Annotated in this window: 51 protein-coding genes and 5 pseudogenes (1 of these 56 running past the window's edge); 28 read left to right on the forward strand and 28 right to left on the reverse strand. The window is 58.5% G+C overall.

Going from position 1 to position 57,023, the window contains the following annotated elements; translation table 11 throughout:
* Nucleotides 1-169: 169 nt before the first annotated feature.
* The 5 genes from KL786_RS17485 to KL786_RS17505 form a co-directional block, all read right to left on the reverse strand.
* On the reverse strand, nt 170-1,417 hold the full coding sequence (locus KL786_RS17485; RefSeq protein ID WP_033902317.1) for a TolC family protein: 1,248 nt from the start codon (nt 1,415-1,417) through the stop codon (nt 170-172).
* Nucleotides 1,417-1,719, reverse strand: coding sequence for a DUF3240 family protein (locus KL786_RS17490; RefSeq protein WP_033902318.1), 303 nt, complete (start codon nt 1,717-1,719; stop codon nt 1,417-1,419). Before KL786_RS17490 ends, KL786_RS17485 begins: the two co-directional genes overlap by 1 nt.
* Complete coding sequence (locus KL786_RS17495) at nt 1,712-4,798, reverse strand: efflux RND transporter permease subunit (protein WP_186352427.1); 3,087 nt, start codon at nt 4,796-4,798, stop codon at nt 1,712-1,714. The genes KL786_RS17490 and KL786_RS17495 overlap by 8 nt, the downstream gene beginning before the upstream one ends.
* The gene (locus tag KL786_RS17500) at nt 4,795-5,910 is read right to left on the reverse strand and encodes an efflux RND transporter periplasmic adaptor subunit (protein ID WP_051422214.1); all 1,116 of its coding nucleotides are present in this window, start codon (nt 5,908-5,910) and stop codon (nt 4,795-4,797) included. The genes KL786_RS17495 and KL786_RS17500 overlap by 4 nt, the downstream gene beginning before the upstream one ends.
* A 128-nt stretch (nt 5,911-6,038) precedes the next feature.
* Complete coding sequence (locus KL786_RS17505; protein WP_033902319.1) at nt 6,039-6,338, reverse strand: metal-sensing transcriptional repressor; 300 nt, start codon at nt 6,336-6,338, stop codon at nt 6,039-6,041.
* Between the two features lie 513 nt (nt 6,339-6,851).
* On the opposite strand from KL786_RS17505, the gene KL786_RS17510 reads away from it, so the two are divergent.
* From KL786_RS17510 to KL786_RS29885, 3 genes are all read left to right on the forward strand, one after another.
* Nucleotides 6,852-7,589, forward strand: a complete 738-nt coding sequence (locus KL786_RS17510) for a HupE/UreJ family protein (protein ID WP_033902320.1) — start codon at nt 6,852-6,854, stop codon at nt 7,587-7,589.
* 12 nt (nt 7,590-7,601) lie between these two features.
* A complete protein-coding gene (locus KL786_RS17515) occupies nt 7,602-8,243 on the forward strand; it encodes a hypothetical protein (RefSeq protein WP_034139980.1) in 642 nt (213 codons plus the stop codon).
* A 92-nt stretch (nt 8,244-8,335) separates the two neighbouring features.
* Nucleotides 8,336-8,464 (forward strand): hypothetical protein, encoded by a 129-nt coding sequence (locus tag KL786_RS29885; RefSeq protein ID WP_256675350.1) that lies wholly within the window; start codon nt 8,336-8,338, stop codon nt 8,462-8,464.
* 43 nt (nt 8,465-8,507) lie between these two features.
* Here the strand turns inward: KL786_RS29885 and KL786_RS17520 are convergent.
* Nucleotides 8,508-8,819: pseudogene (locus KL786_RS17520) on the reverse strand (KUP/HAK/KT family potassium transporter); the annotation flags it as partial.
* Between KL786_RS17520 and KL786_RS17525 the strand changes: the two are divergent.
* Nucleotides 8,814-9,181, forward strand: a pseudogene (locus tag KL786_RS17525) (hypothetical protein); the annotation flags it as partial. The pseudogenes KL786_RS17520 and KL786_RS17525 overlap by 6 nt on opposite strands.
* Nucleotides 9,182-9,240: 59 nt before the next feature.
* Here KL786_RS17525 and KL786_RS17530 read toward each other — a convergent pair.
* Nucleotides 9,241-9,657 (reverse strand): annotated as a pseudogene (locus KL786_RS17530) (helix-turn-helix domain-containing protein); the annotation flags it as partial.
* Here KL786_RS17530 and KL786_RS17535 point away from each other — a divergent pair.
* The gene (locus KL786_RS17535) at nt 9,658-10,059 is read left to right on the forward strand and encodes a hypothetical protein (protein WP_033897991.1); all 402 of its coding nucleotides are present in this window, start codon (nt 9,658-9,660) and stop codon (nt 10,057-10,059) included. It begins immediately after the preceding pseudogene.
* Between the two features lie 698 nt (nt 10,060-10,757).
* On the opposite strand, the gene KL786_RS17540 is transcribed toward KL786_RS17535, so the two are convergent.
* A complete protein-coding gene (locus tag KL786_RS17540) occupies nt 10,758-12,005 on the reverse strand; it encodes a PDDEXK-like family protein (protein ID WP_051421994.1) in 1,248 nt (415 codons plus the stop codon).
* 156 nt (nt 12,006-12,161) lie between these two features.
* On the opposite strand from KL786_RS17540, the pseudogene KL786_RS29610 reads away from it, so the two are divergent.
* Nucleotides 12,162-12,362, forward strand: a pseudogene (locus KL786_RS29610) (site-specific integrase); the annotation flags it as partial.
* Nucleotides 12,363-13,080: 718 nt separating this feature from the next.
* On the opposite strand, the gene KL786_RS17545 reads toward KL786_RS29610, so the two are convergent.
* Entirely contained in the window at nt 13,081-13,941 is an 861-nt protein-coding gene (locus KL786_RS17545; protein ID WP_215518426.1) for a LysR family transcriptional regulator, read from the reverse strand.
* Between the two features lie 113 nt (nt 13,942-14,054).
* On the opposite strand from KL786_RS17545, the gene KL786_RS17550 reads away from it, so the two are divergent.
* The 6 genes from KL786_RS17550 to KL786_RS17575 all read left to right on the forward strand — a co-directional run bounded on the left by KL786_RS17550 (nt 14,055) and on the right by KL786_RS17575 (nt 20,189).
* Nucleotides 14,055-14,468 (forward strand): VOC family protein, encoded by a 414-nt coding sequence (locus KL786_RS17550; protein WP_215518427.1) that lies wholly within the window; start codon nt 14,055-14,057, stop codon nt 14,466-14,468.
* A gap of 148 nt (nt 14,469-14,616) precedes the next feature.
* Entirely contained in the window at nt 14,617-15,645 is a 1,029-nt protein-coding gene (locus KL786_RS17555; protein WP_215518428.1) for an amino acid ABC transporter substrate-binding protein, read from the forward strand.
* A gap of 64 nt (nt 15,646-15,709) precedes the next feature.
* Nucleotides 15,710-16,888 (forward strand): amino acid ABC transporter permease, encoded by a 1,179-nt coding sequence (locus KL786_RS17560; protein ID WP_215518429.1) that lies wholly within the window; start codon nt 15,710-15,712, stop codon nt 16,886-16,888.
* Nucleotides 16,889-16,898: 10 nt separating this feature from the next.
* Nucleotides 16,899-17,996: an amino acid ABC transporter permease gene (locus KL786_RS17565; protein ID WP_215518430.1), complete on the forward strand. Its 1,098-nt coding sequence runs from the start codon at nt 16,899-16,901 to the stop codon at nt 17,994-17,996.
* A 10-nt stretch (nt 17,997-18,006) separates the two neighbouring features.
* Complete coding sequence (locus KL786_RS17570) at nt 18,007-18,771, forward strand: amino acid ABC transporter ATP-binding protein (RefSeq protein ID WP_215518431.1); 765 nt, start codon at nt 18,007-18,009, stop codon at nt 18,769-18,771.
* Between the two features lie 134 nt (nt 18,772-18,905).
* Nucleotides 18,906-20,189 carry an amidase gene (locus KL786_RS17575; RefSeq protein WP_215518432.1) on the forward strand — a complete coding sequence of 428 codons (1,284 nt, stop codon included), beginning with the start codon at nt 18,906-18,908 and terminating at the stop codon, nt 20,187-20,189.
* A 129-nt stretch (nt 20,190-20,318) separates the two neighbouring features.
* On the opposite strand, the gene KL786_RS17580 is transcribed toward KL786_RS17575, so the two are convergent.
* The 6 genes from KL786_RS17580 to KL786_RS17605 form a co-directional block, all read right to left on the reverse strand.
* Nucleotides 20,319-21,692, reverse strand: coding sequence for a DUF1329 domain-containing protein (locus KL786_RS17580; RefSeq protein ID WP_215518433.1), 1,374 nt, complete (start codon nt 21,690-21,692; stop codon nt 20,319-20,321).
* 34 nt (nt 21,693-21,726) lie between these two features.
* Complete coding sequence (locus KL786_RS17585; protein ID WP_215518434.1) at nt 21,727-23,712, reverse strand: DUF1302 domain-containing protein; 1,986 nt, start codon at nt 23,710-23,712, stop codon at nt 21,727-21,729.
* 57 nt (nt 23,713-23,769) lie between these two features.
* Nucleotides 23,770-25,080 carry a phospholipase gene (locus KL786_RS17590; RefSeq protein ID WP_215518435.1) on the reverse strand — a complete coding sequence of 437 codons (1,311 nt, stop codon included), beginning with the start codon at nt 25,078-25,080 and terminating at the stop codon, nt 23,770-23,772.
* Between the two features lie 226 nt (nt 25,081-25,306).
* On the reverse strand, nt 25,307-26,896 hold the full coding sequence (locus KL786_RS17595; RefSeq protein WP_215518436.1) for an FGGY-family carbohydrate kinase: 1,590 nt from the start codon (nt 26,894-26,896) through the stop codon (nt 25,307-25,309).
* A gap of 10 nt (nt 26,897-26,906) precedes the next feature.
* Nucleotides 26,907-28,496 carry a glycerol-3-phosphate dehydrogenase/oxidase gene (locus tag KL786_RS17600; RefSeq protein WP_215518437.1) on the reverse strand — a complete coding sequence of 530 codons (1,590 nt, stop codon included), beginning with the start codon at nt 28,494-28,496 and terminating at the stop codon, nt 26,907-26,909.
* 4 nt (nt 28,497-28,500) lie between these two features.
* Nucleotides 28,501-30,096, reverse strand: coding sequence for an FAD-binding oxidoreductase (locus tag KL786_RS17605; RefSeq protein WP_215518438.1), 1,596 nt, complete (start codon nt 30,094-30,096; stop codon nt 28,501-28,503).
* 229 nt (nt 30,097-30,325) lie between these two features.
* On the opposite strand from KL786_RS17605, the gene gliR reads away from it, so the two are divergent.
* From gliR to KL786_RS17640, 7 genes and pseudogenes are all read left to right on the forward strand, one after another.
* Nucleotides 30,326-31,345: an AraC family transcriptional regulator GliR gene (gliR, locus tag KL786_RS17610; protein ID WP_215518439.1), complete on the forward strand. Its 1,020-nt coding sequence runs from the start codon at nt 30,326-30,328 to the stop codon at nt 31,343-31,345.
* 92 nt (nt 31,346-31,437) lie between these two features.
* Nucleotides 31,438-32,033, forward strand: a pseudogene (locus KL786_RS17615) (NAD(P)H-dependent oxidoreductase).
* Nucleotides 32,020-32,418: a MerR family transcriptional regulator gene (locus KL786_RS17620; protein ID WP_154841726.1), complete on the forward strand. Its 399-nt coding sequence runs from the start codon at nt 32,020-32,022 to the stop codon at nt 32,416-32,418. Before KL786_RS17615 ends, KL786_RS17620 begins: the two are co-directional and overlap by 14 nt.
* A gap of 113 nt (nt 32,419-32,531) precedes the next feature.
* A complete protein-coding gene (locus KL786_RS17625; protein ID WP_029299452.1) occupies nt 32,532-32,774 on the forward strand; it encodes an exodeoxyribonuclease VII small subunit in 243 nt (80 codons plus the stop codon).
* Nucleotides 32,771-33,658, forward strand: a complete 888-nt coding sequence (gene ispA, locus KL786_RS17630; RefSeq protein ID WP_215518441.1) for a (2E,6E)-farnesyl diphosphate synthase — start codon at nt 32,771-32,773, stop codon at nt 33,656-33,658. The genes KL786_RS17625 and ispA overlap by 4 nt, the downstream gene beginning before the upstream one ends.
* A 110-nt stretch (nt 33,659-33,768) precedes the next feature.
* On the forward strand, nt 33,769-35,667 hold the full coding sequence (gene dxs, locus KL786_RS17635; RefSeq protein ID WP_215518442.1) for a 1-deoxy-D-xylulose-5-phosphate synthase: 1,899 nt from the start codon (nt 33,769-33,771) through the stop codon (nt 35,665-35,667).
* Between the two features lie 153 nt (nt 35,668-35,820).
* Nucleotides 35,821-37,692 (forward strand): TonB-dependent receptor domain-containing protein, encoded by a 1,872-nt coding sequence (locus tag KL786_RS17640; RefSeq protein ID WP_215518443.1) that lies wholly within the window; start codon nt 35,821-35,823, stop codon nt 37,690-37,692.
* Nucleotides 37,693-37,838: 146 nt separating this feature from the next.
* Here KL786_RS17640 and KL786_RS17645 read toward each other — a convergent pair whose 3' ends face one another.
* The 12 genes from KL786_RS17645 to ltrA form a co-directional block, all read right to left on the reverse strand.
* A complete protein-coding gene (locus KL786_RS17645; protein WP_215518444.1) occupies nt 37,839-38,636 on the reverse strand; it encodes a cobalamin-binding protein in 798 nt (265 codons plus the stop codon).
* On the reverse strand, nt 38,636-39,055 hold the full coding sequence (locus KL786_RS17650) for a nuclear fragile X mental retardation-interacting protein 1 (RefSeq protein ID WP_215518445.1): 420 nt from the start codon (nt 39,053-39,055) through the stop codon (nt 38,636-38,638). Before KL786_RS17650 ends, KL786_RS17645 begins: the two co-directional genes overlap by 1 nt.
* Nucleotides 39,052-39,669 (reverse strand): GTP cyclohydrolase II, encoded by a 618-nt coding sequence (ribA, locus tag KL786_RS17655; RefSeq protein ID WP_032861645.1) that lies wholly within the window; start codon nt 39,667-39,669, stop codon nt 39,052-39,054. The genes KL786_RS17650 and ribA overlap by 4 nt, the downstream gene beginning before the upstream one ends.
* Nucleotides 39,670-39,925: 256 nt before the next feature.
* Entirely contained in the window at nt 39,926-40,654 is a 729-nt protein-coding gene (locus KL786_RS17660; protein WP_215518446.1) for a substrate-binding periplasmic protein, read from the reverse strand.
* A gap of 66 nt (nt 40,655-40,720) precedes the next feature.
* On the reverse strand, nt 40,721-41,686 hold the full coding sequence (gene thiL, locus KL786_RS17665) for a thiamine-phosphate kinase (protein WP_215518447.1): 966 nt from the start codon (nt 41,684-41,686) through the stop codon (nt 40,721-40,723).
* A gap of 18 nt (nt 41,687-41,704) precedes the next feature.
* Nucleotides 41,705-42,205 (reverse strand): transcription antitermination factor NusB, encoded by a 501-nt coding sequence (gene nusB / locus KL786_RS17670; protein ID WP_029299437.1) that lies wholly within the window; start codon nt 42,203-42,205, stop codon nt 41,705-41,707.
* Nucleotides 42,202-42,678 carry a 6,7-dimethyl-8-ribityllumazine synthase gene (gene ribH, locus KL786_RS17675; RefSeq protein WP_003176356.1) on the reverse strand — a complete coding sequence of 159 codons (477 nt, stop codon included), beginning with the start codon at nt 42,676-42,678 and terminating at the stop codon, nt 42,202-42,204. The genes nusB and ribH overlap by 4 nt, the downstream gene beginning before the upstream one ends.
* 90 nt (nt 42,679-42,768) lie before the next feature.
* Entirely contained in the window at nt 42,769-43,860 is a 1,092-nt protein-coding gene (gene ribBA, locus KL786_RS17680; RefSeq protein WP_032861641.1) for a bifunctional 3,4-dihydroxy-2-butanone-4-phosphate synthase/GTP cyclohydrolase II, read from the reverse strand.
* A 15-nt stretch (nt 43,861-43,875) separates the two neighbouring features.
* Nucleotides 43,876-44,538, reverse strand: coding sequence for a riboflavin synthase (locus KL786_RS17685; protein ID WP_029299435.1), 663 nt, complete (start codon nt 44,536-44,538; stop codon nt 43,876-43,878).
* A 48-nt stretch (nt 44,539-44,586) separates the two neighbouring features.
* Nucleotides 44,587-45,723 (reverse strand): bifunctional diaminohydroxyphosphoribosylaminopyrimidine deaminase/5-amino-6-(5-phosphoribosylamino)uracil reductase RibD, encoded by a 1,137-nt coding sequence (ribD, locus tag KL786_RS17690; protein ID WP_215518448.1) that lies wholly within the window; start codon nt 45,721-45,723, stop codon nt 44,587-44,589.
* Nucleotides 45,720-46,184 (reverse strand): transcriptional regulator NrdR, encoded by a 465-nt coding sequence (gene nrdR / locus KL786_RS17695; RefSeq protein ID WP_029299433.1) that lies wholly within the window; start codon nt 46,182-46,184, stop codon nt 45,720-45,722. The genes ribD and nrdR overlap by 4 nt, the downstream gene beginning before the upstream one ends.
* Before the next feature lie 92 nt (nt 46,185-46,276).
* Nucleotides 46,277-47,983 (reverse strand): group II intron reverse transcriptase/maturase, encoded by a 1,707-nt coding sequence (ltrA, locus tag KL786_RS17700; RefSeq protein ID WP_042853748.1) that lies wholly within the window; start codon nt 47,981-47,983, stop codon nt 46,277-46,279.
* A 1,182-nt stretch (nt 47,984-49,165) separates the two neighbouring features.
* On the opposite strand from ltrA, the gene KL786_RS17705 reads away from it, so the two are divergent.
* The 4 genes from KL786_RS17705 (at nt 49,166) to trxA (ending at nt 52,481) form a co-directional block, all read left to right on the forward strand.
* A complete protein-coding gene (locus KL786_RS17705) occupies nt 49,166-49,621 on the forward strand; it encodes a YbaY family lipoprotein (RefSeq protein WP_032861635.1) in 456 nt (151 codons plus the stop codon).
* Complete coding sequence (locus KL786_RS17710; RefSeq protein ID WP_215518449.1) at nt 49,618-50,271, forward strand: class I SAM-dependent methyltransferase; 654 nt, start codon at nt 49,618-49,620, stop codon at nt 50,269-50,271. The genes KL786_RS17705 and KL786_RS17710 overlap by 4 nt, the downstream gene beginning before the upstream one ends.
* Nucleotides 50,272-50,534: 263 nt before the next feature.
* Complete coding sequence (locus KL786_RS17715) at nt 50,535-51,536, forward strand: Abi family protein (RefSeq protein ID WP_215518450.1); 1,002 nt, start codon at nt 50,535-50,537, stop codon at nt 51,534-51,536.
* A gap of 72 nt (nt 51,537-51,608) precedes the next feature.
* Entirely contained in the window at nt 51,609-52,481 is an 873-nt protein-coding gene (gene trxA, locus KL786_RS17720; protein ID WP_215518451.1) for a thioredoxin, read from the forward strand.
* Here the strand turns inward: trxA and KL786_RS17725 are convergent.
* On the reverse strand, nt 52,478-52,831 hold the full coding sequence (locus KL786_RS17725; RefSeq protein WP_215518452.1) for a hypothetical protein: 354 nt from the start codon (nt 52,829-52,831) through the stop codon (nt 52,478-52,480). The two genes, trxA and KL786_RS17725, sit on opposite strands and share 4 nt — an antisense overlap.
* A 125-nt stretch (nt 52,832-52,956) precedes the next feature.
* Here KL786_RS17725 and KL786_RS17730 point away from each other — a divergent pair, with 125 nt between their 5' ends.
* The 5 genes from KL786_RS17730 to KL786_RS17750 all read left to right on the forward strand — a co-directional run.
* Entirely contained in the window at nt 52,957-53,553 is a 597-nt protein-coding gene (locus tag KL786_RS17730; protein ID WP_215518453.1) for a DUF2796 domain-containing protein, read from the forward strand.
* Between the two features lie 135 nt (nt 53,554-53,688).
* Complete coding sequence (locus tag KL786_RS17735) at nt 53,689-54,399, forward strand: ABC transporter ATP-binding protein (protein ID WP_215518454.1); 711 nt, start codon at nt 53,689-53,691, stop codon at nt 54,397-54,399.
* A 1-nt stretch (nt 54,400) separates the two neighbouring features.
* Nucleotides 54,401-55,666, forward strand: coding sequence for an ABC transporter permease (locus KL786_RS17740; protein ID WP_215518455.1), 1,266 nt, complete (start codon nt 54,401-54,403; stop codon nt 55,664-55,666).
* A gap of 11 nt (nt 55,667-55,677) precedes the next feature.
* Entirely contained in the window at nt 55,678-56,196 is a 519-nt protein-coding gene (locus KL786_RS17745) for a DUF3299 domain-containing protein (protein WP_215518456.1), read from the forward strand.
* A gap of 130 nt (nt 56,197-56,326) precedes the next feature.
* A protein-coding gene (locus tag KL786_RS17750) for an OmpW/AlkL family protein (protein WP_215518457.1) crosses the window boundary here: on the forward strand, nt 56,327-57,023 show its 5' portion. 2 nt of this gene lie beyond the right edge of the window; only the first 697 of its 699 coding nucleotides appear in the window; its start codon is at nt 56,327-56,329; only part of the stop codon is in view: it crosses the right edge, with 1 base visible at nt 57,023.

The following is a 57,023-nucleotide window of genomic DNA, read 5'->3' on the forward strand; positions in this document are numbered from 1 at the left end:
ACATGGCGGCACCTTACCGGAGGGTGAGGTGTTGCACTCAGTTTTTGCGGCCGCCTGGTGATTGCAATGACCGCCACTCATTCTGACCTACAAACATAACCTCAAGATGATTGAAGAATTACAAATTTGAAAGAATTCCGGCAGCTGATTGCGCTGCCGGAATGGTGGCTCAACTGTGATCGAGATCCCAGATCCAGTGGGCATCAATCAGGAGGGATAAGTTTGTCTTTAACGTCTCTACTTGTGCCTCTAGGGCCGTTGTGGCTGCCGAAACGGATTGGCGGCGGGCTAAAAGCAATGATTGAAGATCCGCCTCCCCCAACTCATACGCTCGTTGAGTCTGGCTCTTGTTCGTTTCCATCTCCTGAGCTCCGTCCTTGGCAAGCAGATAGCTTTCAAAGGCGCCTTCAGCCAACGCCAGATTTTGTGTAATCAAGGTCGTAAGTTGTCGCTTAACAAGCGCTGAATCGTGCCTAGTAGCGTCTTCCTGCGCCAACGCTTGAGCATAACGCGCACTACGTGACCGGCTAGGTATTGGCATACTCACGCTGACGCCATAGATACGCTCTCTGTTACCCTGCTCAGAGTTCGTAAATACGCCAAATGTGGGGTCGGGTATTTTATCCGCCCGGGCACGTCCGGACAAACCTTCAGCGCGCCTTGCAGTTGCGATGGTGCGCCTCAGCTCATCGCTTTGCTCAATAATTCTCGCCGTCCAGGACTCATCATTTCCAGTAACTTTTACGGGAGCCGGCAGAGCGACTCGCGCTCGCTCAACGCCAGGAAACTTGGTGGTAAGCGCAATCCAAGTCGTAGTTGCCTTCACCTTTGCATCATTACCCGAGCGTAATTGATCGGAGAGCTCTGCCTTAGCGATATTCACGTCAAGCGTAGATGCGTCCCCCGCTCTGTTGCGTTTCTGCACTGCTGCCAGGCTATCTTTAGCCGACTCTACTCCTCTCGCCGCAATATCTCGGGCCTCCTCAGCAGCTTGCCAATCAAGCCAAGCTAACATCAGTTCACGGGCGGCTTCATGCCTAGCTTCACCATAACTAGCCTCCGCAATTTCAAGGGTTGCGGTACTGATATCCGAGTCAGCACTAGACTTTCCAGGGAGCCGTATGGTGCGCTCTACTCCAGCCGTCCACTCGTTATAGTTAGGCCCCCCCTGGACACGACGCTGCTGAGAGGTACCGTTAACTATCCATTCGTAAGGAGATCTTTTAATAATCCCCGCCTCCTGTATAGCCGCATCCAGACTGGCCCGGGCTGACTCTACTCGTGGATCTGCATCCAATAGCTTTGTCGCAATGCTTGCTGGTAAAATTTGAGCAGGTGGCAATGGCATTTCAAAAGACTGAGGCTGAGCCGCTCCACTGGCACCCAGTAGTAATACTAGAAGTAATAACTTTTCCATCACACCAGAACTCCCGAACGGTAAATAGGGGTCGACCAATAGCGAATACCCGAGCTAGTGAAAAGCCTCTCAAATTCACTAATCCAGAGTTCGAAGCGTTCCTCGTCTACCACGACAACGATTTCCGTTTCTTTAGCGCTTCCCATAACCTGCTCCGCAGAGTTCAACATGGAGTTGGATAGTCCATGTACTGAAACCACCCTGCTCGTAAAGACTCCGATGCTAGGATCACAAAGAAAATAGTCAGAAACCTTCTCTTCAAGACTTAGCGGCAAAAGTAGAGTAATTCGCAAGTTAGGCATTGGAGCTCTCCTTTTTCGAATGAGCAAAACGCAAATACAGTATCGGTAAGAGGAGAAGTGTCAATGCCGTAACAGTGATCAAGCCGCCTATCACTACAATAGCCAAAGGGCGTTGAATTTCTGAGCCAGGGCCCGTTGCAAATAGAAGTGGAACCAGTCCAAAAGCAGTAATAGAAGCAGTCATGAGGACTGGTCTTAACCGGCGCCTTGAACCTTGGATGACTACGTCTTTAATAGCCATCCCTTCATGATAGAGCTGATTGAAATAGCTGACCAAGACGATCCCGTTGAGTACCGCGATACCTAACAGTGCGATGAAGCCGACTGAAGCTGGCACTGACAGATATTCGCCAGTAACCCAAAGGGCAACGATACCGCCTACAAGTGCAAAAGGAATATTGCTAAGAATAAGCAGAGCCTGTCTGACGGATCCAAATGTCGAAAACAGCAGCACGAAAATCAAGCCAAGTGCGACTGGAACCACAATAGATAATCTCGCAGCAGCGCGCTGTTGATTCTCGAACTGCCCACCCCAAGTAATTGTGTAACCTTTGGGTAATTCGATATTTTTGGCAACCGAAGCCTTGGCCTCCTCAACAAAACCTACCAGATCCCTGTTACTCACGTTCGCAATTACTACGCCATATCGGCTACCCATTTCACGGTCAATTTTAACGGGGCCGTCCGCACGAACTAACTTGGCGACATCGCGCAGAGGAACAGACATTCCTGAAGGTGTAGTGATAATCAAAGCATCGAACTCCGCCGGTGAGGTACGAACACTTTTATCAGCACGAATCAAGATCGGCGTACGCTGATTGCCCTCGATCACAATGCCAGCTTGCTTACCTTCAATCTGAACTCTAAGTATGTTTTGAATGGTTTCAACATCAAGTCCTAATCGACCTGCTTGCAATCGGTCAATTTCGACTCGCAAGTATTGGACACCGTCATTTTGAACCGTATAAACGTCCTGGCTACCGTTGATTGTCTTCAGTAATTCTTCAATTTGGGTTCCGAGCTTATTGAGTGTGCCAAGGTCTGGGCCATATACCTTCACGGCCAAGTCGCCCCGAACACCAATAATCATTTCAGATACACGCATTTCGATAGGCTGAGTAAAGCTGTATTCGATACCAGGTAAATTATCTAGAACTTTACGAATCTCATTCAGCAAATCTTCCTTAGAGCTCATGCGCCACTGGTCTTTTGGCTTGAGCAGCAAATAGGTGTCAGTCTGATTGAGACCCATAGGATCCAAACCAATCTCATCAGAGCCAGCGCGAGCTACAACTCCTTTTATCTCTGGTATAGCCGTCATCAACGCCATTTGAATCTTTTTATCCAGCTCGGCAGTTTGCTCGAGACTGATGGATGGCAATTTCTCTATACCCACGATCAAGTCCCCTTCATCCATTGTAGGCATAAAGGTTTTACCGACTTGTGTGTACACAATCCCAGCGGCTAAAAGCATAACTGCAGCACCAACAAACACTACTTTTTGCTTCTGCATGCCCCAACTCAAAATCGGGTTATAGAGCCCTAGAAGCTTTCTCGCCAACCAAGGATCTTCATGCTTTACCTCTTTTAAAAAATAAGATGAAAGCACAGGTATAACAGTTAAGGAAAGCAGCAACGACCCTGCCAGTGCAAAAGCAATCGTCAGCGCTACAGGGACGAAAAACTTGCCCTCAAGGCCTTGTAGGGTCATTAGAGGGAGGAAAACAGTAATGATGATCAAGATACCAGAAGTTACAGGAACAGCGACTTCTCGAACGGCTCGGAATATGAGATGAAGCCTTGGAACTTTTCCACGAGACTCATCGGTAGCCAGTCGCTGCACGATGTTTTCAACAACGACCACTGCCGCGTCGACCAGCATCCCGATTGCAATTGCTAACCCCCCCAAGCTCATAAGGTTGGCAGACATATTAAATAGTCGCATAAGGATGAAAGTAATCAGCGCCGCAAGTGGCAGCACGAGCGCAACGGTCAAAGCCGCACGAATGTTCCCCAAAAATAGTGCAAGTAGAATGATGACGAGTACGGTTGCTTCAAGTAAAGCTTTGAAAACAGCACCGACAGCTTTATCTACCAGAGACGAGCGGTCATAGAAACTCGTAATCGATATCCCTGCAGGTAAGGTAGGTGCTAACTCTGCCAATTTGTCCTGCACGCCTTTAACCACCTCACGCGCATTTGAACCAGCAAGGCCTAGTACCAATCCTTGCACTGCTTCATTGGTGCCATTCTGAGTTACTACGCCATAGCGTGTGAGCGTTCCGATCTGTACTCTCGCAATGTCGCTAACTCGAACCGGAGTTCCGGTCGTCGCACTCACCACTATATTTTTTAGATCGTCAAGCGAGTTAATGCTGCCCTCACTTCGCACCAATAATACTTCATCGCCTTCGGCCAAACGTCCTGCACCATCGTTCCGATTATTTATACTTAGAGCATTCGATAGTTGCTCCAGGGTTATTTTATTGGCTGCCATCTTCATAGGGTCAGGAAGCACCTCAAAAGTGCGCACCAAACCACCCAGGGAGTTGACATCGGCAACTCCAGGCACTGTCCGCAGCGCCGGCCTAATTACCCAGTCCAACAAGCTTCGGCGTTCTACCAGCGATAAAGAGTCTCCGTCGACCGTAAACATGAACATTTCCCCTAACGGGGTAGTGATAGGAGCCATGCCACCGGAAATACCCTCCGGTAAACTGTCCGACAGATTTCCGAGTCGCTCAGCAACCTGTTGGCGAGCCCAGAAAATGTCGATGCCATCCTGAAAATCGATGGTGACGTCTACCAGACCATATTTCGTCACTGATCGAAGTGTTTTGGTGTTCGGAATGCCAAGCATCTCAACTTCGACGGGTACTGCGATACGACTCTCTACCTCTTCCGGCGTCATGCCGGGGGCTTTCATAATAATTTTAACTTGAGTGCTTGCAACGTCTGGAAACGCATCAATCGGCAGGCCGCGATAGGCATACCAACCCGCAGCAGAAATCAAAACCGTAACCAAAATTATAAATAATCGTTGGGCCAGAGAAAATTGAATGAGCTTGTTCAAAATCATTCTGCTTCCCCTTCAGCAAGCCAGGCGCCTTTCAGCGCAATCACACCACTGATAGCTACTTGGTCTCGTGGTTGAAAGTCACCTTCAATTCGCACGTATTGGCCTGTACTGGCCATAACTTCGACAGGGCGGACTGAAAAGCCCTGCTCAGTTTTCACAAATACGACTGAGTCTGCCTTATTGCGAGCGATAGCGGACAATGGTAGATCCCAAGTATTTCCTGAAGATGCTACTGGAATATCGACTGAAATATACTCACCAGGCCTCAGCTTACCTTGAACGTTCTCTATTTCTGCTCGCATTATTACAAACTGATTGCCCGACGCTATAATGGGGCTGATGCTTTTAATTTTCCCTGATACATCTTTACCTACAACATTTACAATAGTACCTAAGCTTATATTTTGCGCAGCCGTTGAAGTGGCCTGTATATCTACCCACAGAACCTTGACTTGGGCGATATTCAATAAAGCTGTAGCAGCATCAACTCTCTGGCCGGGCTTCACCGAGATAGACGTGACAATACCGTCTTGAGCCGCCGCCAAAATAATTCCGTCCGAAGGCGAACCCGACTTTATAATTTTATCGGTGTCAGACTTCGAGAGACCTGCAAGTGAAAGTTCTGAGCGCACCTGTGATAGCGTTGCCTCAGCCTCACGTAAGGCTGCCTCCGCTTCTTGCGCCCTCCGTTGAGGAATAATGCCCTCTTCAAAGAGAGTATTTTCGCGGTTGTAGGCTTTTCTAGCGAGGCTTGCTCGAGATGAAGCCTGTAGCAATTCAAGCTGCAATTGGCTCATGGCGGGGCCTGTCAACCGCACCACCGGGTCACCTTTTGTTACAACCTGAAATTCCGAGACGAGAAGCTGCGAAACCATAGCCTGCATCGGTGACGTAACGATCTGTTCTGCGCCGGGAGGTACGACCACCTGAGCAGGGTAACGATTTTTTAGATCTCCAGAGTTACTAAGAACTGGTGCTGTCTGGATTCCCATCGTCTTCATCTGATCGGTGCTTATATTAAGCTGTTCAACCGCCCAGGCTTGACTTCCTAAAAAACAGGAAACCAAAAGCGTGATGTTCCGGCGAAGTTTGAAGCTAGTGGTTTTCGTCATCTTCTTTCCTAATAACGTAAGTCGCTCGCCAAGCCATTGGGCGCTCTCTATCTGGCCTTACGAGTCAAGTAAAGCCGGATTGCTTAAAGCTGGCCTATAGCAGTTCAGCGAAGTTTGGCATGTTTAACCTAGAGGTATTTGGTGATTTGTTTGAACGCTTCCAACGGTGCGCGCTCGCCATTACCCAGTGCCGAAACGGTGTCCTCTAGACAGTGATCAATGTGATCCTGGATGAGCGTCCGCTTGGCTTGGCACACCGCTTTTTCTACAGCATGCAACTGCTGTGCGATGTCCACGCATTGGCGCCCCTCTTCGATCATGGTGATGATGCCTCGCAAATGACCGTCCGCCCGCTTGAGGCGCTTGATGATTGCCTCATGACTTTGGTGAGTGTGGGGATGGCTGTGTTCTTGTTCGTGTTCACTCATGACTTGAGGCTCAGGCTTCAATGAATTATGCTGGCATCCTATCCCCCCTAGGAGGATATAGTCAAACGTAAGAAAGCCCCATTCAACAGGTAGAAAACCGAACTCCATGTTCAGCAGGACACTGACAATAACGGTGGTAATCGCGCTTGCTCTCGCTATGTTGGTGGCTTGGGCCGGGCATACCTATTCGGTATCAGTGACGTCGACACAGCCAGCCTGGGAGATCACACAAGACGCCAATCATTCCCACGGCGAAGAGGCCTCATCCAGCTATTCAAGTCTTTCAGATCACTACCATTCGCCATTGACCCCTGATCATCAGCACGAGACGCCGCAACTCACTGCCGCGTTGATGCTGGCGACATCCCCTATGCTAGCCATCCGGGTCGATGCGCTTCGACACTCTGTTCCGCTGCCGCCGATATTTTTGATCGAGCGTCCACCCCGTCCTGCGTTCGCATCCTGACCATGGCCGCAATGCGGCCCACGATCACTGCAACGTAGGATTAATTCATGCATTCGTACTCAATGAGCGGTGTTGGCGCATTCTCTGCGCCCTCGCATCGCCCGCTATTACTGTTGTTTTTGTTTTTGGCGGCACTTTTCTTCGGCATGCCCGAAGCGATGGCGCATGCCGTCGCTGAAGGTGACAAGGGTTTCATCCAAGAAAGCACCGGAATCATGTTGTTGCCGTTCATCTATATGGGCGCCAAGCACATGATGACGGGCTACGATCACTTGCTGTTCCTGTTCGGAGTAATCTTCTTCCTCTACCGCCTGAAAGACGTGGGCCTCTACGTCACGCTGTTTGCGGTGGGACACTCGGTCACGCTGCTGCTTGGCGTACTTACAGAGGTCAGCATCAGCTCGTACATCATCGACGCCATCATTGGCTTCTCGGTGGTGTACAAGGCGCTCGACAACCTGGGCGCATTCCAGCGCTGGTTCGGTTTCCAACCCAACACCAAAGTGGCCACGCTGATCTTCGGCTTGCTCCACGGTTTTGGTCTGGCGACGAAGATCCAGGAGTACGAGATCTCGCCTGATGGCCTGATTCCGAACCTGATCGCCTTCAATGTTGGCGTTGAGATCGGTCAATTACTGGCCCTCAGCGCGATTCTCATCCTGATGGGGTACTGGCGTCGCACTGGTGGTTTTTGGCGCCACGCCTATACCGCCAACGTCGCCATGATGAGTGCCGGGTTTCTGCTAATGGGTTACCAAATCACCGGCCTGTTTCTCTCCGCGTAAGGAATTCTGACCATGTTTAATACTCCGCTTCCAACTGTTAATGAATTGCCAAGCACTCGCAAACTGGTGCGCTCGACTGTCATTGCACTGCTGACTGCTGTCGGTCTGCTGGTGACTGTTGTCATGCCTTCGGAATACGCCGTTGATCCAACAGGTGTGGGCCGAGCATTAGGGCTAACCCAGATGGGCGAACTGAAGATCATCCTGGCCCAAGAGGCTTTGGCGGATGCAACTCCGCCGCAAGCATCAGCTCCAGCTCCAGCTATGCAGGTCGCGCAAGTCCAGCCTGTTGCGAAACCTGTTGCTCAGCCGGCACCCACGCCAACTTCAGCTTTGAAGACGAATCAAATGAGCGTCACGCTCAAGCCAGGTGAAGGGACGGAAATAAAGCTCGAAGTCTTGAAGGGCAAGTCTGTTAGCTACGAATGGACTGCGGTTGGTGGGCCTGTGAACTTCGATACCCATGGCGAACCCTACAACGGCGAGAAGGGTTACTTCCACAGCTACAGCAAGGGCAAGCAGGTCAAAAGTGACAAGGGTGAATTTACGGCCATTTTTGACGGCACCCATGGTTGGTTTTGGCGTAATCGCAGCAACAACGACGTGACCATTGCACTTAAAACCAACGGCGATTACTTGAGCGTCAAACAGTAATTCAAAACAGCGATGGCTGTCCTGCTGCCGATAATTCAGCGCTCAGCCAGCACCAGACCATTTATTTCATCCAAATTTTGAAGAGTCCTTCCATGAAAATCCCAACCACCCTGTTTCGTTCGATGCTCCTGATCTGCTTCTTCGGCCTGATGACGGCATGCGGCGGTGGTGAGAAAGGAGAAACCTCCGAGTCCGCTGCACACGGACACTCACACGAGTGACACCCTGAATAGAACAAGGCCGCAGTTGCGGCCTTGTTTGTTTCTACATCTCAACCTGCGTACCCAGTTCGATCACTCGGTTCAGCGGCAAGTTGAAATATTTAAGGTTGCTGTTGGCGTTCTTCAGCAGAAAAGCGAACAAGCCTTCTCGCCAACGAGCCATACCGATCCGCTTGGTCGGGATAACGGTCTCGCGGCTAAGGACGTAGGTCGTACGCATCGGACTGAAGTCCAGCTCACTCAAATGACAAACACTCAAGGCTGCGGGTACGTCAGGCTCCTCGATAAAGCCAAAGTGGAGACTGACTCGGAAGAACCCTTCGCCGTAAGCTTCAACCTCAAACCGTCGACCCTGGGCGACAAAGTCCCCATCGTATTACTACCTCAGGAGTGGCTCGCCGGAGCGCTTCCACAGACTCAAAGCGTCAAAGATGCTGCCCTGTATTACTTCCTTCCCCACTGCACTGAAAAGACAAATGAGCCAAACAGCATTGGCCTTTGGCAGCAAGTCTATGAGCGCATGGGACTGAATTTACAGGTTCAAGCGAGCGGGTGCTGCGGCATGTCTGGTACTTATGGGCATGAGACAAAAAACGCCGGTACTTCAGAGGTGATCTACAAGCAGTCTTGGGCGCCGCTCGTGCCCCTGGCCGGTTATTGGCTGACAGATATTCTTGCCGAAGCCAAGTGAAACGGCAAGATGGTGTGACCGTCTAGCATCCCCTGCAGGCGCTGCGCGCTGTTGTCAGGGATAATGCAGCCTGAGCTCATGCGCATCAGTAAACTTTTGCCTGAGACTCAGTAAATGACTCGGCAGTGGGCCCACTTCCGTCTGCTTTTCGGCCCGGACTCATCTCACGAAAAAACGTACGCCGATATTCAGACGGCGACGTGCCAAGATGAACGCCGAATTGCTGCCTCAAAGATAAGGGCGTTCCGAACCCTGCCTCACCCGCCACACACTCAATAGGCAAGTCAGTCGTCTCCAACAGCTCTTGCGCCCTGACAACGCGCTGGGCGTTTAACCATTTTGAGAATGTGCTTCCGGTGGCTTCCCTGAATCGCCGAGTAAATGTGCGCCGACTCATTCTCGCCCTGTCCGCCAGCACGTCGAGCGACAGATCACTCGAAAGGTTCACACGGGCCCACGTTAGAACATCAGACAGATGAGTCTCGCTGGACAGTTGTGGCACATGAAACTGCAAATCGATATGACGATGTGCCTTGGCATTGCGATCAACGACAAAATGTCAAATGAAGACGCCAAACATATGTCCTTCGTCATCGCGCTTTGCGGATCGCTGGAGCAGATGGCTTCAAGCGGCGCCACCAAGGTCGCTTCGAAAGCGGCAGTGAAGGTTGTCAGTGAGTACCTCAAAGGCGCCACCCTTCAGACCATCAAACAGCTTTTCAAACAGGTGGGGATCAACTTCACCAAAGCTGCAGCGTCCAAGGCTATTCCATTCGGAGTGGGTGTTGTGATCGGTACTGCAGCCAATTATGCGCTGACTCGCTATGTGGGTAGCGTGGCCCGGGATGTGTTTTTGCTTCATATAGAGGGTAGTGAGGGGAGCGCCACCACGGAGCTGTCATAGCAGCTCACTGAACCAACCTGCGTACCGTCGCCACCCATTGTTTGGGGAAAATGAGTGGCGGCTACACCAGATTGGAGCGAGGCACCGCATGGAGGAACCGTCGCCTCAAAAGCAGCGCAGTCGTGAAAGCCACTCAGCCAGCGTTCGATCCATAAATCCTGCACGCCGATGGCTCAAATTCTGGTTTCCACACTTGGGGCAGTGAGCAAACCACTCACCCTGCCCCAGCACGTCACTTTGTGGCGCAACGGTTTTCTTCCATCCGCAGTCATTGCAAACAAATGTGAACGGCCTGGGTTTTACTGGCATGGTAATTCTCCAAATGGCGTTGAACGCACTCAACACTTCAGCAGTCTCGGACTCTTGGCCCTCATGCGATCGGCACCATCGCTTGCACAATCTCCAGCTTTCTCTGCAACTGCTGGACGTGCTCCTTTTCCGCCCGCAAGGCCGAGCGCAACTCAAGATTTCCCATTTCCCAGATCCACGCCCAGCGTGTCGCCGTTGTATTCAGCCGGCTACCAAAACCGATCGTTATAGCCACGCTTCCGCAGATCGTCTCCGCTTAGCGAGGATCAGCTGTGCCACTTCCTCTTACCGACACAACCTTTGACGATCAGTACAATTCGAGCGAGCGGAGGAATTGCGTTTGCATGCTGGGTGGGCACGAGGTGTTCCACCTTGAGCGCTTATCGCAGTTAAACCATCACCTCGTGCACGGACTCCAAAGCGGCTCTTGCTTTTACCGCCAGCCTGACAATTCGCTTAACCATGCCTTCTTCGGTTTTATCGCGCATTAGCAACCAAGGCTCCGGCGAGCTTGACCAATCCATGTAATTCGCTGGGAACACGGCAACCAGCTCGCCATTAGCCGGATACCAAGGCCACCATTCACTGGAGTCCCCCTTACCAAAGTACTCGCTCATGGCTTGGTTGATCTGCTGCCATTTTTCAGATTCATGCAGCACCGTTTCTGCATTACGACAGATTCCCCACGCCAACCACCTCAAGCCACTACCATCGAACTCAAAGCGCAGACAAAATTTATGGGCCGAGTGGAGCTCAATACTAAAGCCCGCATAGCGCTTGGCATCTGCGGTTAAAGATACCTTGCTAAGCGGCATGTCTTGCTCAGCCAAAGCCGTCTTCAATTCTCGCTCAAAATCCTGCAGTAGCTGATTTTTCACTGCAGAGATCGAAGCTGCCACGCGAAGCGCCGCATCGATGTTACCTGCGGAGGTCAGAATCAGTTCTTTGAGCTCTTGCGTTTCCACCACTTCACTTTCTCCATTAATGTGGCAGCGGATAAATTCAATCAGCTCCTCCACAAACAAACGTACCTTTGCTGCCTGACAGTGCACTACGGCACTTTGCAGCCAAGCAATCGCCTGACTGTAATTGATCTGCACAAAGCGTTGCTCGCACTCAAGCGCCTGGCGCTCAACCAAGCTGATGCTGGACTCATTGGGCTCCTCATTGCCCAAATAGACCAACAGGCTGCGCTGCCCAGTGGCCTGCTCGTGGATATAGGCTGCATAGTCTTTCAACTGATTTTTTTGATCGGCAGCCCAAGGCTTGTTTTCAATGGCAATCAGACCATTGTCCAGACGTAAGAAGATATCGATCCGACGCTGTCCATTGGCCTGCTGCTCAGTCACAACTTGACAGTGCTCAGCAGCCAAGGCCCAACTCGCTGCCTCACCTAAACAGCCAATAAACGCCTTTAAAAACAGCGCGCCCTGACCATGTACACCCTGCGGATCAAGCAACAGGGCAAAGTAGCGGGACAAACCGTTTTCATCACGGCGCAAAAAATCCAGCAAATAAAAATCAGGTGCCAATTGCGCGCTGTAACGTTTTTTCGCCTGTGCCAACGAGGCGATACGAATTCGGACTTCTTCCAGCAGCAGACTGGCGGCCTGCTCGACCTCTGGGCTAACTGTCATGGACTGCTCCAAGCATGCAGCGCAGGGGGGCTGCGCACTGGAAAAGGAAAACCCTGGCCGTTACGGACAAGATCTTAAATGGCCAGCATGATACCGGGCCGGTTCGACCGCGTCTGGTTTGGGTAAAGATCCTGGCTGAGCATTCTCAGTGATACTTTTCCAGCTAAACAAAACGAGGAACATCTCGACAACAAGGTGGTGAGTAAAAAGCTGGGCGATCGCCGGGCCAGGTTCAAAAATCGTGAGGCCCTCTCAAGCAGACAACACGACGACACCCGGGCTCTAGCAGACGGTCAGAACCGCGATTGGACACACCATGACCTGCGTCGCGCGGGAGCGACCATGATGCATGGCCTTACTGACGCATTACCCAGAGGGAGATCGTTGCATGTACGCGATTCTAGGAGGTCGATTTTTTGCTTCAGAATAGTGCTGCATCGAAAACCGACTTTTTCAGCGGAGTTAGTCAGTAGCCACCGACTCGGGGCATGTCTTCCAGCCAGTGCTTAAATCAGGAGAGCTACTTGATCACTTTCATGATCGCCCTGCGAGGTATAGACCAAAACCTGTTGCAACATTTTCAGTAAATGCACCGCGCTCGGCAAAGCATGACAACACACATCAAGGCACAAGCTTTCACACAGAGTCAGACTGGGGGGATAAGTGGGGGGACAAAATTTATTCATTAAAGAATTTAATTTAAAATCAATAGCTTAAGCAAATAAATAAGCCGCCCACAAGCCGGCTTTTTAATTGTCCGAAATTATCCTATCCCATCCTAGAGAACGCCTGATAGCGTAGCTATTCCGGGGGTTTCAGGCATACCCCTGTCCGATGGTGTCCAACGCCATTTGACCTCATCCGACGATGAGGTGGGGGGACAAAACGGACGACCGCGAAGCACACAGGGGCACTTGGTCAGAGAAGTAAACCTGGATGACCTGGCCCACACTTGGAATTCAAGAAATCTCTTGGTTCTGGCGCAAAATACTGTGCAACGGATCTTGCTGAGCGCTATCGCTTTTTTGATGATGCGCAAACTGCTATTCAAGAAAAGACATGATAAAAATAAATTTTAGTTTGTTGAAAGTGCTTTGTGCAAAACGATCAACATGTTTGGCCGGTCAGTCTGAACATGGCTGATCAGCACAATCTCTCTGTCATACCGAGCATTGTCTACCCAGTCCACAGCGCACTTATGGCCCCAATGTTCAAAGCCGGACCAATACGGCACAAGGCTGACGCCAAGACCTTCGGTTACCAGCATGGCAATTGTCTCTAGTGCGTCCAGATCCACCAGTGGCGTCGGCATTAAGCCATTGTCAGCCAAGTAATGCTCAGCATGACGTCCGCCCCACGAATCTGGATCGTACCGAATATAGGAATGGGTTTTCAGTTGAGCAAGGATACTGTCTGAAGACTTTTCCTTCGACAGGAAAACCAGGGGTTCCTTTCGTAGTGACGCCATCTGCAAAGCTTTTGGCAATTCAAAGGGCGGAGCTACCAATATGGCAGCGTCCAGTTCGCCAGAGAGAAGGGCTTGATACAACGAACGCGACGTTCCTGGCACGATAACCGGCTTGATGCCTGGCGCTAATTCAGTCAGGGCCCGCAATGCTCCGGGTAGCAGACCGGTCAGAACGGTCGAAATTGCTCCTATTCTCAACTTTCCCGTAAGCCCCCCCACGTCGGCGTCTCCCGCCAGTAACTCAACCTCGCGAACGATGCGTTTAGCTCTGGGCAATAGAGCAAGACAGGCTTCACTCGGCTTGGCTGCGTGTCCGACGCGAGACAGTAGTTCAAAGCCGAGTTGCCGTTCTAACGCGAGAACTCGCTGACTGACCGCTGCTGCTGTCAGTCCTTCCACGCGCGCGGCATGGGCTATGGAACCGCATTCCACAACCGTGATGAGGCTTTTCAGATAGCGCGAATCCATAAAAAATTCTTTTGATGACCGTGAAAATTACATGCTATCTCTTTTCATAAAAACAGCACAAGCTTCGTCCGGTCCAGTCATTTCCACCTTCCGGTGGTTTTTAGGAGCAGCCGATGCAGTCGATTTTTCATTTTGCTTATCACGTCCGCGATTTGGAGCTTTCCCGCCAGTTCTACTGCGATTTGCTGGGTTGCGAGGAAGGTCGTAGCACCGATACGTGGGTAGACGTCAATTTTTTTGGGCATCAACTATCGTTGCACTTGGGCGAACCATTCCCTGTGAGTAACACAGGAAAGGTAGGCGACCATATGGTGCCGATGCCCCATCTTGGCGTGATATTGAAAATATCAGACTGGATTGCTTTAAAAGACCGCCTGATCAAGGCCGACGTAAAGTTTGTTCTTTCACCTAACATCCGTTTTCCAGGAGAGCCCGGTGAGCAAGCAACAATGTTCTTCCTAGACCCCGCCGGAAATCCTATCGAGATAAAAGGATTCGCTGAATTGGAATCAGTTTACGCAACTTGAAGTCATTCCTGTTGATGCAATTCCATAAAGTTCCAACACTAAGGTTAAGACAAGTTCACACGATTAATTCGTCGAACGCTTACCAGCATTCGACGACACTCAAGCGTCTAATAAAAACAACAACGATATACAAACTTGAGGTATTGGAATGAATATTTTCAAACTCACCTGGGTTGCATTAACCGCAGCCTCCATGATTGGAGTCAGTAGTGCAGCTCTGGCAGGTTCCACGCTGGACGCCATTCAGAAGAAAGGTTTCATTCAATGCGGCGTCTCCGATGGGTTACCAGGTTTCTCCGTTCCGGATTCCACGGGCAAGATTGTTGGTATAGACGCCGACGTCTGTCGTGCCGTAGCAGCTGCAGTGTTCGGTGATGCAACCAAAGTGAAGTTCAGCCAGTTGAACGCCAAGGAGCGTTTTACTGCTCTTCAGTCAGGCGAAATTGATGTGCTGTCGCGCAACACTACCTGGTCCAGTTCTCGAGATGCAGGCATGGGCCTGGTGTTCGCCGGAGTGACTTACTACGACGGAGTAGGCTTCCTGGTGAACAACAAGCTCGGCGTTAAGAGCGCCAAAGAGCTCGACGGCGCGACCATCTGCATTCAAGCCGGTACTACAACTGAACTCAATGTTTCCGATTATTTCCGCGCCAATGGTCTGAAGTACATCCCAATCACCTTTGACACCTCTGACGAAAGTGCTAAATCGCTGGAAAGCGGTCGTTGCGACGTGTTGACCTCCGACAAGTCGCAACTCTACGCACAACGCAGCAAGCTGGCATCGCCGAAGGACTACGTGGTACTGCCAGAAACCATCTCCAAGGAACCTCTGGGGCCGGTCGTACGTAAAGGCGATGAGGAGTGGTTCAGCATCGTCAAGTGGACCCTGTTCGCCATGCTCAACGCTGAAGAAGCAGGCATTACGTCAAAGAACGTAGGGGCGGAAGCCAAAGCCACCAAAAACCCGGACGTCGCACGTCTACTGGGCGCAGAAGGTGACTACGGCAAGGACCTGAAACTGCCAAATGACTGGGTCGTGAAGATCGTCAGTCAAGTTGGCAACTACAGCGAAATCTTCGAGCGCAACCTCGGTAAAGACACCCCGCTGGAAATTGCTCGTGGCCAAAACGCCCTGTGGAACCTGGGTGGTCTCCAATACGCACCTCCAGTGCGCTGATCAACCCTCCCCTGGCAGTTTTTCTGCCAGGGGTTGTTCCAAAGCATTTTCACTGGAGCACCTCATGCAAAATCATATCGTCGCACCCAATGGGCTTTCCCTGACAGATCCACGTGTGCGTGCATGGCTATTCCAGATCATCACAGTTGTCGCGGTGGTCTCTCTGGGCTGGTTTCTGTTCGATAACACGCAAACCAACCTTCAACACCGGGGCATTACCTCCGGCTTCAGTTTTCTGGAGCGCAGTGCCGGTTTCGGCATCGCTCAACATCTGATCGACTACACCGAATCGGACAGCTATGCCCGGGTGTTTGTCATCGGCCTGCTCAACACGCTGCTGGTGACCTTCATCGGCGTGATCCTGGCGACGATCCTCGGGTTCATCGTTGGTGTGTCACGACTGTCGAAGAACTGGATCATTGCCAAGCTGGCGACGGTGTATGTAGAGGTTTTTCGTAACATTCCGCCGCTGCTGCAAATCCTGTTCTGGTACTTCGCGGTGTTTCTGACCATGCCGGGGCCACGTAACAGCCATAACTTCGGTGACACCTTCTTTGTCAGCAGTCGCGGCCTGAACATGCCGGCCGCGTTGGCTGCGGATGGTTTCTGGCCGTTTGTGGTCAGCATCGTCGTGGCCATTGTCGCCATCGTGCTGATGAGCCGTTGGGCCACCAAGCGCTTCGAAGCGACCGGGGTATCGTTCCACAAGTTCTGGGTGGGCCTGGCGCTGTTCCTGGTGATCCCGGCGCTGTGCGCATTGATCTTCGGCGCGCCCGTGCACTGGGAAATGCCGAAGCTGCAAGGCTTCAACTTCGTCGGTGGCTGGGTGCTGATCCCGGAACTGCTGGCGCTGACCCTGGCCCTGACGGTGTACACCGCGGCGTTCATCGCTGAGATCGTGCGTTCGGGCATCAAGTCGGTCAGCCATGGCCAGACCGAAGCGGCGCACTCGCTGGGTTTGCGCAACGGTCCGACCCTGCGCAAGGTGATCATCCCCCAAGCCCTGCGCGTGATCATTCCACCGCTGACCAGCCAATACCTGAACCTGGCGAAGAACTCCTCGCTGGCGGCCGGTATCGGTTATCCGGAAATGGTCTCGTTGTTCGCCGGCACGGTGCTCAACCAGACCGGGCAGGCGATCGAGGTGATTGCCATCACTATGAGTGTGTACCTGGCGATCAGTATCAGCATTTCCCTGCTGATGAACTGGTACAACAAGCGCATTGCGCTGATCGAGCGGTAAGGAAAAGCGCATGACGACCCATACTTTCAAGCCTGACATGCCACCACCGAACAGAAGCATCGGGGTGGTGGCGTGGATGCGCGCGAACATGTTCTCCAACTGGCTCAACACCCTGCTGACCCTGTTCGCGTTCTACCTTATTTACCTGGTGGTCCCGCCGATTCTGGAATGGGCGATCCTCGATGCCAACTGGGTTGGCACCAGCCAGGCTGACTGCACGAAGGAAGGCGCCTGCTGGGTATTTATCCAACAGCGTTTCGGCCAGTTCATGTACGGCTACTACCCAGCGGACCTGCGCTGGCGCGTTGACCTGACCGTGTGGCTGGCAGTCATCGGCGTGGCACCGTTGTTTATCTCGCGCTTGCACCATAAAGCGGTGTATGGCCTGAGCTTCCTGGTGCTGTACCCGATTATTGCCTGGTGCCTGTTGCACGGCGGCGTGTTCAGCCTGAGCGCCGTGGCGACCAGCCAATGGGGCGGGCTGATGCTGACCCTGGTGATCGCCACTGTCGGCATCGCCGGCGCCTTGCCGCTGGGCATCATGCTGGCGTTGGGGCGGCGCTCGAATATGCCGGCGATTCGTGTGATCTGCGTGACCTTCATCGAGTTCTGGCGCGGCGTACCGTTGATCACCGTGCTGTTCATGTCCTCGGTGATGCTGCCGTTGTTCCTGCCTGAAGGCATGAACTTCGACAAACTGCTGCGGGCACTGATCGGCGTGATCCTGTTCCAGTCGGCCTACGTCGCCGAAGTGGTGCGCGGTGGTCTGCAAGCGATTCCCAAAGGTCAGTACGAAGCGGCCGCAGCGATGGGCCTGGGGTACTGGCGCAGCATGGGCCTGGTGATTCTGCCGCAAGCCCTGAAGCTGGTAATCCCTGGCATCGTCAACACCTTCATTGCGCTGTTCAAGGACACGAGCCTTGTGATCATCATCGGCCTGTTCGACTTGCTCAACAGCGTCAAACAAGCCGCCGCCGACACGAAATGGTTGGGCATGGCCACCGAAGGCTATGTGTTCGCGGCCCTGGTGTTCTGGATTTTCTGTTTTGGTATGTCGCGCTATTCCATGCATCTGGAACGCAAGCTCGACACTGGCCATAAGCGTTAGGAGTTCTCTGATGAGCGAAGCAATCAAACAGCCTGTGAGCCCTGAAGGCATTATTCAGATGCAGGGCGTGAACAAGTGGTACGGCCAGTTCCACGTGTTGAAAGATATCAACCTGAACGTTAAACAGGGCGAGCGTATCGTGCTGTGCGGCCCGTCGGGTTCCGGCAAATCCACCACCATCCGTTGCCTCAACCGTCTGGAAGAACACCAGCAGGGCCGCATCGTGGTCGATGGCGTGGAGTTGACCAACGACCTCAAGCAGATCGAAAGCGTGCGCCGCGAAGTGGGCATGGTGTTCCAGCACTTCAACCTGTTCCCGCACCTGACCATCCTGCAAAACTGCACGCTGGCGCCGATGTGGGTGCGCAAGATGCCCAAGCGCAAGGCCGAGGAAATCGCCATGCACTACCTGGAGCGCGTGCGCATCCCGGAGCAGGCCCACAAGTTTCCGGGGCAGTTGTCCGGTGGTCAGCAACAGCGCGTGGCGATTGCCCGGGCGTTGTGCATGAAACCCAAGATCATGCTATTCGACGAGCCGACCTCGGCACTCGACCCGGAAATGGTGAAAGAGGTTCTCGACACCATGATCGGCCTGGCTGAAGACGGCATGACCATGCTCTGTGTGACCCACGAAATGGGCTTCGCTCGCACCGTAGCCGACCGGGTGATCTTCATGGACAAGGGAGAAATCGTCGAACAGGCCGCGCCGAACGACTTCTTCGACAATCCGCAGAATGAACGGACCAGATTGTTCCTGAGCCAGATCCTCCACTAAATAGCTGAATACATAGGGCTCTGCTGGATGCTTCTCGGCGAGCCCCTTTGAAGATGAAACTGGAAATTCTATCAAGTGGCTGTACGACAGCCGTTTAATTACTCGTCAGGTTATCAGCGGAGCAAAGGAACGATATGTACAGTTTTAGTAATTCTGATGCCACTGCCATTTCGGAGTTGGTACGTTCGGATGTCGTGAGCGAAGAGACGGTAGCCGAACACTTTCTTGAATATGTTGAGTCGCGAGAGCCGAGCATAAAAGCTTTCGTTTCTTTCGACCCTGACTGGGTGCGCACTCAAGCTTGCCAATTAACAAAGACTAGAGCGAAAGGTCTCCTAGCAGGTGTTCCAGTAGGGATCAAAGATAACTATGACACCGTGGATCATCCCACCCGGTTTTACTCTTTTATCTATGATGACAACTGCCCATCGCGTGACGCGCATGTCGTTTCACTACTGCGCAAGGCAGGAGCAGTCATTATGGGTAAGACCCACACCACCGAGTTTGCTTACATGCATACCGGCCCTACCCACAATCCACATGATCTTGACAGAACCCCTGGAAGTTCCAGTGCCGGATCGGCAGCTGGGATGGCGGCTGGTTTTTTCCCGGTCGCTTTGGGGACACAGACGGCCGGATCATTGATAAAGCCCGCATCCTATTGTGGAGTTTATGCCTTCAAGCCTTCGTATGGGTTGGTTTCTCTCGAGGGGGTCAAACCATTAGCACCAAGTTTCGACACGGTAGGTTGGTATGGCCGCTCCGTACGTGACCTGGACCTGATAGCTCAAGTCTTGATCCCTGGTTTTCCGGAGCGCACTCATGAAAGCCATGTACGGTCGTTCGGCTTTTGTCGTACGGCCCGTTGGGATCAGGTAGACAAGGACGTGGCCAAATCACTGGAGGCCGCTGTAGAAGAATTGCGATCGGCAGGGCATCAAGTGAGCGAGGTGCTGCTGCCCGAGGAGTTTTCCGCTGTATTTGATGACCATCTGCTGATAAACGACTGCGAGGGAGCTAGATCACTCGCCACAGAACTGCAAATGCACCCGGACAAACTGAGCATAGAACTGCTAGCGATGTTCGAGCGCGCTAGTTTGACAACCTGGGAGCAAGAGTCAGCAGCAAAAAGGCGTTTAGCAAAGTTGACCCCAATTTTGGAAGAGATACTCAAGCCTTTTGACGCAGTCTTAGGTGCGAGCTGTGGCATCGTCGCCCCGTTGGGCCTTGGAGCCACCGGACCTTCCGATTTCATCAAGTTTTGGATGGCATTTGGACTGCCTCAAATCAATATTCCTCTAGTTCGGAAAATAGGGGCACTTCCGGTAGGACTTCAAATGATCGGAGGATTTAGAAACGACAGCACTCTGCTACAAACTGCTGAGCAGGTTGATGCGGTGCTGAGGGGGGCCTGCTAATAGGTTGAGGCAGGAATGGCAGCCACCTGCCATTCCTGCAGGACAAATTCCCAGAGGCAGAATCACCGCAACGAGCAAAGAGCCGCACCCTCAAGCGCAGCTCTCGCGAACTAATCAACAACAACAGCCCTACCGAGTCCCGCGCAACCGCAACCCTGCCGGCATAAAGTAAGAGTCCTCCGGAATCACCTGGCCAAAATCCACCGTCTGTGGCTCCTCATTATCAAGGTTCTGCACGTAATACCGCCGTGCCTGCAGGTCATGGAACACGTCCAATGCACTCCAGGTAGTTGGCAAATCGTAGAAGTTTTTCAGGTAGGCCATCGACACCCGCCACAGTTCGCCACGGCCGTCGTACTGGTCGACCACCGCTGCGCCCCAGCTGTCTTCATCAAGGTACAGCACGCGTTTGGAGTACAGGTGTCGCGCCGTTGGTTTGAGGGTGCCTTCGACTACCCACACGCGGTGCAGTTCGTAGCGGGTGTATTGCGGGTTGAGGTGGCCGACTTTAAGCAGGTCGGCGTATTTCACGTCGGCGCTGGCAACTTTGTAGTTGTTGTAGGGGATGTAGATTTCCTTCTTGCCCAGCAGTTTCCAGTCGTAGCGATCCGGTGAGCCGTTGAACATGTCGGTGTCGTCCGCCGTGCGCAGGCCATCGGAGGATGAGATCGGTGTGTCGTAGGCCAGGTTCGGCGCGCGGCGTACGCGGCGTTGGCCGGCGTCGTAGATCCAGGCTTGGCGGGCGTCTTTGATCTGGTCGAGGGTCTCGTGCACCAGGGTCGCGCCACCGGCCAGGCGGGCCGGGCTTTTTACGAAGGTCAGGTAGTAGAACAGGATGTTTTTCAGGTCGGCGTATTGCCCGCCCTGGCGGTAGTAGTTGAACAGCCCTTCTTGCTGCGCCGTGACCAGGGCGAAGCTGCCATTACGCTGCACGGGCGCCTCCGAGGCGCGGCGGACCACGTAGGTGCCACGATAGCGGGTGATGTGGTTCCACAGCGCTTCCACGCCACTTTGCGGAATGGGGAATGGCACGCCGCCAAAGGCATCGGCGAAGCCGGTGCCGCCGTCCAGCAGCTTGGCGCTGGTGGCGTTCTTGAAGGTGTTGTCATACACCCACTGCGGCGCCGAGCCGGAGCGCCGGCTTGGGTAGATGGGCATCTGGAAGCTGTCGGGGTAGCTGTTGAACAAGGCGATCTCGCCCGCCGTCAGGTTGGCCTTGTACTGTTCCAGGTTGGCCTTGGTGATGGTGAACAGCGGTTTGTCGCCGGCAAAAGGGTCGACGTGGTGCTTGCCCTTTTCATAGCCCTTGGGCGCCTGGGTGATGCCGCCCTCCCAGGTCGGGATGGTGCCGGCGGCATTGCCCGCGCGCTCGGCGCCGAAGGGTGTGAGCTGGGACTTGAGCTGTTGCGCATCTTGGGGCGAGAGCGCAGCAAGTGCATTGCCAGCGGCCAGGCCGAGGGCCAGCGCCAGGCTGGCGGTGAGTATTCGATGTGTCTGAAACATGGCAAATCTCCAAAGAACCAGTGCGGACAGCGGCTTACAGGAAGTACTTGAGGTTGAAACCGATGTTGTCGCGGTCGCGGATAACGTTGTTCTGCCCGCCACCAAAGAACTCGGTGTATTGCAGCTCGGCTTCCAGCTTGTTCTGGTAGTTGGCCTTGAGCCCCAGGGTGTAAGCCTTGCGCCCCTCGATATAGTTGCCGGCCTGATAGGAGTTGCCTTTGAAGTCGTCCTTGTAGACCACATAAGGCGACAGGTTGACCCCGGCGTACACGTCGTTCCAGGTACCGTTGAACATCACCGTATAGCTGTAGGAATCACGGTTGACCTGATCATCACGATCGCCACCAGAGACGTAGGAAGTGTTGCCGCTACCCGCGTAGTAGCGGGTACTGCCATCGTAGGCCTGGTACTTCAGGCTGCTGCCGCGCAAGTGCTCGGAGGCCAGTTCGAAGACCCCGAACAGCGAGTCGAAGCTCAGGCCCGGACCGAAGTTGTAGATGCTGCCCACCGAGGTGTTGAACGCCTCGACCCGCTCGGCGTTGTTGATCTGGCTGTCGAGGTTGACCATCTGCCCGCCGACATTGATGAACTGCCCGCCCGCCGCTGCGCCGGCACCATTGGCCAAGTCACCGATCAGGTCGTTGGTGGCGGCGATGCCGATCGGCAGGTTCGGCCGGTAGGCCAGCTCGCCGAACACCGAGGCATTGCCCAGGGTGGTGTTGAAACTGAAGCCGTACATGCGGATGTCTTCGGCATAACGCCGATGCGCCTGGATGTTGCCCATCACATCCACCGTCGCCAGGCCATTGGCCAAGACCGCCGCCTGGCTGCCGGCCACCGACGACAGCATGCTGGTCAGTGCCGCCATGTCGATGCCCTTGTAGCCCGCCAAGTCGGCGGCAATAGTCGGCTCCTTGGCGTGGTAGTTGACCAGGTACAGGCCGAACTCGGTGCTGTTGAGTTCCTCGGCGATATAACGGAAGGCGAAGCCGAACTGGCCATCGTTGCGCGCGTTGTAGTCCTTGCCGATCGACGCCACCTTGAGGGTGTTGCCGTAGGCCGGGGTCATGCCGTTGGCGTAGAGCCCGGTGCTGCGCAGCATGCCCCCGAGCATCGGGTTGTTGCCCAGCGCATCGTACAGGCCGATGACGTTGCCGCCGATGGGCGTCGGGGTGTCGAGGGCGCTGCCGGTGAAATTGTTGTAGCCGGTGCGGCCGCCATCGGCGAACAGGTCGCTCTGGGAGTAGAAGGTGCCGACCGGATCGATGCGTGTCTCCTTCCAGTTCCACTGGTAGAAACTCTCCATCGACAGGTTGTCGCTCAGCCCGATATTGAAGCTGATGGCTTCCACCGGCATCAGCACTTCCTTGACCTCGGCACCCGGCAGGCGGTATTTGGCCGCGTCCACCGGGTTGGTGGTGTTGACCCCGCCGCGATAGAAGATGCCCTCGCCCCAGTTGAATACCTGGCGCCCCAGCCGGGCAGTCAGCGGAATCTGGCCAACGTCCCAGTTGCCGTAGACGTAGGAGTCGAGAATCTCTACGCGGCTGCCGGCAATATCCCGGGTCTGGTCAGTGAAGTGGTTATCCTGGGGATGGCTCTGGCTGGGTTGCGATGGGCTGTTGTTGCGGTAGTAATCGTTGCGCTTGTCCATGATCTGGGTGTCATAGAACGCCGTGCCACGCACGAACAACCCGTAGTTCTGGTAGTTGGCTTCCAGCTCTGACGTGATCTTGTACACCTCGGAAACCAACCCGGTATCGAAGTTGCGATTGCCGTCGTTGGTGTTGACGTCGTCGTTGCCCTTGTCCCGCCCCTGGACCCGCCACAGGCGCCCATAAGACAGGGTACTGTCGAGCGAGCCGGTGACCTGCTTGTCCAGCAGGCTGAACTCCATGGCCTGCACGTTCCCGCCACTGCACAGTTGCAGCAGGCCCACCAGGCCGACACCCGCCCCAGTGGATTTGATGGACCATTTACCCTCGGATCCCGAGCCTTGCGCGCGCACTGTCGTGCTCATTGCGGTCTCTCCCCTGCAATCTTTCTTGTTGTTATTGCACTGCGATGTTCTGTTGTTTCACTGCGCCGGCGCCGGGCGGTCGAGGCCGGCCCGGACGTAGTTGCGACTGTGGGCGCCGAAGTGGCGCAGCAACTGCACCAACTGCTCGTTGAGCCGGGCATGGTCGTAGCGCTCGGCGGGCAACTGGTTGCCGGCACTGAAGCTCTGGGTTGCACCAGGCGTGGCCAACCACTGGCCGATGGCCTCGTCGAATGCCACCGCCTGGGCATCCGCCTCGGCGCTGACCACTTGGCGCAGGTAGTCCACCGAATAGGCAGGGTAAGCAGCGTCCTGGGTAGTGTCGGCGTAGGCCGCCAGCATCGGGTTGCTCGCCCCTGTCAGCAGCAGGTGACGTAACCAGGCAAACTGGTAGCGCTCCACCTCGTTGTGGCGCGTGGCGACACGTTCGATTGCCGCCCGTTTGTCGCTGTCATAGCCGGCCAGGGCCTTGCCTTCCATCAGCAACATGCTGGTCAGGTCGTCGCCCGGCAGCGTAGTGGCGTGATAGGGTTGGGTCAGGTCTTGCAGGTAGTGCATGCCCCAGCCCAGGAAGCGATAGCCCCAGTAGGGATGGCCATTGGCGAAGGCAAAACGCGCCAGGCCGAAGTACTGGTAGGCCCTCCAATCCGGCCAGTTGCGCAGCAGGAACGGCGCTGCGGCATACACCACCGCGCTCTCGTGGAAGAAGCCCATATGGAACGGCGCCTGGGAGCTGTACTGGAAACGCGCGTCGCCAAACGACTGCTCGCCGAAGCCATACAACGCGCCGACGTCACCCGGGTTGTCGCTGAACAAGTTGATATCGTGGCCGTAGTCCGGCTCGTCGGCGGCGGTCGCCAGCACCGCCAGCGGCGCGACCTCCTGCCCTGGCTGCAACTGGACAAAGCGCTGGCGATTCCACGGTGAGAGGGTCTGCTCGACCATCACGGCGGCGGCCTTGAGTTGCGGGCGGCCGGCCAGCTCTTCGCCGGGCATGGGCTGGATCACCTGGGCCAGATGGATCTGTGGATTGACCCGAAGGGCCATGAGGAAGTCGCGACGCAGATCCGCCCCGGGCTGCGGCGTCAGGCGCAGGTTGTCGGGGCGCGGCGGGTAATCGGGAAAGTGGCTGCGGGCGAAGTTTTCCTGCTCGTCCAACAGGGCCACAAGGCCAAGGTATTGCTGGGAAAGAAACTGCTCAAGGGACTCGACCTGCACCTTTGGCGCCTCGCGCAACGCCGGCAAGTCTTGCAGGGCCAGGTAGCTGCCCACGCTGTGATTGGACCATGCGCCGACCCCGGGCGACAGACTCCACAGCCCCAGGCACAGCAGCAACGACGGCAACTTCATGGCTTTACGCTCTTGTTGTAGATGCGTTCAGCCTAACAATCCGGGTATGCCCCGACACTGTCCGATCTTGCCAAAAAGACTCTCCAATAGCGCCACGTAGCGGGGTCTAATGCCACTACTGTAGGAGCGAGCTTGCTCGCGAAGGACGTCAACGATAACGCGTGCTTGCAGGATAAACGCGGCGCTCTCAAGTTCTTCGCGAGCAAGCTCGCTCCTACAGGGGGGCCTACGCCGGGTAGCCGGTGATCTCGCGGATGCTCTGGTACAGCGGCTTGAGCTGGCGATACATGTGCAGGTAGACCTCGCGGTACAAGCGGTCGTACATCTGTTGCGCCTCAGGCTGGGGCATGAAGACTTCGGCGGTACGGGTCATGGCAGCGATGGCCGTATCAAAATCCGGGTACAGCCCAAGCCCCACGGCACAGGCAATCCCCGCCCCCAGCCCGGACGCCTCGAACACATGCGGACGCTCGGCGGGCAAGCCAAAGATATCCGCGGTGAGTTGCATCGCCGCGTCGCTCTGGGAGCCGCCACCGGCCACGCGTAGGCGCTTGATCGGGGTTTTCGAACGGCGCTCGATACGCTCCTTGCCCTGGCGCAGTGCATAGGCCAGGCCCTCAAGAATCGCCCGGTAGATATGCGCCCGGGTGTGCACATCGCCAAAGCCGATCATCGCGCCCTTGGCCTCCACCCCTGGCTCACGGATACCCGGCGACCAGTAGGGTTGCAAGGTCAGGCCCATGGAGCCGGGCGGCACCGCGTTGACCAGCGCATCAAACAATTGTTCCGGTTCCAGGCCCTGCTCGCGGGCCTGCTGCATTTCCCGCAGGCCGAACTCGTTCTTGAACCAGCTGACCATCCAGTAGCCGCGATAGATCATCACTTCGCAGTTGTAGTGATCAGGGATCGCCGCCGGGTAAGGCGGGATCAGCGGGACAATCTCCAGATAGCGCGAGCGGGTGGTGGTGATGGTCGCCGTGGTGCCGTAGGACAGGCACGCGGTCGTGGCCTCCACCACGCCGGAACCAAGCACCTCGCAAGCCTTGTCGGAGCCAGCGGCAATCAGTGGCAACCCCTCCGGGATCCCGGTATGGCGGCTGGCCTCGGCGGTGATGCGGCCCAGCTCTTCCCCCGGTTTGTACAGGCTCGGCAGTTGTTCTGCACGCACCGCCAGGGCCTGCCATTTCCAGTCCCGGGGGGCGGCCCAGCGCAGATGCTTGAAGTCGAAAGGCAAGTAGCCCACGCAACAGCCCACCGAGTCGACAAAACGTCCGGTCAGGCGATGGCTGAGAAACCCCGAGAGCAGCAGGAACTTGTCAGTGGCCGCCCAGATATCCGGCTGATGCTGGGCGATCCAGTTGGCCTCGGCCTGGGCGCGAAAGTAATCCACCGTGGCCTGGGCGCCAATCAGCTTGAACAGCCAGCCCCAGGGCCCCTTGATCCCGCCCTCCGGCTCGCACTGGCGCTGGTCGAGCCAAAGGATGGCCGGCCGCAGCGCCTGGCCCTGGGCATCGACATTGATCAACGTGCCGCGCTGGGTGGTCAGGGACACGCCACGGATCAGACTGCGATCGATGCCGGTCTGCGCCCACAACTGCTGGCAGGCCTCCCCCAGTTTGCGCCAGTAATAATCCGGGTCCTGCTCGGCCCAGCCGGGTTGGCTGGAATAGTAGGCCTGCAACTCGACCTTGCCTTTGCCCAACAGGTTGCCCTGCAGGTCGAACAACAGCGCACGAACACTCTGGGTGCCGTTGTCGATCGCCAGCACATAGTCTTTGCCGGGGGTGTTGTTATCCACGAAGCTCTCTTTTTTCATGAAGCTCTCTTCAGATCGAGGCGCAGGGTACGCTGTGATGGCGTTGCCAGAGTTGCAGGTAGCGCTGCTGTTCCTGTTCCCAGCGCGCATCGTCCCAACCCAGGCGCGGCTGGCACAGCCGGCGGATGTCCGCCAGGTAGTGGGCCGCGCCTTCGGCCAATAGCAGGCCGAGGCGAGTGCGGCGCAACAACAGGTCGTCCAGGTGCAAAACCATCTCGGTCTCGGCGGCAAACGCCAGCTCCGCCCACAAGGTATCGCTGGCCCCGACGCAATCGCTGCCCAAGGTGCGTATCAAGCTGGCCAGGCGCGGCAGATCGCGGCCATGACGCCCGGCCAGACGTCGCACGCCGGCGTCGCTCAGACCGGGAATCGCCTGCAACGGTACAGCCTGGAACACCGGCGCGCCGTCATCCTCCAGGGGTTTGCCGAGCATCCCGGCACAGGCCCGCAGTACCTCGATGGCCTGGGGCCTGAAGGTGGTCAATTTGCCTCCCGCCAGGGTCACGCAGCCGGGCTCCTGCCACAGCACGTGCTCGCGGGTTTCATTCGATGGCTTGGCCTGGGAGTCGGCGGCGCCCACTACCGGGCGCACCCCGGACCAGGTACACAACACGTCCGCCGCCGTCACCTGGGATTGGGGAAATGGCTGGGCGCAAGCCTCCAGCAAGTAGTCGAGTTCCTCACAGGTGATGCTCGCACCAAGGTCCAGATCCTCGCGGTGATCCAGGTCGGTAGTGCCCACCACTGTGGCCCCTTCCCACGGAAAGACAAACACCGGACGCCCGTCGCGCCGATGCATGAAACTGAAGGCATGGGCCACCGGCAAGCGCCAGCCCGGCAACAACAGATGGCTACCACGCAAGGGCCGCAACTGGCGCTGCCCGCCGCCCGGTTGCAGGCGCTCAGCCCAGGCTCCGGTGGCCACCGCCAGCACCGCGCAGCGCACTTGCATAACCGCGCCTCCCTCAGTGTCCTCGACCTCGACCCCACACACACGCTCGCCGTCGCGCAACACCTGGCGCACCCGCAGGCCATTGAGCGCCCAGGCGCCATCGGCACGGGCCTCGGCCAGCACGCGCATGACCAGCCGCGCATCGTCGGTCAGCGCATCGCGAAACTGCGAAGCCCCCAGCAGCCCCGGTTCCTTCAGGCCCGGTGCCAGATAGCGCAGTTGCTCAGGCTTGTGGAACTGGCGGCTGCGACAACCGGCCAGCGCGTCATACAGGCGCAGCAAACCGCCGAATACCCGCGGCCCGGGAAACCCGCCGCGATAGTGCGGCATCAGGAAACTCATGGGGTCCACCAACCCCGGTGCCTCGCCCATCAAGCGTTGGCGCTCGCGCACCGAATCACGGGCCAGGCGCCACTGCCCCTTGGCGATGTAGCGCAGGCCACCATGGACCATTTTCGACGAGCGGCTGGAAGTACCCCAGGCAAAGTCCCGCTGCTCCAGCAGCAGGCAGCGCCAGCCGCGCCGGGCCGCCTCGCGCAGGATCCCGGCGCCACTGATGCCGCCACCGATCACGATCAGGTCCCAGGTTTCATTCGCCAGTTGCGGCAGCACGGCTTCGCGCCATTGGGCATTCCAGTCATTGCTCATGGGCCTAGTCTTCCAGCAGCGTGCCGGGGTTGAGGCGCCCGGCCGGATCGAAATGCCGGCTCAGGCTGTGCAGCGCAGCCATCGCCAATTCGCCTTTCTCCCTCGGCAGGTAGGGCGCGTGGTCCTTGCCCACGCCATGCTGGTGGCTGATGGTGCCGTGGTTTTCGACGATAGTGCGGCTGGCCGCCTGCTTCAGGGCCTTCCAGCGTTCGAGGGTGGCCGGGTAATCCGCCGCCGGGCGGAACACATAGCTGGTGTAGATGCTCGACCCTTCGCCATAGACATGGGATAGATGGGTGAACACATGGACCCGCTCGCCCTCGGCCGCCAGGCAATCGCGCAGGCTGGCCTCGATCGCGTGCAGCAAGGCGTCGACATGGCACCAGTCGGTCGCGGTCTCCAGGGTGTCGACCACGTAGCCGGCCTGCCAGAGGTTCTCCCGCAGATAGGGGAAGCGAAAGCGGTTCTGTTGCCATTTCTTGCCCAGCAGGGTGCCGGTGAACACGCCGCCAAAGGCCTTCAAATGCTGACGCGCCTGGCGCAACGACAGGGCATTCTGCCGACGATTGCCGGTGACCCCGAAGGTCAGCAGGCATTTGCCCTCGCCAGCCCCGCGTAGCGCCAGGTAGCGTTCCAGCCAGGCGATTTGGTTGGGGTGGCCGGCCAGCGCCAGTTGGGTCTGGGTTTCCATGGCATTGGACAGGCGCAGCATCGACAGCGGCACCCGTGCCTGCACCAATTGCCGGATAGCCTGTAGGGCACGGGGCCAGTCCGGCAGGAACACGCCATAGAAGCGCTCATCCTCGGGCAGCGCACTGACCCGCACCTTGACCTGGGAAATGATGCCGAAGCGCCCTTCACTGCCCAGCACCACTTCCCTCAGGTCGGGGCCGGCGGCCGAAGCCGGGAAGGTCGGGATCTCCAGCGGCCCGGCGAACGTCTCCAGGGTGCCACCGGCGAACAGTTGCTCGATCCGCCCGTAGCGCAGCGATTGCTGGCCGCTGGAGCGGCTGGCCACCCAGCCACCCAGGGTCGACAGTTCCCAGGACTGCGGAAAGTGCCCCAGGGTGTAGCCTTTGGCCCGCAACTGACTCTCCACCTGGGGGCCACTGGCGCCAGGGCCGAAGGTGGCGATCAGGCTTTGCTCGTCCAGGTCGAGCAGGCGACCCATGTGTGCCAGGGACACCGTCAGCACCGGGCGCAAGGACGCCGACGGGTTGATATGCCCGGCCACCGAGGTTCCACCACCATAGGGAATCAGGCACAGGTCAGCACTGTCGGCCAGGGCCAGCAACTGGCGGATCTGCTCGACACTTTCCGGCAGGGCCACTGCATCCGGATACTGACCCAGCGCACCTTCACGCAAGGCCAGCCAGTCCGGCAGGCTCTGGCCTCGGGCATGCATCAGGCGGTCCCGGGGTTCGATGCTGTAAAGCCGATGGGGCGCCAGGCGCGAGGCGGGAACCCGGGCCAGGGCGCTGTCCAGGCTGGCGTCAGGCAGGGTGTGCCCGTCGCCCAATCGCTCGCGTAAAAACGCCGCCCCATGGGCCGGCATCTCCATCTGCGTGGTTTCTTCGCCCCAGCCGTTCCAGCGTCGCATGCCTGTTTCTCCCAGCAGATCGTGTGATTTTCAGTCCACCCATACTAATCAGCCGGCGCAAGCTGTCACGGTCGCATCAGGACAAATGGAGTAGCCAATTGGGTCAATCGGCCCATTACCCGATGTCGCCACGGGAGCATTTACTTTAGCCACGGTTTCAAATTACCTTGCCAGCCATCGAAGCGCGCAAGGTAATGCCGCCGGCAACACCCCCGCCAGGAACCCAATCATGCAGACACTCGGCTCGACCTCAGTCCCTCCTCTGCTGAAATACCTGCGCCATGCCGAACACCTCGGCGTGGCGACCGCCCCCGCCCTGGCGGCGGCCGGGATCACGGCCGGCCAACTGGATGACAATAGCCTGCGCCTGCCCGTGGAAGCCCACGAACGCCTGCTGGAGTACTTCTGCGAACATTCCGGGGACCTGCTGTTCGGGCTCAATTCGGCGCGGTTCGTGTTGCCCAACTCGTGGAGCGTGCTGGGTTACATCACCATGAACTGCGCCACCCTGGGCGAGGCGATGAACCGCATCATGCCGTTCGAAAAGCTGGTGGGCGACATGGGCACCAGCCGTGCGGAAATGGTCGATGAGCAAGTGCGACTGATCTGGAACTGCCGCCACCAGCAGCCACGGATCCGTCGGCATATGGTCGAGAACGTGCTGGCGTCCTGGCTGGTGTATGCACGCTGGATTGCCGACACCGAGCTGTCGCCCAGCCAGGTGCTGCTCGAACACCCGTTGCCGGACGGCGCGCAACTCAGCCAATACGAGGACTTCTTCGGTTGCCCGGTGTTATTCGAGCAACCCTGCTCGGCCCTGGTGGCGCCCTTGAGTTATCTGCAAACACCCCTGCGCCAGGCCGACGCGCAATTGCTGCGCACCCTGGAGGAACATGCCCTGGCCCTGATGGCCTCGCTGGACGATTCGACCCTGGCGCTACGGGTGAAGAACGCCCTGCGCCAGTTGCTCAAGGAAGGCCTGCCGCGCAAGGAGCAGGTAGCCGAGCAGTTCGCCATGTCGGTGCGCACCTTACAGCGCCAGTTACAGCAGGCCGGCACGTCCTACCAGCAGATCCTCGACGACCTGCGCCAGGAACTGGCCGAGCACTACCTGCTGCACAGCGACCTGCCGATCCAGGACATCGCCCAGTACCTGGGTTTCACCGAGCCGCGCTCGTTCCACCGCACCTTCAAGAGCCGCACCGGCGTGCCGCCGGGCGAGTATCGGCAGACTCACCGTGGGAGCTGAGGGCGCCACTGCCGACTAGAAAGCCATTGCCCTTGACTCTCCCCTATACGGCAGCCCCTACGCTGGGCATCATTTCCCTCAGGGCTTTCCCCGTGGTTCAGCGCATCCTGGTCATCCTCGGCCACTCCTCCAGCACCAGCTTCTGTTCGGCCCTCGCCGAGACCTACCTCCAATCAGCCAGGGCCGCCGGCCATGAAGTCCGCATCCTGCGCCTTGGCGAGCTGGTTTTCGACCCGATCCTGCACCACGCCTATCACCAGGCCCAACCCCTGGAGCCCGACTTGCTCGGCGCCCAATCCGACATACTCTGGGCGACACATCTGACATTCGTCTTCCCCATCTGGTGGGGCGGCGTTCCGGCCTTGTTGAAGGGGTTTATCGAGCGGATTTTCCTCGCCGGCTTCGCCTTCAAATACCGCAAGGGCAAGGCGTTCCCCGACAAGCTCTTGAAAGGCCGAACCGCCCACCTGCTGGTGACCATGGACACACCCGCGTGGTATTACCGCTGGTTCTACCGCATGCCCGGCATCCACCAGATGCGTAAGACCACCCTTGAGTTTTGTGGCATCAAGCCGATCAAGACAGTGATGTTCGGCCCGCTACTGGGCTCTACGGCGGCGCAGCGCGACAAGTGGCTGAAGAAGGCCGGCACACTCTTTTAGGAAAGGATCTGCATGTACATCGGTAAAGCCGCGCAGTTGTCGGGCACGACAATCAAGGCGATTCGTCACTACGAGGACATCGGCCTGCTGCCGCCCCCGCAACGCGAGGGGCGGTATCGGGTGTACTCGGCGCAGAGCGTTGAGCTGCTGACGTTTATCAAGTGTGCGCAGCAGTTGGGATTCAAGCTCAAGGAGTTGCAGGGGATTTTGCACGGGCACCGTGGCGACGAGCTGCCATGGCAGCGCGCCAACCAGGCGATTGCGCAAAAGAAGGTCGAATTGATGACGCAGATTACAGCCCTGCAACAGGTGCATGCCGGGCTGGTGGCGTTTGAGGGCAGCCTGGAGCAGGCCCAGGGCCAGTGCCCATTTGCGCGGTTGGTGGAAACGGGCACCGCACCCAACACCTAGTTCAGCAGGTCGCCTCATTGGTTTTGCAGGGCGTGCTCAAGCGCCCCTTATTTGCCCCTCCCCCCCCTATCTGCTAGTGTCGCGCCCGTTTACCGTCAACCGGAATAGCCGCCATGGCCCGCAAAAAAGTTGCACTCGATTTCGAACAATCCCTCGCCGATCTGCAAACCCTGGTCGAGCGTCTGGAGAACGGCGAGTTGTCGCTGGAAGACTCGTTGACGGCATTCGAGCAAGGCATTGGCCTGACTCGCGACTGCCAGAGCGCCCTGGCGCAGGCGGAGCAGAAGGTCCAAGTGTTGCTGGAGCGGGATGGGGAGTTGGCCGAAGAACCTTTCGACGCGGAACAGGCGCAATGATCGACGTTTATCAGGCCAGCAGCCAGGCCCGGGTCAATGCTGCGCTGGAGCCGCTGTTTGTCGCGCCAAGCCCGGAACTTGCACGTCTGTATGAAGCCATGCGCTACAGCGTGATGAACGGTGGCAAGCGCGTGCGGCCGTTGCTCGCCTACGCGGCCTGTGAGGCGCTGGGTGTGGACGCCGCGCAAGCCAATGGCGCGGCGTGTGCAGTGGAGTTGATTCATGCCTACTCGCTGGTGCATGACGACTTACCAGCGATGGACGATGACGATCTGCGTCGCGGCCAGCCCACCACCCACAAGGCCTTTGACGAAGCCTGTGCGATCCTCGCCGGTGACGGCCTGCAAAGCCTGGCCTTCAGCGCCTTGCTCGACCCACGCCTGAGCGACGTCAATGCCCAGATCCGTTTGCGCATGGTCACCGCGTTGGCCACGGCAGCGGGCCCGACGGGTATGGTCGGGGGCCAGGCGATTGACTTGGGTTCGGTCGGCCTCAAGCTGGACCAGCAAGCCCTGGAATATATGCACCGGCACAAGACCGGCGCGCTGATCGAGGCCGCCGTACACCTCGGCGCCCTGGCCAGTGGCCGCGCCGAAGCGGCGCAGTTGGCCGCCTTGCAGGTGTATGCCCGGGCCATCGGCCTGGCGTTCCAGGTGCAGGACGATATTCTCGACGTAGAAAGCGACACCGCGACCCTCGGCAAGCGCCAGGGCGCCGATATTGCCCGGGACAAACCGACCTATCCGTCGTTGCTCGGGCTGGAAGCCGCCAAGGCCTATGCCCTGGAACTGCGTGACCAGGCCCTGGACGCCCTGCGACCATTCGACGCGGCAGCCGCGCCGCTGCGCGACCTGGCGCGGTATATCGTCGAACGTCGCCACTGATTACAGCGGTCATTACGGCCGCCTATCAGCCAAGTTCGGTGCTCTGCGTGGGCAGTTTGCAATGCTTGAGGTAAACTGCCGCCTCTTCTATACCTATAACGATTCGCCTGATGCCCACGACGTTTCAAGAGATTCCCCGCAAGCGCCCGACCACGCCTCTGCTGGACCGTGCCAACACGCCGGCCGGCTTGCGCCGCCTGGGTGAAGCCGAGCTGGAAACCCTGGCCGATGAGTTGCGCCTGGAATTGCTCTACACGGTCGGCCAGACCGGTGGGCATTTTGGTGCAGGCCTGGGCGTCATCGAGCTGACCATCGCGTTGCATTACGTATTCGACACCCCGGACGACCGGCTGGTGTGGGACGTGGGGCACCAGGCGTATCCGCATAAAATCCTCACCGGACGCCGCGAGCGCATGGCCACTTTGCGCCAGAAGGATGGCATTGCCGCCTTCCCGCGCCGTGCCGAGAGCGAGTACGACACCTTTGGCGTCGGCCATTCCAGCACCTCGATCAGCGCAGCCCTGGGCATGGCGATTGCCGCCCGCCTGCAAAACAGCGATCGCAAGGCAATTGCCGTGATCGGTGATGGCGCGCTGACAGCCGGCATGGCATTCGAAGCGTTGAACCATGCGCCGGAAGTGGACGCCAACATGTTGGTGATCCTCAACGACAACGACATGTCGATTTCGCGCAATGTCGGCGGCCTGTCCAATTACCTGGCAAAGATTCTGTCCAGCCGCACCTACGCCAGCATGCGCGAAGGCAGCAAGAAAGTGCTGTCGCGCCTGCCTGGCGCGTGGGAAATTGCCCGCCGTACCGAAGAGTACGCCAAGGGCATGCTGGTCCCCGGCACCCTGTTCGAAGAATTGGGCTGGAACTATATCGGCCCGATCGACGGCCACGACCTGCCGACCCTGATCGCCACCCTGCGCAACATGCGCGACCTCAAAGGCCCGCAGTTCCTGCATATCGTCACCAAGAAAGGCAAAGGCTTCGCCCCGGCGGAAGTCGACCCGATTGGCTACCACGCCATCACCAAGCTCGAACCGCTGGACGCGCCCGTGGCGGCGCCGAAAAAGGCCAGCGGGCCGAAGTACTCCGGTGTGTTTGGCGAATGGCTGTGCGACATGGCCGCCGCCGACCCGCGCCTGGTAGGCATTACCCCGGCGATGAAGGAAGGCTCCGACCTGGTGGCGTTCAGCGAGCGTTTCCCGCTGCGTTACTTCGATGTGGCGATTGCCGAGCAACATGCGGTGACCTTTGCTGCCGGTATGGCCTGCGAAGGCGCCAAGCCGGTAGTGGCGATCTACTCCACGTTCCTGCAACGCGGTTATGACCAGCTTATTCACGACGTGGCGGTGCAGAACCTCGACGTGCTGTTCGCCATCGACCGCGCCGGTTTGGTCGGCGAAGACGGCCCGACCCACGCCGGCAGCTACGACCTGTCGTACTTGCGCTGCATCCCCGGCATGCTGGTGATGACCCCGAGCGACGAGAACGAGCTGCGCAAGATGCTCAGCACCGGGCACCTGTACAACGGCCCGGCAGCGGTCCGTTACCCCCGTGGCAATGGCCCGAATGCAGTGATCGAGAAAGACCTTGAGCCGATCGAGATCGGCAAGGGCATCGTCCGTCGCCAGGGCAGCAAGACCGCATTCCTGGTGTTCGGCGTGCAACTGGCCGAAGCCCTGAAAGTGGCGCAGAACATCGACGCCACGGTGATCGACATGCGTTTCGTCAAACCTCTGGACGAAGCCCTGGTACGCGAAATCGCCGGCAACCATGAGTTGCTGGTAACCGTTGAAGAAAACGCCATCATGGGCGGCGCCGGTGCGGCGGTCAGCGAGTTCCTGGCGCGGGAGAATATCCTCAAGTCAGTGCTGCACCTGGGTTTGCCGGACATTTATGTCGAACACGCCAAGCCGGCGCAGATGCTGGCCGAGTGTGGGCTGGATGAAGCGGGGATTGAGGCTGCGGTGCGCCAACGCATGGCCTTGCTCGGCCTGTAACCCAATCCTCCGGTAAAAACCGGATCAAATTGTGGGAGCTGGCTTGCCTGCGATAGCATCACCTCGGTCTCACTGAAAGACCGAGGTGTCTGCATCGCAGGCAAGCCAGCTCCCACATTGGTTTGTATCGTCATTGAATGCCACGGACAGCCTATGAATCACCTTCGCCTGGTCTTAGCGCTTTTACTGCTCCCCGCCACCAACCTGCTGGCCGACAGCTTTGAACGCGATGACGCCCTGAAGCTCCCCGACGTGGTGATCAGCGCCAACCGCCAGGTGCAGGCGCGCAATGACAGCAGCGCCGCCAACACGGTCTTCACCCGCGACGATATCGATCGCCTGCAACCCTCCAGCCTCACTGACCTGCTCAGCCGCGTGCCCGGCGTGCAAGTGGCGCGGACCGGTGGCCGAGGCAGTTTGCCGGGGATTTTCATTCGCGGCACCAAGTCGGCGCAAAGCCTGGTGCTGGTGGATGGCCAGCGCATTGCCAATACCACTTCCGGCGACAGCGGCCTGCAATACCTGAATGTCGATCAGATTGAACGGGTGGAAGTGCTGCGCGGGTCGCGCTCGGTGATTTACGGCAGTGACGCGATTGGCGGGGTGATTCAGGTATTTACCCGTCGCAATGCCGGGCAAGGCCTGCAACCGCGCCTGAAGCTGGGCTTTGGCAGCAACCACACCTGGGAGCGCAGCCTGGGCCTGTCGGGCGGCGATGAACGTACGCGCTTCAACCTGGGCGCGAGCCTGGATGAAACCGCCGGTATTGACTGGAGCCACGCATCCTTGCCCAACGACCGTGACCATGATGCCTATCGCAATAAATCACTGAGCCTGAACCTCAGCCATGAGTTCAGCGATCAGTTGGAGGTGGGTTTCAACCTGCTGGATAGCCGGGGTAGGTCGGAATATGACAGTTTCGGCCAGAAGCCTTATACCGACTACACCGTCAGCAGCGCCAGCGCCTATATCGACGCCCAACTCAACGAGGCATGGCAGAGTCGTGTAGAGCTGGGCCACAGCGAAAACCGCGACACCAAGCGCGACAAGCTCAATACCGACCCCAGCGTGTTCAACACCTACCGCGACTCGATCAACTGGCAGAACGACCTGACGCTCGATCAGCAAAATAGCCTGATTCTGGGCGGCGATTGGTATGAAGACCGTTTCCACGGTAAAGAGACGTACAACGAAAACAGCCGCTGGAACCGCGCCGCATTCGTCCAGCATCGTTTCAAGGGTGAGTGGTTTTCCACCGAACTGGGGCTGCGCCGAGACCAGAACCAGCAATTTGGCGGGCAGAACAGTTGGAGCGGTACGCTGACCTTGCCGGTCAACCCCGATAACGACGTGCTGTTCAGCTACAGCGAAGGGTTTCGCGCGCCGACGTTCAATGATCTGTACTACCCGAACGACAACGGTTTTATAAGCAGCAACCCAGACCTAAAACCTGAAACCTCCAAAAGCTACGAGGTGCAGTGGCGTAGCCAGCTCAGCGACGTCAGCCGGTTAGAAGCCTCGCTATACCAGACTGATATCAAGGACGCGATCATCTATGACAGTACGGGTCCGCACAACGTAGCTTCCGCCCGCATCAACGGCTTCGAAGCCGCACTCAAACAGGAGCTGTTCGGCTGGCAAGGCAACCTCGGCCTGTCGATCATCGACCCACGCGACCGCAACAGCGGCCACACCCTCGCCCGCCGTGCCCGGCGCACCTTGAACCTGGACCTGGATCGGCAGTTCGATCAGTTGAGCCTGGGCGCCAGTTGGCAGGCAATCAGCAGCAGCTACGATGCCGAGGACAACAAAAACCGGCTCCCAGGCTATTACCTGGTGGGATTGCGCAGCGGTTGGGCGCTGAATCGGGAAGTGGCGCTGTCGCTAAAGGTCGATAACTTGCTGGATCGCCGCTATACACGGGCGTGGTACAGCTATGACGATCCGAATTTCAAGAACAACCAGCCGTATAGGGAAGAAGGCCGGACGTGGATGATTGGGGTGACGTGGACGCCGCAGCTCTGAGGTTGTCTGGGCCGACGCCATCGCAGGCAAGCCAGCTCCCACATTTGACTGTATTCACACATCAAAAGGTGGGAGTTCGGCAGTGCAGAATATTTTGGCCACACCACAGAACAAATGTGGGAGCTGGCTTGCCTGCGATAGCGGTCTTAGCGGTTCGGCGCAATCACCTGACACAACCTGGCCACCGCTTCCACCATCTGCCCACTGGGCCGCTCCAACCCTTTATCCGGCACGATCAGCAAGCGCCCTTGCGCCACCGCCGCCACCTGGGGCCAGGCCTTCCAGTCCTCCAACTGCGCTTGATCCGCCGCCAGGATCACCTCGGGATCACGCTGTAACACCGACTCGATGCTGACCTGTGGCGCTGGCAACTTGAGGTCATCAAACACATTGCGTGCGCCGCACACACTTAACGCATCGCTGATGATCTGCCCACCGCCCACGGTGTACAGCGGCTGATTCCACACCTGATAGAACACCCGCAACGGCTCGCTGCGGTGATAGCGCTGGCGCAACGCAGCCAAGCGTTGGCGCAGTTGCGCGGCCAATTGGCGACCGGCATCGGCACGACCCAACTGCCCGGCGATGGCTTCCACCTGACTGCTCAGTTGTTCAAGGCTATGGGGCTCGGCAACGTAGATCGGGATGTTCAGGCGTTTGAGTTGCTCGCGCTGGGCGGGGCCGACGCTGCCGGGCCAGAGCAGCAGCAAGTCCGGCTGCAGGCTAAGCAGTCGCTCCAGATCCAACTGCCCATAGCGCCCCACCGAAGGCAGGTTGCGCAGTGCTTCAGGCCGTTCGCCGCCGTCGAGTACGCCCACCAACAGATCGGCAGCGCCCAGTTCAACGACGATTTCAGACAAGGAAGGCGCGAGGCTGACCACCCGTTCGACCGCCGTTGCCGTCGCGCTGGCGGCCAGCAGCAGAACCACCAGCCAGCGGCGCATCAACCGAGCTGACGCGGAATGCGGTAGAGGTAGAACAGCACCAGGGTCGACAAGGCCAGGAGAAACAGCGGCACCGCTTCCAGACCGACGAACACAGCCAGCGCACCGATCCAGGCCGGAAACGCCGCGACCAGCAATGCCGTGCGTCGACGGGCTGCAAGGGTGATCCAGGCGGCCGATTCTTCAGGTGTATCGAGGGCCTTGGAGGTGGCGATCAACGCGTGTTTGTAGCCATGGAAGTAACGCAGGCTGGCAAACATCGAGGCGACACCGGCGATAAAGAACGGCATCGCCAGCACCGGCAACAGCGGCTTGCCCTGGCCAAATACCAGGTTGATCACGAACAACGGCAGCAACGCCAGCGCCAGGTACTGCCACCAACTGAAGGACAGCCGCCGCTTGACCTGGCCGCGCGTCACGCCCGGTCGACCTCGCCCTGATGCTCGTTGCCCATCATGTGGTCGAGCTTGCTGGCCTTGGTCGCCAGGTAGAGTTTGTTGTGCGGGTTATGCCCGGTGTGCAGCGGCACGCGCTCGGCGACGGTGATGCCCATGTCGGTCATGGCCTTGACCTTGCGCGGATTGTTGGTCATCAGGCGCAGGGACTGCACGCCCAGATGCTCAAGCATCGGCAGGCAGATGGCGTAGTCGCGCTGATCGGCGGCAAAGCCCAGGCGCTCGTTGGCTTCCACGGTATCGGCGCCGCCGTCTTGCAGTTCGTAGGCGCGAATCTTGTTCAGCAGGCCAATGCCACGGCCTTCCTGGCGCAGATACAGCAACACGCCACGACCTTCACGAGCGATGGCTTGCAAGGCGGCTTCCAGTTGCGAACCGCAGTCGCAGCGCTGGCTGAACAATGCGTCGCCGGTCAGGCACTCGGAGTGCAGGCGGCCCAGGACCGGAGCACCATCGGCCACATCACCCAGACTGAGCACGACATGTTCGCGCCCGGAGGCTTTTTCAAGAAAGCCATGCATGGTGAACGTGGCAAAAGGGGTAGGCAGCTTGGAAGCAGCAACGAAAACGACGGGCACCGTGTGCTCCTGATTTCAGATTTCACAGAGGCGGGCATTGTAACAGCACGTTCCTACAGACGCTTAAGCTGAATTATCGCTGATAAAGATCAATAGGTTCGATTGGCCTTTGCCTGGGTTCTATGAACGCTCATCTTTTGATGTAGGAGCGAGCTTGCTCGCGAAGGACGTCAACGATAACGCGTGCTTGCAGGATAATCGCGGTGTTCTCTGGTTCTTCGCGAGCAAGCTCGCTCCTACATTAAAGGCATGGTGATCAGAACGGATAGGGCTGGTGCCAACGTTCGAAGATCGGCTTCAACTCGCCGCTTTTCACCAAAACCTCCATGCGCTGGTCAAACAGCGCCATCAGCGCCCTGCCCCGTTCGTTATCAGCAAACCCCAGGAACAATGGCAGCTCGGCCACATGGGTGAGCTTGAACACCGACGGATCAGACGCTTGGCCAACCACGTGTTTTACCTCGGTCAAGGCGTCGATATAGAAGTCTGCCCGCCCTTGCTGGAGCATCGGCAAAATCCCGCTGCGGCGCTCGATCTGGTTGAAACGGTGAATATTGGGCAGGTACTCCTCGTACTTGTAGCCGCGTACCCAGGCCAAACGGTAATTGCCCAGAGTCGCGAGGGTCGGTGCCGGGCTGCTTGCCAGGCCAAGGGCGTAGATGTGATCGGAGTCGTAGTGCCTGTGTGCGTATAACACGCCTTCGGTCTCATCCCGATAGGAGCCGATCCAGGCGTCCGCTTCGCCACGCCGGACCAGGCCGACCGAACGGGTGTAGGGCACGCTGCGGATCTTGACCTTGATCCCGGCCGGCTCGAAGATTTCGCGCATCAGGTCCCAGCCCAGGCCACTGCCATCGGCGTTGGTGTAGTCGTTCCAGGTTTCACTGACCAGGCGAATCGGCCCAGGCACGACCTGCACCTCATCAGCCCGCACTGAAGACGCAACGATACACAGCAGGATCAGCAGCCAGCGACGTACATCCATGATGACGACCTCCTGTGAAAGCCCATCTTTTTCACAACCTAGCAAAGGGTAGCGTAGGTCACCACGTCACGGTGCCTGACGAAAATGCTGATAGCCACCAACGGCCGGGGTGATGTCCTGCCCGGCGGCATCGAGCAATGCCACGCCCGCCCCTGCCTCCACACGCCCAACCACATGGACCGGCCAACCGTCGGCCAGCAACGGCTCCAGCTCGCCGGGTGGCAAGGTGAAGGCCAGCACGTAATCGTCGCCACCACTCAAGGCGGCTGTATGGGCCCCGTCATCGCCCAGGAAGGCCAGCAGCGCTACAGACAGCGGCAGCCGTTGCCATTCAATCACCAGCCGCACGGCAGAAGCCTTGGCGATATGCCCGCAATCAGCCAGCAGGCCGTCGGAGATATCCAATGCTGACGTAGCCTTGCCACGCAACGCCAGGCCCAAGGCCAACTGCGGTTGCGGCGACCAGTAATGTGCCAGCAACGGCTGGGCGATAAGCGCGTCAGCGCTGCGCTGCCCCAATACCAACGGCAAGGCGCCGGCAGCATTGCCCAGGTCGCCGCCCACACACAGCAAATCGCCCGGCTGCGCACCGCTGCGAGTCAGCGCCTGGCCCGCCGGGACACGGCCAAACACGGTGACGGTCAGGCTCAGCGGCCCACGGGTGGTATCGCCGCCCACCAGGCCCACGCCACAGCGCTGGGCCATGGCGTTCAAACCCTGGGCATAGCGCTGCAACCATTCGGCCGAAACCGTCGGAGTGGTAAGCGCAAGGGTAAACGCGAGGGGGTTGGCGCCCATGGCTGCCAGGTCGCTGACTGCCACCGCCAGCGAGCGCTGGCCGAGCAGGAACGGATCGCAGGGGTCGGCAAAATGCACGCCGGCCACCAATGTATCGGTAGAGATCGCCAGTTGCTCCCCTGGGGGAACCGCCAGCAGGGCGCAGTCGTCGCCGATCCCCAGGGCAATACCTTCGCCACCTTGCGCACAGGGCGCGGCGGCAAAGTAGGTGCGGATCAGCTCGAACTCGCCCATCAGGGAGCCAAGCGCAGGTTAGCGCTTGTACGCCTTCACTTCGGCTTCACGCAGGCGCGGGGCCAGCTTGTCGAGCACGCCGTTGACGAACTTGTGACCGTCGGTCGAACCGTAGACTTTCGCCAGTTCGATACCTTCGTTGATCACAACGCGATACGGCACGTCGACGCGCTTGAGCAGCTCCCAGGTGGACAGGCGCATCACGCACAGTTCAACCGGGTCCAGCTCTTCGAGGGTCAGGTCCAGGCAAGGTGCCAGGGCCGTGTCGATCTCGCTCAGGTTGGCATGCACGCCGTGCAGGATGTCGTGGAAGTACGGCAGGTCGGCGAAGGTAAAGTCGTTGTCGACTCGGAACTGCGCTTCGATTTCGTTCAGCGAAGTACCCGCCATCTGACGCTGATACAGCGCCTGGGTCGCCAGCTGACGGGCAGCACGGCGCTTTTCGTTCTTCGATGGCTTGCCGGCGTCCGCAGGACGTGGCTCGCGTGGGTTGAAACGATCGCTCTCGTCGGAAATCACTTGGCCTCCAACTGCGACAGCAGGCTGACCATTTCCAGGGCGGACAGGGCAGCTTCAGCGCCTTTGTTGCCGGCCTTGGTGCCGGAACGCTCGATGGCTTGCTCGATGGAATCAACGGTCAGTACGCCGAAGGCCACTGGCACGCCGAACTCCATGGACACCTGGGCCAGGCCCTTGGTGCACTCGCCAGCCACGTATTCGAAGTGCGGAGTACCGCCACGAATGACTGCGCCCAGGGCGATGATTGCTGCGTATTCGCCTTGCTGGGCAACTTTCTGCGCAACCAGTGGAATTTCGAAGGCGCCAGGGGCACGGATAATCGTGATATCGCTTTCGCTCACACCGTGGCGAACCAGGGCGTCCACGGCACCGCTTACCAGGCTTTCAACCACGAAGCTGTTGAAGCGGCCAACCACCAGGGCGTAGCGGCCTTTGGGGGCGATGAAGGTACCTTCGATGGTCTTCAGGGTCATTCGACAAATCTCTTAAAGAGCCGGGACGCGTCTATGACGCGCCCCTTAGTGATATTTGAACCGCGAACAAGACGCGACAATCGTCGGCCTTTATTCGGAGGGCACGTATTCTACTACTTCCAGGTCGAAACCGGATATCGCATTAAATTTCATGGGAGCACTCATCAGGCGCATTTTGCGCACGCCCAGGTCACGCAGGATCTGCGAGCCGGCACCGACGATGCTGTAGGTGGTCGGTTTTTTCACCGGCACCTGGTCAGCGCTTTCGCGGATATGCGCCAGCAACACATCGCCATCCACCGGGTTACCCAGCAACAGTACGACACCGCTACCCGCCTCGGAAACCGCGGCCATGGCGGCTCGCAGGCTCCAGCGGCCCGGCTGCTTGACCATCAGCAGGTCGCGCAACGGGTCCATGTTATGCACACGCACCAAGGTCGGCTCTTCGGCGCAGATGTTGCCCAGGGTCAGGGCCATGTGCACGTCGCCTTCCACCGAATCACGGTAGGTCACCAGGTTGAAATGCCCCAGTTCGCTGTCCAGCGGCTGCTCGGCAATCCGCTGAACGGTACGTTCGTGGATCATCCGGTAGTGAATCAGGTCGGCAATGGTGCCGATCTTGATGTTGTGTTCGGCGGCAAAGGCTTCGAGTTCAGCGCGACGGGCCATGGTGCCATCGTCGTTCATCACTTCGCAGATCACCCCGCTCGGCTCGAAACCGGCCATGCGCGCCAGGTCGCAGGCGGCTTCGGTGTGGCCGGCACGGGCCAGGGTGCCGCCAGGCTGGGCCATCAGCGGGAAGATATGCCCAGGGCTGACGATATCTTCGGCCTTGGCATCTTTCGCAGCAGCAGCTTGCACGGTGCGGGCCCGGTCGGCGGCGGAGATACCGGTGGTCACGCCGGTGGTCGCTTCAATCGAGACGGTGAACTTGGTGCCAAAACCCGAACCATTGCGCGGCGCCATCAGCGGCAGCTTGAGCAGTTCGCAGCGCTCGCGGCTCATGGGCATGCAGATCAGGCCACGGGCGTGCTTGGCCATGAAGTTGATGTGTTCAGGCTGGCACAACTCGGCGGCCATGATCAGGTCGCCTTCGTTCTCGCGGTCTTCGTCATCCATCAGGATGACCATCTTGCCTTGGCGGATGTCTTCAACCAGTTCTTCGATGCTATTGAGCGCCACGCGGCACCCCCTTGGTCAGGATTTCAGGTAGCCGTTAGCGGCCAGAAAACTTTCGGTGATGTTACCGGCTGCAGGCTCTGCGGCCTTATCGCCCAGCAACAGGCGCTCCAGGTAACGGGCAAGCAAGTCCACTTCCAGGTTCACCCGGCGACCCGGCTGGTACGAGGCCATGATGGTTTCGCTGAGGGTGTGGGGAATGATCGTCAGTTCGAATTCGGCGCCATTCACGGCGTTCACGGTCAGGCTGGTGCCGTCGACGGTGATCGAGCCTTTGTGGGCGATGTACTTGGCCAGTTCTTTCGGTGCCCGGATGCGAAATTCCACGGCCCGCGCGTTTTCGCTGCGTGCCACTACTTCGCCGACGCCGTCGACATGGCCGCTGACCAAGTGGCCGCCCAAACGGGTGGTCGGGGTCAGGGCTTTTTCCAGGTTGACCGGGCTGCCAGCCTTAAGGTCATTCATCGCCGTGCAGTCCAGGGTTTCCCGGCTGACGTCGGCGGCAAAGCCGTTTCCCGGCAGTTCGATGACGGTCAGGCACACGCCGCTGACGGCGATGCTGTCGCCCAGCTTGACGTCGCCAAGATCGAGCTTGCCGGTTTCAACCAACAGGCGCACGTCGCCGCCTTTGGGGGTCATGGCGCGGATGCTGCCGATGGATTCGATAATGCCGGTGAACATGGCCTTCTCCTGGAAAACAGTACGGGCGCCTGGGGCACCCGGTCAGAATTATACGCTCGCTGGGGGGAGCGGGATGGCAGTGACTCGCCAGTCGTCGCCTACAGCGCGCATTTGCGTGATCTTGAGTTGGGGGGCGTCGGCCAGTTTCTCAAGCGGCCAGTCCAGCAAAGGCCGAGCGGTGGAGCCCAGGAACTTGCCGGCGACGAAAATCACGTATTCGTCCACCAGGCCCTGCTGGGCAAACGCCCCCGCCAGGCTTGGCCCGGCTTCCACCAGCACCTCGTTGACGCCACGGGCCGCCAGGGCCACCAGCGCCGAGCGCAGGTCGACCTGGCCGTCGACGCCCGGTACCACCAGGCATTCGGGGCCACGGGGGAACTGGTTTTCCGGGGTCACGCAGGTGATGACCAGCGCCGGGCCGGCCTTGAAGAACGGGGCGTTGAGCGGCACCCGCAGGCGGCCATCGATCAGCACACGCAGCGGTGGACGCGACATGGCCAGGGCGGTGGTTTCGGCATCCAGGCCCAATTCTGCGGCGCGCACGGTCAGGCGCGCGCCATCGGCCAGCACGGTATCGGCGCCGGTCAGCACCACGCTCGCCTCGGCCCGCAGGCGCTGCACGGCGGCGCGGGCGGCAGGGCCGGTGATCCACTGGCTTTCACCACTGGCCATCGCGGTGCGCCCGTCCAGGCTCATCGCCAGCTTGACCCGCACAAACGGCAGGCCGTGCTCCATGCGCTTGAGGAACCCGGGGTTCAGCGCGCGCGCCTGGCTTTCCAGCACGCCGCTAAGCACTTCGATCCCGGCCTGGGCCAGGCGCTGCATGCCTCGCCCGGCCACTTCCGGGTTCGGGTCCTGCATGCCCGCGACCACCCGCGCTACGCCGGCCGTCACCAGCGCATCGGCGCAGGGTGGCGTATGACCATAATGGCTGCACGGCTCAAGGGTCACGTACACCGTGGCACCCCGGGCTTTATCGCCAGCGGCGCGCAAGGCGTTGGGCTCGGCATGGGGTTCGCCGGTACGTTCGTGCCAGCCTTCGCCGACAATCTGCCCATCACGCACAATCACACAGCCGACCCGTGGGTTGGGGTGGGTGGTGTACAGGCCCTTGCGCGCCAATTCGAGGGCGCGGGCCATGTAATGGGCGTCGAGCACAGCCTGTTCTACAGAAGGAGGGTTCATTCTTTGACCGGCTCACGGGCCAGGCGGTCGATTTCTTCGCGGAACTCGTTGAGGTCCTGGAAGCGTCGGTACACCGAGGCGAAACGAATGTAGGCAACTTCGTCGAGCTTTTGCAGCTCGCCCATCACCAGTTCTCCCACCACCAGGCTCTTGACCTCGCGCTCGCCGGTCGCCCGCAGCTTGTGCTTGATATGCACCAGCGCCGCTTCCAAGCGCTCGACACTCACCGGGCGTTTTTCCAGGGCACGCTGCATACCGGCGCGCAGTTTGTCTTCGTCGAAAGGCTGGCGGCTGCCGTCGGACTTGATCAGGCGTGGCAGTACCAGTTCGGCGGTTTCGAAGGTGGTGAAACGTTCACCGCAGGCCAGGCATTCACGCCGGCGACGCACTTGATCGCCCTCGGCGACCAGACGCGAGTCAATGACCTTGGTGTCGTTGGCACCGCAGAAGGGACAGTGCATGGTGGCAGGCAACAAAAAAGTCGGGTGGGGATGAGCCATTACTGGCTTATCCCCCCCTAAGAACCGTACGTGCGCCTTTCGACGCATACGGCTCAAGCCGTCATTAAGCCCCCAGAGGGAGCCGGTTTGTCCACGTGCAGACCACGGGTGTGGAGCTGATGGTGGCAGTTGGGGTGCAAGAGTACCCGATTCCCCATTGAGTCACTACCGCCCTGTGTGCGGAAGATTATGTGATGGTCGTGCCATCCCGTCTCTTTGGTGATCGGCTGCTTACACAACAGGCACAAACCTTTTTGACTGGCGTAGAGGCTACCGATTTGTTTCCGGTACTTCAGCTTATTCAGCATCCGGTCCATCCGCAGCTTTTCGCCCATCGTCTCCATGGCAGGGTCGTAGGGGTTGTAATCCCCACTCACCTTCTTGTGCCGCTCGATCGGAGTATCCGCAAGGGAATACAGCCCGATCTCCCGCCTCTTGCCGTTCGCCTCCAGAACCGTGGTTGCGAACATCCAACTTTTCCCTGCGATGGTTCGAAAATACTTCTTCCGGACCCATTCAAGAGATTTGTTGGGATGTCGCCTTTTCGCCCAACGCCAGAGTTTCACAAAAACTCTGTGGTCCATCCAGCTATACACTTGCTTGGCCACTACTGGCTGATGGTAAAACGCCCACCCCCTTAACATCGGGTTCAGCAGTCGGATCAAATCTTCCTGCTTACTCGTCTTATGGGTGTCGATTGCTTCCCTGACCTTGCTATAGAACGCCTTGACGTTCTTTTTACTCGGCTTGATCAGCAACGTTCCTTCGTATTTCCGGAAATTCCATCCAAGGAAGTCGAAGCCTTCGTCGATGTGGACGAGCCGCGTTTTCTTGAGTGACAGCCGTAGTCCTCGTGTTACGAGGAATTGCTCTACCCAAGGTTTCACCTCGTTTTCCAGTACCTCCGGAGAGGTACCCGTGATCACGAAGTCATCTGCGTATCGCACCAAATTCACCTTCAGCTTTTTCGCCCTTGTCACTCCTAGGTGTTGCTTGAGGAGTGTTTCCAGACCATCTAGTGCCAGATTTGCCAACACGGGGGAAATGATCCCCCCTTGTGGCGTACCCGCATCCGTTGCGTGTAACTGCCCCTTGTGGATGACGCCGGCCTTCAACCACTGCCGAAGCATCCGTACATCCGTTGGGACATTCCTTAGCAGCCATTCATGGTTGATGTTGTCGAAAAATCCTTCGATGTCCGCGTCCAGTACCCATTGAGCCGAGACTTTTTGGGATAAGCATACGAACAACTGCGCCATTGCATCCGCCGTGGAACGTTCGATCCTGAAGCCGTAGCTATTGGGATCGCCTCGGGTTTCAGCGACGGGAGACAGAGCCAGCATGTACAGCGCTTGCATGGCTCTATCCGTCATGGTTGGTATGCCCAGCGGGCGCTCCCGACCATCCGACTTCGGGATGTAGACTCGCCGTAGTGGCCGAGCCTTGTAACCCCGCGTTTTCAACAAACCAACCGCACTCCATTTCGCGTTAGGTGTATCCCAGAGTTGCTTATCGACTCCCGCCGTGCGGCTCCCCTGATTTTCCGTGACTCTCCGTACGGCCAAGTATCTAGCCGACTTCGAGCGGGTGAGCATCCGTTGCAGGGATTTGACCCTACGCCATTTGCCCTCCCGACAAGCCTTCGCAATTCGCACCTGCATTTCCCGGACGTTCCGCTGGACCCGACACCAATCGACGTCGTGCCACTGCTGTGGAATGCCGGAAAGCGCAGGCTCACCATGCTGGCTGAGCTCTTTCATGCTGCTTTCCTCTCAAAGTGAAACCACCCGAGCGGAAGGCGCACGTACCCCTTTCGGGGTGCATGCACCCCGAAAGGGTAGGATTATCAAGGGCCGATGAAGCTAAGCCCTGAAGTTGATGAGACGGTCTCAGTCAGAGTCATTGCGACAGAAGACCACGCAGAAGTCTGCCCGGTTTCCCGTGGGGTGATGTTCCAACCCCTGTCCAGACCATTACAGCCTGGCGTTCGCTTTCTCTGCGATCCCATACCCGCACCGCCAACAGTGTTCCTTGCGGTTCACCTGCCCAAAGGGCAGCGATACAGGCTTACCACGTTCCCTATCTGTCACACGACTGGGTTAGGACCCGCCTTTTCGCCGGTGGTCTTGATGACGACGTATCTCCACTCCCTACAGGGATAACCGACCACGTACCTTTTGGTTAGAGCCTGACAGCAGCTTTGGCTCCTTCATGCTCACGGCGTTTATCAGCGGTTCACATTAGTTGTCCCTACCAGTCAGCCTTGCGCCTCAACCCGGTGCAGCTCCGAGTCTCTACAGGCTTCCTCACGGAAGATCTGTACCCATTACGGGGGCTACGTTGTCGGGCGAGCTCCGAACAACACCGTTGCCAGTGATGCACGTCGCCCTAGGCTACCGTTGGTCGCACAACGAGTCCGCTACCATCCAGTGAAAGCGATGGTTGGACAATGACAGACAGAGCTTTCGCTCATGTCTCCGGAGAAATGGAAGCGGGGACGACCTAATAGGTCGCTCGCCTCTGAATTGTAACCTCCTGTTGCAAACGGGCAGGAGGAGACCCCTGCGGGGGTCTGGGCTCCCACAAGGGTTAGATTTAAGAGGCTCTCCAAAACCGGGGGTACCGGTTCTGCGGTCGTGCTACCGAGGGCTAAACGACCTTTGGGCTTGCCTGTCGCCGCAGCGATAAGTCCTTGAAGGCAATGGACTTCCGGGCAGGTTTTGTTTCCTGGGGGTGGCTACCCAAGTATTCGATTTCCTTGCGGAAATCCCATCAAGCTGACCATACAGCTTGATGCTGGAGACACGCTACGCGTGTCGCACAGGGAGGGCCATGGTAGCGCATCCCCGTGGCAAGACAAGCCATAGCCTTTACGGTATATAGGCTGACTATTATGTTTCTTATGTTTAGTTCACGGATTTTTGCCCTTTTTGGAGCCGTACATGCCGTTACGACCGCTGGTTTTACTCACTCTTTTCAGTTTTCTGGTCGCCTGCAGCAGCGAAGCGCCAAAACCGGCCGCACCGCAACCCACGCCACAACAAGAGAAAAAAATCCCCGGCCAGGAGCCTCTCGGGCCACTGCCCGCCTATCAGCGTGAAGTCAGCGGCACCCTCAATGGCGTACCGGCCGGCGCCGAAGTCGAGCTCGCGCTGCTGGTGATCGACGAGCGCAGCCGCCCGCAACAATTGCTGGCCAGCAGCGTGCTGATCGGCAACAACAAGCCGTTGGACTTCCGCCTGCGCTTCAACCCACAAGCCTTCCCGACCGGCGCCCGCGTTGAGCTGCGTGGCCGCGCCAGCCAGTCCGGGCAGTTGATCCTGCATCTGCCGGCGGTGCGCATCCAGCAGCCGATCACCCAGACCACCGGGCCACTGCAACTCGTCCGCGCACCATGACGCCACCGCTGGACCTGCAACGGGCCTTGGGCGAACTGATCGGCGACGCACAACTGGTGCCCTGCCCGTTGCCCGGCACCGACCTGGCGTTGTGGCTGCTGGACGCCGACAACATGGACCGCGCCTTCAGCCCCGAGGAAACCCGGCGCATCCTGCATGAGCCGCCCTATTGGAGTTTCTGCTGGGCCAGCGGCCTGGCACTGGCCCGCTACCTGGCGGCCAACCCGCAATGGGTGGCGGGCAAGCGCGTGCTGGATTTCGGCGCCGGCTCCGGCGTTGCGGGGATTGCCGCCGCCAAGGCCGGCGCCCTGGAAGTGGTGGCCTGTGACCTGGACCCTCTGGCACTCGGCGCCTGCCGGGCGAATGCTGGACTCAATGGCGTGACGCTGGGGTATTCGGCGGACTTCTTTGCCGAGGCCGATCGGTTCGACCTGATCCTGGCGGCGGACGTGCTGTACGACCGGGCGAACCTGCCGCTGCTGGATCAATTCCTCACCCGCGGGCGAGAAGCATTGGTCGCCGATTCGCGGGTGCGGGATTTCCAGCATCCGGACTACCAGCGGCTGGGGATCCTGGAAGCGCTGACCCTGCCGGACCTGGCGGAGCCTTGGGAGTTTCGCAAGGTGAGCCTGTACCATTCGCGGCGCTAGGCACCTTAGTTACAAATCTTCAGCAATAGAGTGGCTAAGACAGCGGCCGCAAGGGCATGGAAAATACCGTCCTCCCGCACGCGGCCTGGACGATCGATCGGCATGCATTTCCCCCTCGTTTCGCTGGTCGGCGTCTCTCCAAAGGCGTTGCAAAAACCTGGGCAGTTGCATAACCTGCTTGGTAATACACCCGCCATGCCTCTGGTTGCGCCAGCGACCAAGCACAAATTGTGCGGGTTTTTTATGCCTGGTGATTTTCCGGCATGAAGGTATTCGACAAGCCTGCCATTGACGTCCCGGCCCAGCTGGAACTGCTCAAGTCTCGGGGCTTGATAATTGACGATGAAACAGGCGCCCGGTGCTTCCTGCAGTCGGTCAGTTTCTTTCGATTAAGCCCCTATATGCGGCCCTTCCAACAACCGGAAGATATCGACCACCACTTCCATGCCGGCACCCACTTTCACCAACTGGCACGACTCTACGATTTCGACCGACGTCTTCGCTTATTGGTTATGGATGCTATTGAGCGGGTCGAGATCGCCTCCCGCGCAGTCATCAGTAATCACATGGGTCCCACCTACGGTAGCCATTGGTACATCGACAGCCAGACTTTTCACCCGACATTTGACCACCCGCGCCTGCTTGCAACGCTACACACCAAACAGTCTGTGGCGGCACGCGACTACGAACGCGAATGCCTGCGCATCGATCGACTGCACACAGACAGCAATCGAAAAGACCATCTCAAGCGTCAAAGAGCCAAAGAAAGCTATGCGCGCCACTATCCAAATACCTACAACCACCCACCTCTCATGCCTAGCTGGGCCATGCTGGAAGAGTTGACGCTGGGTGACCTCTCTCATCTCTACAAAGGCCTGGCCAGGGACGCGGATAAAAAAGCCATTGCCAGGCGCCTGGGACTGCCCGCACCACTGATGCAGTCCTGGCTTCACACGTTGACCACTGTTCGAAATATGTGCGCCCATCACTCACGGATGTGGAATCGGCAACTGGGCATTCGCCCCGAATTACCCAGGAAAGCCAATTTCCCGTGGCCAAACCATCTCCTCCAGCCAGGACCCCATACCCGCATTTTTCCGACACTTTGCATACTTAACCACCTGATGTATCAAGTCAGCCCCTGCACTCGCTGGGACCAACACCTTTATCACCTGATCAGCGACTTTCCCAACCTCAACCTAAAGGCGATGGGGTTCCCTCGTGACTGGTATCAGGACCCTTTTTGGCACGTATCTCGCGCTTGATCCTTGCGCGGCTTCCGATAGAGACCGCCAGTCTTTATAGTTGCCCCATCCCACGCGTCATTGAGAACCACCATGAGTGAGCCCACGCCGTACATTTTCGATGTCACCACCGCCACCTTCGATCAGGCAGTCATCGAGAATTCGTTCCACAAACCCGTGCTGGTGGATTTCTGGGCCGACTGGTGTGCGCCGTGCAAGGCGTTGATGCCGTTGCTGGCGCAGATTGCCGAGAGTTACCAGGGCGAACTGCTGCTGGCCAAGGTCGATTGCGAAGCCGAGCAGGATATCGTTGCGCGCTTTGGCATTCGCAGCCTGCCGACCGTGGTGCTGTTCAAGGATGGCCAGCCGGTGGATGGGTTTGCCGGGGCGAAACCGGAGTCTGAGATCCGGGCGCTGCTGGAGCCCCATGTGCAATTGCCACCACCGGCCGATGAGGACCCGCTGGAGCAGGCCCAGGCGCTGTTTGCCGAGGGTCGTATCAGTGAGGCCGAGGCCGTACTGGTGGCCTTGCTCGGTGAAGACAACACCAACGCCGCAGCGTTGATCCTCTACGCTCGCTGCCTGGCCGAGCGTGGCGAACTGGGCGAAGCGCAGACCGTGCTCGATGCGGTCAAGAGCGACGCGCACAAGGCCGCCCTCGCCGGCGCCAAGGCGCAGATCACTTTCCTGCGCCAGGCGGCTGACCTGCCTGATACCGCTGACCTCAAGGCCCGCCTGGCGCAAAACCCGCAGGATGATGACGCCGCGTATCAGTTGGCCGTGCAGCAATTGGCCCGCCAGCAATACGACGCGGCGCTGGAAGGCTTGCTGAAGTTGTTTATCCGCAACCGCAGCTACAGCGAAGGCCTGCCACACAAGACATTGCTGCAAGTGTTCGAACTGCTCGGCAATGACCACCCGCTGGTCACGGTCTATCGCCGCAAGTTGTTCGCTGCGCTGTACTAATCGCTGCCGATCCAACTGTACTGCGGCGTATCCCCGCCGCTGGACACCTTCACCTTGGCACTGTGACGCAAGCGCACCAACAGGCGCTTGCCCGCCTGGGCGTTGCCGGCCAGCCCTTCCAGGCGATCCGACAACTCCAGGCCGCTCAGCTGCCCGGCCTCGCGCAGCAGGTCCTGGGCGGCCTGCCACAGGTTTGCGTCCTGATTGAGCGGCGCTGGGGTGACAGGCGCCTCGCCCGTCACCGGCGTGGTCGCCTGCAGGTGCGCGCCCAGTCGCGCCCAATCGCTCGCGTCCAACTCCAGGGTCAAGTCCACGGGCAGTTCGCCGATGGTTCCACGAATTCGCATCATTGCTCGTCCTCCAGCAGTTTTCTGACGAGCATGCTCCCATGCGCCTTGCGCAACGCCAAGCAGACGGTCAAACTCTCAATGATATTGTTATAAGATCACATAACATTCATCCCGGGAGTCTTTCTATGCGCCGCCTGTTGCTCGCTTTGCCGTTTGCCCTGCTGCCACTGGCCATCGCCCAGGCCGCTGACGAACACAATCACGACCACGATCATGAACACAGCAGCCTTGGCGCCCATGAACATGGCGTGGGCCGCCTGAATGCGGTGCTCGATGCCAAGACTCTGGAACTGGAGCTGGAAAGCCCGGCGATGAACCTGGTGGGGTTCGAACACCTGGCCACTACCGACGCCGACAAAGCCAAGGTCGCTGCCGTGCGTAAACAACTGGAACAACCCTTGGCGCTGTTCAGCCTGCCGAAGGCCGCCGGTTGTGTGGTCAGCACCCAGGAACTTGAGAGCCCACTGTTTGGCGACAAGCCAGAAGACGATCATGACCACGCCACCGATGGCAAAGGCGCTGCCGCCCACGACCATGATCACAGTGAAATCCACGCCCACTATCAGTTCACCTGCGCCACCCCCGCTGCGCTGAAAAACCTCGACCTGGCGAACATCTTCAAGACCTTCCCCGCCACCCTGAAAATTCAGGTACAACTGATCGGCCCGAGTGGCCAGCAGGGTGTTGAAGCCACGGCCAAGACGGCCACCCTGAAATTCTGACTCCACACGGTTGATGTAGGCGCTGGCTTGCCTGCGATGCAGACGACGCGGTGTATCAGTGACACCGCGCCGATGCCATCGCAGGCAAGCCAGCTCCTACAGTTGACCGCGCTCTACAGGTGATGTTGAGTTCCCATGACCCAAGCACTGATCGAACTGTCCGACCTGGGCTTCAACTGGCCCGGTCATCCCCAGTTGCTGGATATCCCGGCATTTCGCCTGGAGCCGGGGGAAACCCTGTTTCTCAAGGGCCCCAGCGGTAGCGGCAAGACCACCCTGCTGGGCCTGTTGGGCGGTGTGCAGAAACCCACGCGCGGCAGCATTCGCTTGCTCGGCCAGGAGCTGACCGAACTGTCGGCCGGCGCGCGTGATCGGTTTCGGGTCGACCACACCGGCTATATCTTCCAGCAGTTCAACCTGCTGCCATTTCTCTCGGTGCGCGAGAACGTCGAACTGCCCTGCCATTTCTCCAAGCTGCGGGCGCAACGTGCGATCCAGCGTCATGGCAGCATCGATCAAGCCGCCGCAACCTTGCTCGCGCACCTGGGCCTCAAGGATGCGGGCTTGCTGGAACGCCGCGCCGACTCGCTGTCCATCGGCCAACAACAACGGGTCGCCGCCGCCCGCGCACTGATCGGCCAACCGGAACTGGTGATTGCCGACGAGCCGACGTCGGCCCTGGACCACGATGCACGGGAAGCCTTCCTTCAATTGTTGTTCGCCGAATGCCGCGAGGCGGGCGCCAGCCTGTTGTTCGTCAGCCATGACCAGAGCCTGGCTTCGCTGTTCGACCGCAACCTGTCGTTGGCCGAACTCAATCGCGCCGCCACGCCGCTCGAGGTTTGAGATGTATTTATTCCGTCTAGCCATGGCCAGCCTGGCTAACCGCCGCTTTACCGCAATCCTCACCGCATTCGCCATCGCCCTGTCGGTGTGCCTGCTGTTGGCGGTGGAGCGCGTGCGCACCGAGGCCCGCGCCAGCTTTGCCAGCACCATCAGCGGTACCGACCTGATCGTTGGCGCCCGTTCCGGGTCAGTCAACCTGCTGCTGTATTCGGTGTTTCGTATCGGCAACGCCACCAACAACATCCGCTGGGACAGCTTCGAGCACTTCGCCGCCAACCCCCAGGTGAAGTGGGCGATTCCGATTTCCCTCGGCGACTCCCATCGCGGCTACCGGGTGATGGGTACCAACGAGGCCTACTTCGAACATTACCAATACGGCCGCAAGCAAAACCTGCAACTGGCCAGTGGCCGCGCGTTTGCCACTGACCCGTTCGAAGTGGTGCTCGGCGCCGAGGTGGCCGACGCCCTGCATTACAAGCTCGGTGACAAACTGGTGCTGGCCCACGGCGTGGCGGTGGTCAGCCTGGTCAAGCACGATGACAAGCCGTTCACCGTGGTCGGCATTCTGCAACGCACCGGCACCCCGGTGGACCGCACGCTGCATATCAGCCTGGGCGGCATGGAAGCGATTCATATCGATTGGCACAACGGCGTGCCAGCCCAGGGCAAGGGCCGGATCAGTGCTGATCAGGCGCGCAATATGGACCTTACGCCGCAGGCGATTACCGCGTTTATGCTGGGCTTGAACAACAAGATTTCGACCTTCGCCCTGCAACGGCAAATCAACGAGTTCCGTGGCGAACCGATGCTGGCGATTCTGCCGGGCGTGGCCCTGCAAGAGTTGTGGAGCATGATGGGCACCGCTGAAAAGGCGCTGTTCGTGATCTCGCTGTTTGTGGTGCTGACCGGCTTGATCGGCATGCTCACGGCGATCCTCACCAGCCTCAATGAACGCCGCCGCGAAATGGCGATCCTGCGCTCGGTGGGCGCACGCCCCTGGCATATCGCAAGCCTGCTGATTTTTGAAGCCTTCACCCTGGCGCTGTCCGGTGTGGTCGCAGGGGTTGCCCTGCTGTATGTGTGCATCGCCGCGTCCCGTGGGTATTTGCAGGCCAATTACGGCCTGGACCTGCCACTGGCGCTGCCCAGTCCATATGAATGGACGCTGCTCGCCGGTATTCTGGTCGCCGCCCTGCTGATGGGCAGCGTGCCGGCCTGGCGCGCCTATCGACAATCGTTGGCCGATGGCCTGTCGATCCGTTTATGAGGAAGGCTTTGATGCGCCGTGCCCTGCTTGTGCTGTTGTGGATGCTGACCCTGCCCGCCTGGGCCGCCGAGCCTCGGGACTTGTCCTGGCAGGAGATGATTCCGCCGGACGCTCCGGTGGAGGTGCCGAATATGACGCCGCTGCACGACCTGTCGAACATGGCCGACGCCCTGTCAGCAGAGGCAGCGCCAGCGGCCAGGCAGGATTTGCCCAACGCACCGGTGGTGGCAACCCTCAACGACCAGCACATCCGCCTGCCGGGCTATATCGTGCCGCTGGAAGTCAGCGAAGAAGGCCGCACCACCGAGTTTCTGCTGGTGCCGTACTTCGGCGCCTGCATCCATGTGCCGCCACCGCCGTCGAACCAGATCGTGCATGTCAGGAGCGAAATCGGCGTGAAGCTGGAGGAGCTGTACCAGCCGTATTGGATCGAAGGGCAGATGCAGGTCAAGCCTTCCACCAGCGAACTGGCGGATGCCGGGTATCAGATGGATGCCGAGAAGATCTACGTCTACGAACTGCCGCAATAGCACCGCTCCCACATTGTTGATTGGCGGTGTGCTTGGCTGATCACGGTTTCATTGAGCTGAGTCAAAGGCTCACGCGTAACGATCTTTACCATTGGACACAGCCAACTAAAAACGTCCTTTGGAGCCACCCATGCACAAGTCTCTGCTCAGCGCTTCCCTCTTCGCGCTTGCACTCGCCGCCCCTATTGCCCACGCCCACGAGGCTGGCGACATTCTCGTACGCGCCGGTGCAATCACTGTTAACCCAAAGGCCGACAGCGGCAGCGTCAAGGTTGACCAGGGCCCACTGGCCGGTACCAACCTGGGTGGCAAGGCGACCATGAGCAGCGACACGCAACTGGGCCTCAACTTCGCCTACATGCTGACCAACCACGTTGGTATCGAACTGCTGGCCGCCACGCCGTTCGAGCATGATGTGAAGATCAAGAACACCGCCCTCGGCGCCGCCAACGGCAAGCTCGGTACCCTCAAGCATCTGCCGCCGACCCTGAGCGTCGTGTACTACCCGCTGGACAGCAAATCGGCGTTCCAACCTTACGTCGGTGCCGGTATCAACTACACCTGGATCTATGACGAACACGTCGGCAGCCGCGCCCAGGGCGAAGGCTTCAGCAACTTCAAGGCCGAGAACTCCTGGGGCTGGGCTGCGCAGATCGGCGCGGACTACATGATCAACGACAAGTGGATGATCAACGGTCAGGTGCGTTATATCGACATCAGCACCAAAGCCACCGTCGACAACAACGCCCTGGCGGCGGGCACGCGTGCCAAGGTCAATGTGGACGTGGATCCGATGGTTTACATGGTCGGTATCGGCTACAAGTTCT

Source organism: Pseudomonas sp. TAE6080 (assembly GCF_018732265.1).
Lineage (GTDB): Bacteria > Pseudomonadota > Gammaproteobacteria > Pseudomonadales > Pseudomonadaceae > Aquipseudomonas > Aquipseudomonas brenneri.

Excerpts from the sequence above, each read along its gene's own strand:
- KL786_RS17535 (WP_033897991.1), top strand. The coding sequence starts at position 9,658 with ATGAAACTGCAAATCGATATGACGATGTGCCTTGGCATTGCGATCAAC.
- KL786_RS17485 (WP_033902317.1), bottom strand. The coding sequence starts at position 1,417 with ATGGAAAAGTTATTACTTCTAGTATTACTACTGGGTGCCAGTGGAGCG.
- KL786_RS17620 (WP_154841726.1), top strand. The coding sequence starts at position 32,020 with ATGTACATCGGTAAAGCCGCGCAGTTGTCGGGCACGACAATCAAGGCG.
- KL786_RS17555 (WP_215518428.1), top strand. The coding sequence starts at position 14,617 with ATGAATATTTTCAAACTCACCTGGGTTGCATTAACCGCAGCCTCCATG.
- ltrA (WP_042853748.1), bottom strand. The coding sequence starts at position 47,983 with ATGAAAGAGCTCAGCCAGCATGGTGAGCCTGCGCTTTCCGGCATTCCA.
- KL786_RS17645 (WP_215518444.1), bottom strand. The coding sequence starts at position 38,636 with ATGCGCCGCTGGCTGGTGGTTCTGCTGCTGGCCGCCAGCGCGACGGCA.
- KL786_RS17515 (WP_034139980.1), top strand. The coding sequence starts at position 7,602 with ATGTTTAATACTCCGCTTCCAACTGTTAATGAATTGCCAAGCACTCGC.
- KL786_RS17580 (WP_215518433.1), bottom strand. The coding sequence starts at position 21,692 with ATGTTTCAGACACATCGAATACTCACCGCCAGCCTGGCGCTGGCCCTC.
- thiL (WP_215518447.1), bottom strand. The coding sequence starts at position 41,686 with ATGGGCGAGTTCGAGCTGATCCGCACCTACTTTGCCGCCGCGCCCTGT.
- KL786_RS17575 (WP_215518432.1), top strand. The coding sequence starts at position 18,906 with ATGTACAGTTTTAGTAATTCTGATGCCACTGCCATTTCGGAGTTGGTA.
- KL786_RS17705 (WP_032861635.1), top strand. The coding sequence starts at position 49,166 with ATGCCGTTACGACCGCTGGTTTTACTCACTCTTTTCAGTTTTCTGGTC.
- KL786_RS17625 (WP_029299452.1), top strand. The coding sequence starts at position 32,532 with ATGGCCCGCAAAAAAGTTGCACTCGATTTCGAACAATCCCTCGCCGAT.
- KL786_RS17685 (WP_029299435.1), bottom strand. The coding sequence starts at position 44,538 with ATGTTCACCGGCATTATCGAATCCATCGGCAGCATCCGCGCCATGACC.
- KL786_RS17490 (WP_033902318.1), bottom strand. The coding sequence starts at position 1,719 with ATGCCTAACTTGCGAATTACTCTACTTTTGCCGCTAAGTCTTGAAGAG.
- KL786_RS17560 (WP_215518429.1), top strand. The coding sequence starts at position 15,710 with ATGCAAAATCATATCGTCGCACCCAATGGGCTTTCCCTGACAGATCCA.
- KL786_RS17725 (WP_215518452.1), bottom strand. The coding sequence starts at position 52,831 with ATGATGCGAATTCGTGGAACCATCGGCGAACTGCCCGTGGACTTGACC.
- KL786_RS17585 (WP_215518434.1), bottom strand. The coding sequence starts at position 23,712 with ATGAGCACGACAGTGCGCGCGCAAGGCTCGGGATCCGAGGGTAAATGG.
- ribH (WP_003176356.1), bottom strand. The coding sequence starts at position 42,678 with ATGACCCTGAAGACCATCGAAGGTACCTTCATCGCCCCCAAAGGCCGC.
- KL786_RS17565 (WP_215518430.1), top strand. The coding sequence starts at position 16,899 with ATGACGACCCATACTTTCAAGCCTGACATGCCACCACCGAACAGAAGC.
- dxs (WP_215518442.1), top strand. The coding sequence starts at position 33,769 with ATGCCCACGACGTTTCAAGAGATTCCCCGCAAGCGCCCGACCACGCCT.
- KL786_RS17660 (WP_215518446.1), bottom strand. The coding sequence starts at position 40,654 with ATGGATGTACGTCGCTGGCTGCTGATCCTGCTGTGTATCGTTGCGTCT.
- KL786_RS29885 (WP_256675350.1), top strand. The coding sequence starts at position 8,336 with ATGAAAATCCCAACCACCCTGTTTCGTTCGATGCTCCTGATCTGCTTC.
- KL786_RS17730 (WP_215518453.1), top strand. The coding sequence starts at position 52,957 with ATGCGCCGCCTGTTGCTCGCTTTGCCGTTTGCCCTGCTGCCACTGGCC.
- KL786_RS17510 (WP_033902320.1), top strand. The coding sequence starts at position 6,852 with ATGCATTCGTACTCAATGAGCGGTGTTGGCGCATTCTCTGCGCCCTCG.
- KL786_RS17590 (WP_215518435.1), bottom strand. The coding sequence starts at position 25,080 with ATGAAGTTGCCGTCGTTGCTGCTGTGCCTGGGGCTGTGGAGTCTGTCG.
- KL786_RS17505 (WP_033902319.1), bottom strand. The coding sequence starts at position 6,338 with ATGAGTGAACACGAACAAGAACACAGCCATCCCCACACTCACCAAAGT.
- KL786_RS17640 (WP_215518443.1), top strand. The coding sequence starts at position 35,821 with ATGAATCACCTTCGCCTGGTCTTAGCGCTTTTACTGCTCCCCGCCACC.
- KL786_RS17545 (WP_215518426.1), bottom strand. The coding sequence starts at position 13,941 with ATGGATTCGCGCTATCTGAAAAGCCTCATCACGGTTGTGGAATGCGGT.
- KL786_RS17605 (WP_215518438.1), bottom strand. The coding sequence starts at position 30,096 with ATGCGACGCTGGAACGGCTGGGGCGAAGAAACCACGCAGATGGAGATG.
- KL786_RS17550 (WP_215518427.1), top strand. The coding sequence starts at position 14,055 with ATGCAGTCGATTTTTCATTTTGCTTATCACGTCCGCGATTTGGAGCTT.
- trxA (WP_215518451.1), top strand. The coding sequence starts at position 51,609 with ATGAGTGAGCCCACGCCGTACATTTTCGATGTCACCACCGCCACCTTC.
- KL786_RS17745 (WP_215518456.1), top strand. The coding sequence starts at position 55,678 with ATGCGCCGTGCCCTGCTTGTGCTGTTGTGGATGCTGACCCTGCCCGCC.
- KL786_RS17595 (WP_215518436.1), bottom strand. The coding sequence starts at position 26,896 with ATGAAAAAAGAGAGCTTCGTGGATAACAACACCCCCGGCAAAGACTAT.
- nrdR (WP_029299433.1), bottom strand. The coding sequence starts at position 46,184 with ATGCACTGTCCCTTCTGCGGTGCCAACGACACCAAGGTCATTGACTCG.
- KL786_RS17570 (WP_215518431.1), top strand. The coding sequence starts at position 18,007 with ATGAGCGAAGCAATCAAACAGCCTGTGAGCCCTGAAGGCATTATTCAG.
- KL786_RS17740 (WP_215518455.1), top strand. The coding sequence starts at position 54,401 with ATGTATTTATTCCGTCTAGCCATGGCCAGCCTGGCTAACCGCCGCTTT.
- KL786_RS17715 (WP_215518450.1), top strand. The coding sequence starts at position 50,535 with ATGAAGGTATTCGACAAGCCTGCCATTGACGTCCCGGCCCAGCTGGAA.
- ribD (WP_215518448.1), bottom strand. The coding sequence starts at position 45,723 with ATGAACCCTCCTTCTGTAGAACAGGCTGTGCTCGACGCCCATTACATG.
- KL786_RS17710 (WP_215518449.1), top strand. The coding sequence starts at position 49,618 with ATGACGCCACCGCTGGACCTGCAACGGGCCTTGGGCGAACTGATCGGC.
- KL786_RS17735 (WP_215518454.1), top strand. The coding sequence starts at position 53,689 with ATGACCCAAGCACTGATCGAACTGTCCGACCTGGGCTTCAACTGGCCC.
- KL786_RS17600 (WP_215518437.1), bottom strand. The coding sequence starts at position 28,496 with ATGAGCAATGACTGGAATGCCCAATGGCGCGAAGCCGTGCTGCCGCAA.
- KL786_RS17500 (WP_051422214.1), bottom strand. The coding sequence starts at position 5,910 with ATGACGAAAACCACTAGCTTCAAACTTCGCCGGAACATCACGCTTTTG.
- gliR (WP_215518439.1), top strand. The coding sequence starts at position 30,326 with ATGCAGACACTCGGCTCGACCTCAGTCCCTCCTCTGCTGAAATACCTG.
- KL786_RS17540 (WP_051421994.1), bottom strand. The coding sequence starts at position 12,005 with ATGACAGTTAGCCCAGAGGTCGAGCAGGCCGCCAGTCTGCTGCTGGAA.
- ispA (WP_215518441.1), top strand. The coding sequence starts at position 32,771 with ATGATCGACGTTTATCAGGCCAGCAGCCAGGCCCGGGTCAATGCTGCG.
- KL786_RS17495 (WP_186352427.1), bottom strand. The coding sequence starts at position 4,798 with ATGATTTTGAACAAGCTCATTCAATTTTCTCTGGCCCAACGATTATTT.